Origin of the sequence: Bradyrhizobium sp. WSM2254 (assembly GCF_000472645.1) — a bacterium.
Lineage (GTDB): Bacteria > Pseudomonadota > Alphaproteobacteria > Rhizobiales > Xanthobacteraceae > Bradyrhizobium > Bradyrhizobium niftali.
Map to the genome: position 1 here is coordinate 1 of NZ_AXAB01000025.1, position 56,416 is coordinate 56,416.

The window sequence follows — 56,416 nt, forward strand, 5'->3', positions numbered from 1 at the left end:
CGAGCGGTCGCGACATGAGCGCAAGAAGATCGAGATGCGGTTCGCACACTTGAAGCGCATCCTGAAGCTCGGTCGGCTTCGACTGCGTGGTCCACGAGGCGCTCAGGACGAGTTCGTTCTGGCCGCCACCGCTCAGAACCTAAGGAGGCTCGCATCGCTGGTTGCGCGACCGCCACCCGCTCAGGCTCTGTGTATTGCGTAGCGTAAAAGTTGCGTAGAGAGCGCGGGGGCGCGGGACCAAACCCCGTCGCCCCAAGTGAAAACGCCGAACGATCCATCGCACACAGCCGACTTTTGCAACAAAATCGGCAGAGAGCAGATTTCTGGCAGCGTCATCGTGCTGTAGCGCGATAGGCGGCGGTGCTCTGGAGCCATCTTGCCGGTGCGGTTCACGAACTGCCACGGCGGGTCCGCTAGGATCGTGGCAAAGCGTCGGCTCTTGGCGAAGCGCAGGAGATCAGCGTCGGGTTCGTCTTCAGTTCGGGCAAGCATGTACATCATCCCCCTACGCCATGCTAACCATGCGCTGATTCGGTCGGTCAACGAAATACCCGCACTGTCCCCAATCTTACTTACGACGGGATGAAAGCCCAGCAGGCCCCTACCCGCCGCGCTGGCTCAACCCCGGACTATCATCCACGCGGTAATGATTAACGCCGTTCTCGCGCCGACGCTCAACCCGCAAATTGTGCATTTTAGCCAGCTTGCTTATCGCACCGCGTAGTGTGTGAGGCCGCCAGCCAAACTTGCGGGCCAGTGCGGGCGCTTCACACCACCCTGACCTTAACTCGTCCAGCAGTTGGTCTGCCTTTGATCGTTCCATCCATATGTTCCGAGTTGGAACGCTCTCGGTCCAAACGTCTTTGCGCTGTACTTTGACCGCGAGTGCTTGGGTACGATTTAAGCTAAAGCTCAATTCCCCTCAGGAATCCGCGGATCAATCTCAGTTTCGTACTTTCATGTTTAAAGCATTGATCTCCCTCCCTAGACCGCACCTGTCATCATGAAAAGTCTCGAACGTGATGGTGTGTTGAGGGCCGTCTATTATGACCCCACCCTTTCCGTGTGCTCCGGGTGGGATCACTCCCAACTTGCGGAAGTACACTCCGATCTTTAGTGGACCGTCGGGGCTGTCGCCAAGTTGCCACCGCTTCTGCAAGGAAATAGAACATGCAAATACTTTTTCCTCGTTCCTCCAAAACTCGACCGGTACAGTTGCTATTACAACCGCGTTTGGCTTCGCGTCTGGAAGTTCGGGGCAGGAATCGGAAAAAAAGCGTCTAATGACCACGCCCCAAGGTAGGTTAGACTGCATTTCATTCCCGATGCGCTCGATAGCTTTCTCGTTGTGTGCTACGCAAACAGGGATTGGATACACAGGCCGGATATTAAACTCCGTGAAACGAACCTTATCCGCACATGATAAATCTGGCGCAAAGTGTTCCCACTGAGCACCAGCAGCCCGAATACCGGAAGGGCGGCCGCATCGAGAAATCCCGAATGGTCCGTCACAGCGACTATTCAATGAGCTGAGTTCGTATCCATTTGGACTACCATCAAGCAGAGGCGGACAAGCTGGAGCGGAAACTCGCCGACACACCCGGTAAGCAATCACAGGAGGGTAGGCGTTCGCATAATCGGGTACAGTACAGGTGACAATTTTGTCGCGGACCTTGTCAATATACCACGCGTTCATCTCTCGTGGATTTGTGCCGCATTCCGGGCTGTGAAGTTCACCTACAGCAACGTGTCCCGGGGGAAGAGGGTGCGATTTGCACTCAGCATCCAGCGCAAGCGGCGGAGAGTTTCCGTTGACCTCGGCATTGGAATTTTCGGCAAAAAGGCCGAGGAAAAGAGCCACCGCGAGAAATAGCAGCACCTTCATCGGAGAACCTCGCCAAAAGAAGCCAGGTTGCGGGCGTGCTGGAGCAGTTATTGGGGGCACCTGATGGTCGGGTCCTGATTGTGATACAGAACTCCATTCACGAATTTACCGAGGTTGCCGTGCTTGTCCGGGCAAGCGCAGCGCACCCACCCCGCGGGAATGCTGACTGCTTCTGGTTGACGCGCGGCATCCGCGGCTTTGGCTCCAGCTCTTTCCTCAGCGGCTTTGGCTCTTTTCTCAGCGGCTGTGGCTCTTTCATCAGCGGCTTCAGCTCTTCCCTCAGCGGCTTTAGCCTGTTCCTCTGCCGCTGCCGCCTTTTCCTGTGCCGTCTTGGTGGCTTCTTGCGCTTCTTTTGCCGCGTGAGCGGCTGCGCGGACTTTGTTCTCCTGCTCCACGAGCACCCGCAGCTCTTTTAGAAATTGAAGCGGTGTCTGCACCAGGGACCTAGACGGAACCGGATAACCGATACTCTGTGCCACGGCTGCAATGAAGTCGATACAGTTCTGGTCAGCTAACCTGTACTCCTTGTCGGACGACGGTGCGATCTGCTTATCACCTGCCCCGACGTAGCTCTTGCTATCCCATTTATGAACCTCTCCATATATTTGCTGGCGCTGCGTCACCGTAATCGGAATAGTGACGGAATCCTTGGTCTTCGAAATCTGCTTCAGTAATTCCAAGCGATGTGTAGGATTGCAGTCATCGCTGGGTCCACATCTGTACTCCGCTTTCAACATCCCGGGTCCTTTGATTATGCCACCCCTCTCGGTTGGATAGAATCCCAATATTTCTTCTTTGACCCCACTACTGGTTTTCACTCCGATGATCATGTAGGCGTGCCCGAAATACGATACTGCTTCTGATCGCTTCAGCTCCTGGCCCCGCGCGGCGAACGTAACTGTTAAGCCGCTATCCGCCTCGGCCGAATGACAAATTCCGGGGAGCGCTGTCACGCAAACGCTGGAGAGGAGGAATAACGTCGTAACCACGGGACGCGACTGTAGCATTAGCGAGGTTCGACGTGACGAAGCCGACTTATTAATAAGGGCTACGGTCATCGAAGCATCCGTTGTTGCTCAAGTTGAACGCTTCACCCTACAAACCGGAAAGTCAAGGCGAACGTCGGACGCTATCTGAAAGTAGCCGCACCAGCTCCGATTTCCAGAAGCACCCCCGGCGGCAATCGTGAGCACCTGCATGGCGTGACATTAGCGGGCGACCAATCTCACACCGGCAAAATGGAAGCCAAACGCAAGCGGATACAACTTCGCATATCTGCGCGCCACCGGGCCCTGTCACCCTTGAGACCGCACCTACATGCTGGAAAAGCCCCACGCGCTCACCCAGATAGCGAACGGCCAATCGAGGCAAAGCAATGAAGAATGCTCTGTACCGGTGCTCCACCCCAATTTTGGTGGTAGCGGCTCATGGTAGCACTGGCGAAGCAGCGAAGTTGATATGTGCTTGTTCTAAAAGCGCTTCCTAAGTCGGCGGGCCCTTCCCCTAGGGAGCGCCGTTTGTTAAGCGATGGTCGCTTGCAGTGAGACTGAAGCTCGCCAACTCCGTGTTGCAAAAATACAAAATCCTGCTACAAAAGAGGCTGATGCGAGCGCAAATTCGCTAGTCTTTTCAATGCTGATGTTGCTGGTTCGTGGTTCCCACCCAACTATTCCAATGGTAACTTATTCTAATCTTCGTTCGAAGCCAATAACCGCTAGCTACCACGTAGCTACCACGGCGACGGAAACGCGGTCTGTTTCTAAAAACAGTCATTCGTTCTAAGAGCAGTCATTCGTAATGACGGGTCGGGGGTTCGAATCCCACTCTCTCCGCCACTGATTTTCAGCAGCGCAGAAGTCCTTCAAATATCAGCGTTTCTTGGACCGGCGGCATTTGCACGGTGGAGCACCTTGGTGGGGCACTCTCAATGCTCTTTTGCCATATCCAGCGGGGATTTTCGACTCTAAAGCTGAGCGCCCGGACGCTGCGGCATGCCGCGTTCGATCGTCGACCATTCGCGCCGCTCGACACCGTGCTCCTGTCGGAACGTGGTGTGCGATTGACGTAGCCTGAGCGCCCGCAGAAGTTCGGTCGCGCGCCGATACGCGAAAGCTCAGACACACGATGAACCCGAAACGAAGAATCGCACTGATCGACCGCCTCGCCGATGCGGTCGGCTACGTAGGTCCCGACTTCGAAAGGTTCGGCGGAATTTTCCTGGACTGCCTGCTCGAGCTTCCCATCAACCATCAAGGCGTCAATCTCGTCGGCTACCCCGTCTCGGGCGTCATCGACAGCGTAGGCGACGACGATCGCCTGATCGCCGAATACTCGGACAAGGGCGACTACTTCGAAGGCGGCATGCAGAAGGCGGAGGACGATCTGACCAAGGCGCTCGGCCGGAAGCCGAACGCGCGATCCGTCTTCCTTCTGTCGGGTCGCCGACGACGACCCCAAGCGGCCCAGGCATTCGAGACGCGGGTCCGAGCGTGGCGAACGATGAAGGGAAAGTCGCTGCACCTCTGGGGCGCAGAGGAGATCGCGGCACGCTTGATCGACGAGCTGCTTCTCGACGACCGCGCGGTGAGGCGGCTCGCGTATCACCTTCCCGAATTCGAGCGGATGCATGACGAGGAGGCCGCGAGCCATGCGGTACCCGCACCCGATCGCCAGCAGATCATCCGGACGGACATCGACCAGGAGATCGCCCGAAGGCTCAAGCATGAGGCGTGCGTGGAGATCACGGGAGTCGCGGGACTAGGAAAGTCGGCCGCGGCGGCCGCCTACGCGATCGAGCATCGGGATGAATTCAATCTGACGGCATGGTTCGATCCGAACGAACTAAAGCGGCCGGAGGACCTCCAATCGGTGCCTCTCGTTCGCGGCGGTGCGGTCCGGAACGTGGCCTATCTCCTGAAGACGCGCGCGTGTCTTTTGGTCATCGACGATGCGGGCCCGGATCTTGCGATCGACGCGCTCGCGAATCTGTGCGGACCGAAGTCGAAGATCATCCTGACCCGACGCGTCTCCTCCGTACTCTCGTTTGAGTTGCCCTTCGTTCCGCAGGCGGTCGCCCGAGCCATGCTGGAGCAGTCGGGATCGGCTTGCCCCCAGCACGTCTTCGATACCGTCTGGTCGACCGTCGGTGGTCATCCGCTTTCGCTAGGTCTGATCGGCGCGGCTGCCCGGCAGGGCGTGTCTTGGTCCGAGCTCGCGGTTGACTGTCGTAGCATCGGAGATCTCGATGACCGAGGTCAGCGTCTCGCCGACCGGTTGCTCGGTAGATTGCGTCCTTCCTTGCAACGAGAGCTTTCGGTGTTCGCCTGGTGCGGCGGGCCGGTCTGTCCTGCTGGTTTCCTCGAGAGCGTCATCCAACCCCTTGGTCTGCGGAAGCTTCGGGGAAACTGCCTCACGGCCTTTGACCGCAACGACGTCAGGCTTCACGACGTCGTTTTCGCTTCGTTGGATGCCGGCTGGTGCCAGCCAGACCGCAGCACCGAGCTCGATGCTGCGCTCGAGTCTTTCCTGATTTCATCGGCGGCGGAACCCGGCCTCCGGCTCCTGACCACAGCACGAAGCCTGCGAAGCAAGCTGGAAGACCTGGTATCGTCGGGATCGCGCAATCCGGCATTTCGCTACGCATTGCTCCAGGCCTGGGACGCAGCCGAGCTACGGCGGGATCTGATCGGAGATCCGGCGAAAGATGCCGATGCGATCGTTTCGCCGCCTCCGCTGGCGATCAGCGCGATCATCGAGGCCGTCGAGCAGTTGTTTCTGCACGAACGGCTGGAAAGCCAGGACGCTGCGTCGACGAGGCTGAGAGAGCGCCTCCGGATATTCGACAAGCTCGCGATCTTGCCCGGGCTTTCGGATCTCGAAGGCGCGCAGCTCAAGCATCATAAGGCAAAGGCGCTCAAGCGCCTCGGCGAAGCGCGCGCCGCTACCGAACTCTTCGAGGCCGTGCTCGCGGGTCCAGTCCCCATGGACGAAGCGCGGTTGCAGTTGATCGATCTCTATAGAGGCGATGCCTCCATGGAGGAGCGATCCGTCGTACTCGTCGACGAGATTCTCGGGGGCATGGCAGCGGGGAAACACGTCGTTTATTCGGTCTTTCTCGGCATCATCGAACGGTTGCCGCGAGGGCCGGCACGGTGGCGCGACGAACTCATCGCCCGGCATTCCGAGGCGATCGAGCGGACGATAGTCGATGCGGCGAACGTCGGAGTGCAGCAGGCGCTTGCCGCATTCTCGGCGCTCGGGCGGTACATCTCGACCGAGCATCCCACGCTGTTCGAGAAGATATTGGATCAACTTCCCGAGCCGGACATCGCTTCTCTCCAGACGGACAACGAGCGCTTCTACTGGGCCGAACTCTCGAGCGAGGCGGCTCGGCTCCCCAACGCGGACGTGCTGCCGATGAGAGAACGAGCGCTCCGGTTCCATGCGGCACTCGTCAAGCCACAACCGTTCCATCTGCAGAGGCGCGCCGAACTGCTGCTGGACGCAGGCCGGTCGGACCAAGCCGAACCGCTGTTGCGCGACAGACCGGATCTTGACAGGAGCGAATGGATCCAGCGGCTCATGGCGCGCGCGCGCCTGGGCATGGGCTTTCCCGCCGATGGCCTCGAATGGATCGACAAGGCGCTCGCCGGGCTGAGCATCGAACACTTCCGAAGCGAATTTCTCGAACTCCGCTTCGAGATCCGCCAGGCGCTCGGAGATCGACACGCGCTCGAGGATCTCAAGGGGGCCATCCTGGCAAGCAGGAAGGAGAAGGAAAGCGCTCGCCTGAGAGCCAGGCTATCGGAAGCGACAGGCCGGCAGCCCCCAGCACCCGCCTGAAGGCGGGATCGGCCCCGTCCGCGCGCCGGGGCGAGCCGACCCGAGAAGGCACTTGCCAAGCGTTATAGACCCTACTATATGGTTGCCGTTGCGACCGTTAGTGACAGTATTATATGGTCGCCTCGCACTGAGGAGTAGCGCAGGTGGCCCAAATTTCTGCCGAAGCCCTGACTTTAATCGACTCGATAACCCGCGATCTCTCTCGCCTTCGCGGCCTGCTCCAGCCCCAAGAACTCGACGTCGGCGACCCGAAGGATCCGCGAAACAAGACCGCGGACGGCAAGCTCTCGGAGCGCGGAGTCGAAGTTTGCTACCGCATGTATGACAGCGGGCTGACCCGCTACGCCGTCGCCGACGGCATGGCCATTTCCTACGGCGCCGCGACCCATCGTTTCGGCGCCTGGCAGAAGGCCGGTGGTCAGGGTCGCGCGCGCGCTTCGATCGACTGATCGCTTCCAACAGCAAGGAGAACGAAGATGATCGACGTTTCCAAACTGAAGACCGTGCAGGAATGCCGGAATCTCATGACCAATGCAGCGCGTCTCGGGCGCGACGACGTCCGTCGCGCCGCTCTCCGCCGTTGCGTCGAACTGCAGGCGCCCTCCGATCCCGATCCCGTGATCGGAGGGTTCGGCGCCATGCTGGCCGCGCTCGAAGAAGTCTTTCGCCTGCGCTACGGGCGGGCCTTGAAGGCGAACCGCACGCGGGCAAAGGCCAAGGACGCCGGCATCATGAAGGTCCTGGTCGACTGGGCGCGCGGGCACGGTCAGGGGACCGGGTTCGAAATGCTGATCGAGGAGGGGCTCGGCGACTACACCGGCGAGTACGTGGTCGCCGTCAACGCGAAGCGGTTCGACGCGAGCGCGGTGCTCGCAACACGGGGCAGGCTCGCTGCACGCGGAATTAACTTGCCTCCCGGTGCGTAAGCCGTTCCGGAGCGCCGATCTTACCTTGAACACCGGACCCAGCAATCGAACTCAAGACCAGAAGGCCCGCCAAGCGGGCCTTCTTCGTTTTTGATCGGGACTCCGGACGCGGTCTCCTGGACTCGGGGCGCCCTGACTATCGCGCCGAACAAAACCTACGGGACGATGTCGGAACCGGGTGGGCTTGATCGTCTTGAATCCAGGTCCTTGGATCCCTGGAGTTCGCGTATGGCCCCCCGCGCCAATTGGAAAGGCTTCCTGCGTCTGTCGCTCGTCACATGTCCGGTGGCGCTCTATCGATCTAGCTGCACGGCGTGAAGGGGACGCGGCGTGAACGGCCCGCTCAGAGCGGCGGAAGAAGTCGACGAGGCCGGGTGGGCAGATCGACTTGAATGGCGTCGCCGGGGCAGACTTCGCCGCCATGAGAAACAACGCCCATCACGCCGGCCCTGAAGGGCGGCCCGGACAGGTTGCAGACCAAGTGTCCCTTCAGCCCGTTTTTGAAACGGTCGATTAGAACGCAGGGCGTCCGCAGACCTGTGACGCGAACGGTTGCCGTCGAGCCGATCTTGAGCTCGGTGTCGAGCGGTAGGCTCTCGAGATCCAGACCGGCCGTCGTGATGTTCTCGCCAAGATCGCCTGGGCCGAGATCGTAGCCGTCTGTCCGAAGCTCGGCGAAGAGTTCGCTGGGAAGAAGATGGACCTGGCGAAGATTGGGACTTCGCGGATTTCGCCGCGCCAGATAGCGATGCTTCACGAAAGTCCCAAAATGAGCGTCGCCTTCGACGCCGAGGCCTGCGATGAGGGTCGCCGAAACGCGCGGCGGCTTGCCGAAGCGATGCTTGTCGTCGATCGAGACAACAACGACGGTGCCTTGAAGCGGAGCCCGTCGTTCGTTCGCTGCTATGCTTTCCTGAGATCCCAAAAACAGTCGTCGCGATTGAGGTCTTCGCCTTCGTCCATGCCGAGCGTTCCGCCGTCGCCGTGAACGAGATCGCGATCTTTGCCTTCCGTCTTGTCGGCATCTTCGACGACGGCTTTGCGCATATCGCGCTCCGTGTCCTTTCTTGGCGCAGGGGGCGTCATTTTCGGCTTGCCTAGCTTCAGCGACATCTGCCTTTCCTTTCCTCCCCCGATCGCCGACCCGCTATGCGAAGCGCGTCGGCGACGGTGGATGTGCAGTTCTCGGATGCCGGTCGTGCAGGAATTCCGCAAGATCGTTCGCGATCACCCCATCGTCGACCGCGGCCGCGAACAGGCGCTCCTGCGCGTCTCGGGGAAGATCCGCCCAGACCTTGAGGGCCGCCAGTCCGAGCAGAGCGGCGAACCTGTTTTCCTAACTCGACGATGCCTCAAAGCGAGCGGTCGGCTCGTCGCGAGGTGCGGCAGTCTCCGTCTGGGGCGCTGCCTGCCCCCCTTCTTCCGGGGCCGAGGCTGCGTCGCCGGCGGCGGCCTGGCGAGAGCCCTCGGCCGCGAGTTTGCCGTCGCCGACGATCTCGGCGAGGAGTTGCTTGGCCGTGCCGGCCAGGGAATCCATATCTCGATCTGTCATCCCGTTCTCCTGAGCCACAAGGTGCCCAACGAACCGATGCCGGGAGCGTTCCTCTGCGGAAGCCCGCCGTCATTCCGGGAGAGAGGGAACGGCTGCCTCCTTTTCGATCAATCCTTGCGCCTTCAACTCCTGCCAGAACTCCGGCGGCATCTTGGCCTGCAGCGAATTCCAGTCCTCCCGGATCTGTTTGCCGCTGCGCGCGCCGACGATCAGCGCGACCCCGACGTCGGCCGCCGCGGAGAACTGGAGCGCGGCGGTGCGCAGGTCCACTCCGTATCGGTCGGCCACGGCCTGGAGCTTGCCACGTTTTGCGATGACCTCGGCGGGGATCACGTAGTTCTTCTTGCCGTAGTTGTAGCGCGGACTGCCCGAGATGAAGCCGGCGTTGAGCGAGGAGCCGATCACGAGCGAGATGCCTTTCTTCCGGACCGCGGGGAAGAGCTCGTTCACCGCGCTGGCATGATCGATCAGCGAATACTGGCGCGAGCGAAGACAGACGTCCAGATCCGCGTCCTCCATGACCTTCAGTATCGGCAGCGGCGTGTTCACCTCGATGCCCCAGGCCCGGATGATGCCCTCGTCGCGCATCTTCGACAGCGCGGGGAAAGCCCCTTACGTCGACATCATCGTGCCCGATGACGACCACCAACTGCTCGTCATGGAGTCGATCTACGGCGCGGCCGGCGTGAAGGCCGGTTTCACCGAGGGGAAGTGCCGAGAAGACCTGAGCAAGGCCATCGTCCACCTGGCGGAACGGGGCGCGCGGGTCGCCGTGCTGGGCTGTACGGAGCTTCCGCTGCTGTTCCCGCAATCGACCGATTTCGATGCGCGCGAGACGACGGTGGCGCTCGTCGATCCCACTATGCTGCTGGCGGCTGCGTGCGTGCGACACGCCGTGGCATCGGGCAATTCCAGCCCCAACGTCTGAGTGGCAGGCTCTTCGCTGCCTCTGCGCGTGTGCTGCTTCTGAATCCGAGACGTTCGAATCCATGGATGGAGCGGATGCGTTCGCGCGTTGCTCCGATCTTTCCTCAGTATCCTTGATCTGGAGCCGCCGGTAACGTCAGCAACTGGCGCCGAAGAACGCTTACCTCGTATTGCGCATCCATCTGTCGTTGAAACAGATCGAACAGAGCCTGGACATCTTCGCTCATGGCCGGGACGTCGATCGACGATGGAGTTGCTTGGTGTTGCTGAGGCGTGCCCCAGAGCCATCTTTGAAAATGATCGAGGTTCGCGTCGCCGACGAAGACCATGGCGAACACCCACAAACCCATCATCCAATCGTAGAATGCCCGCGCCACTTTGGGGTCGAGAAGACGGAAAAGGAGTTTCATCGCGATCCTCCGTCAGCTCCCAGCAAGGGCTACAATGTAGCCGATTCGGCCGAGCGCGATCCTGTGAATATGGGGGATCACAAGGCCCGCAAGAGCGGAACTATGTGGGTGCGTAATGGGCTATTGTCCGATCTGCAAGACGTCATCGAGCCTCGAGCAAGCGGTCGGCGGCGACTACCGGCGCGTGGAGTGCCGCAAATGCGGCAAGTACCAGATCACGGGTTCGGCGCTGGCGATGCTGGAGTCGCGCCTGAACGACGCCAAGAGCGTCGCGCGTCTGAGCCACGCGACGCGCGCAATGTCGTCGAAGTCGGAGACCGAATGGCCCGAGATAAACTCGTTCAATCTGGACGACATGGTCAAGCAGCCGCTTCCGTCCGTGGACCGCCAGATGACCAACCTGCTGGCGTGGGCCGCAGCGGATCTCGACGACGACCGCCTCGGCTCCGTCGAGTTGCCGGACGAAGACGATCTCACCGCGGTGATCGGAACGCTCGACGGGGGGCGAGTGGACGATCTGATCTCGCAGACGGCTGACGCAGGACTGATCCGACTCGTCCCCGATCATGCCATCTCGATCACGTCGGCCGGTTGGGACCGACTGGAGCCGCCGGTCAGGTCGGAAACGCGACCGATGGCCGAGGCCACGGCGTCCCCAAGGGCGGGGGAGATCGTCAAGGCGCACTGTGGCGTTTGCCACGGCGAGAAGAATTCCTGGCTTCGCGCCGAATACACGGACAAGGGCGGCGAGGGGGTGGATGGCTGGAGCGAGAGCTATCAGACGGTGCAATGCTGCGGTTGCGACAAGCTATCCGTCCGGCATGAAATTTGGCGGGCGGAATGGGACGAGGCCGACTTCGACGAGCAAGGTCGGCCGATGGTGCGACGGGGCGCCAAGGTCTCGTATCATCCGACGCAGACGGTGCGCGCGAAGCCAGCCTGGGCCGACACGCTCGGCGACGAAATTCTCCGGGATGTCCTCGACGAGTCCTATTTGGCCCTGAACAACGGACAGCGGATGCTGGCATCGGTGGGAGCGCGCACCTTGCTGGATCGGGCAGGGCACATCCTGATCGGCGACGTGAAGGGTGGGTTCGAGGGCAAGCTTTCGGCGCTGGTCGGCGGTGGACATATCAGTGCGCAAGAGAAGGATTCGCTCGATGCGGTGGCGGACGCAGGCAATGCGTCAGCGCACCGCGGCTACACGCCGACCCCGGAACGACTGGCCCGCATCTTCGACATCATCGAGAATTTTTTGCACCGTGCGTTCATCCTCGCGCCTGCGGCAGACGAAATTCGCAAGACCACTCCGCCTCGTCCCAAAAGGGCTTGATCGGAAGGCTAGATCCCCGAAGCGAGCGCTGTCACGATCGCCTTTCTCTTCAGCGCTCCTCTCACGAGCAACTCCCTCTGATCCGACTGGTCCAGCCATTCGAGGAATTTCTGTATCCCGTGCCGGGTGGCGATCTCATCCCCGCATCCGGAAATCAAGACCAGTTGGATGGCCTGAACTGGATCGAACACGTAGATTCCGAATGGTGCCGCCACCACCGTGGCGTTGGGAAAACCGAGCATCTTCTGGGATTGTCCTCCCGTAGCCGCCTTGTGGCATGCGATCAGATGGATCGGCCCACCGTCGATCGAGGCGAGGCGCTTGGCGAGCAGGTGATCCTGGAGATGCGGCTGCCCCACCATTTCCCGCGCCGCCGGTACCGACATCGCGTCGGGCACTGCGCCGAGGACGAAAAGGACCTGCTTGTCGGAGACCGTCCGGACGCACGTGCGATCGCCCGTCTCGGCCTTCCGTGACTTGGTCATCGCGATCGAGGATCGCGCTGCGGCGATCATCTGGTTGCTGCGGTCCACGTACCCGAGCCTGTTCCACTCCAGGGCCGGACCGAGATAGCCGCTCCCGCGCCGGGCATCCTTGGTGCCGCGCTGGGTGAGCATGATCGTGGCTTTGGCGATGGTCCTGCAAATCTGCATTTCCAGCGACGCCGCGTCCTTGGCCGAAGCGATGAACCTGTTGGCCCGCTCCATGTACGCCTGGAAGAGCTTGTCGGCCGCCGCGGACGGCGCCGACGGCGCGGAAAGCTCGCTGATGTTGATCGCGAACGTCTTGCCGGGTGCCTGCTCCCACGCCGTCTGATACTCGGCGTGGCAGATGCCGACCGTGCCATCCTTGCCGGTCCAGCCGGCATTGCCGTTGAAGAGGGCCACCAGGATGTCGCAATCGCGCGCCTGCGACATGCACTCCTCCCAGGAATCCCGGCTGGCGTCCGCGACGGCGTCCTCGTTGATCCATACCTCGTAGGGCGTCTCTCCGAGTAGCCGTTCGGCTTCGATCTTCTGCTTGATCTGGCGGCGTATATCGCTCAGCCGGACGGCCGGCTTCGAGGCAAGCGGGAACGGGTCGTTGCACCTGCTCGAGATCATGATCTTGATCTTTGAAGACGTGGCCATCGCGCTTGCTCGCTGTTCGATCGGTTGCTTCCGCGCGATCTTGGCGGATGCGACGGCCATCCTCAACACCATGCCGCTGGTCGGCGACGCCGGCCGCACTCTCTACGACCGGTTAGCTCCCGGCAACAGGCGGATACAGGGTCGCGAAATCGTCGTGATGCCGCAGGGCTTCCGGTCTGTACGCTCCGGTGCCCGCGCACTGTACGACCTCGGGAAGACCGAGCCGCGTCCGGACCGTCGGATGCAGCGGAGCGTCGTGGGTGATGTCGCGGATCTTGGTCGGCCAGTTCATGTTGCCGATCAGGCGCTGCAGCCACCCCCATTTCGGCAGCTTGACGGCGTAGCCGTCCAGGGTGTCGCGCATGCCGGCGATTTCGCAGTGCCGCACACCGTCCGCGCCCGGAAAGACGTGGAGTGCCTGGCCGGCGTCACCCGTGTTGGCCATCTTTAGGCCGCCGACGAAGATCGGCCCGGTCTTGAGCCCGTCAGGTACAGACGTCGCCTGGTCGCACATCCAGGCGAGCGCGATGTCGGACAGGCGGGACTCGGGTTCGGGATAGGAGCCACCGACGTCCGAGTGATTGCCGGCGAACCAGAGCTGGACCAGCCTGTCGTGGCCGGGGAAGTGCGGAGCTCCGTCCTCGCTGCCGCCCCAGCCAACGCGATCGAAGTCGCGTCGCGTCTCGTCGATCGCGTTGGCGGCGCGGGCGAACGCGACGTGCCTGCTCAGCAGCTTGTCGAAGTTCTCCCCCTTCCACTCGGCGACGTGGGATCGTGACTGTCCCTTGGCGGGGTAGTCCGTGATCGTCTTCACGTTGGCCTTGTTCTGCCAGCGCCAGAAGAGAGCCACCGCGATCGCGGCCGACAGGATCTGGAGACAGAAGCCGACGAACATGAAGCCGGTCCCGAAAACCCAGGCGGAGATCGCCGAAAGCGCCACCGCCGGCAGGAAGCCTGCGGCGAGCCCCGCGACCGCCACGCCAGCGCTCAAACCCGCCTGGATCGCGGTGCGCCTGACGCCGCTCGCGCCGAGGGCGGCGACGGTGTCGAACACGCCGATGAAATAGGGTGCCGCATTCGAATCCGAGCCGTCGCCGGAGCCGTACTTCGACTGGAATCGGCGGGCGAGTTCGAGACGCTCTGCTTCGAATTCCTGGCGCGGATGGCCGGCGCCGTGCTCGAGCACCGTGTCCACGGCCTCCCAAGCGATGTCGTTCACCGCCTTGCGGAAGCGCGGGAGCGGACCGTTCGGCGTCTTCGTCGGGACGCCGCAGAGCATCAGCAGGTTGGCGAGGCTGCGGACGGTGTAGGCGCCGCGGCTGAACCCGAACAGGAAGATCCGATCGCCCGGCCGGGAGTGGTTCACGATGAACTCGTAGCAATCCGCGATGTTGCGCTTGATGCCGGCGCCCATCACCGAGCCGAGCAGTTTCTGGGCGAAGCGGACCGGGGCGGTGACCGCGGTGGCGCCGATGTCGGTGCCGAGACCTGCGTCGTAAAACACCACCTGCTTGGCAGGGTCGACCGCGCCGTCGGGATGATCGCGCGAGATGCGGCACATCTTATAGATGTTGCTGATGCGCTGCTCGGGACGGGCGCCGCCGTCCTGACCGGTGCCGTCGGAAAAGACCACGATGTTCCTTGCCATGGTGCGCTCCTAGGGGCCGTAGCGGCGCTGACCCTGATATCTTTGCCGCAGGGTGTCGTCGTTGAACGAAAGGATCCGGCTCTTCTTGGAGCGGAACTCCACCTCGGAGGAGACCTCCTTGGAGTTTCCCTTGAGGTTCACCGCGAGATAGGCGCCGGAGTGGTCTCCGATCGACTTGACGACCACGTCCCCGGTCTTCGTCGTCATCAGCCTGATGCCCTGCTCGTGCAGCAGTTCCCGGATCTCCTCGCGCGGATGATCGTACTGGTTGCCATAGTTCGACGAACAGATCGCGAGCCGCGGCTCGAGGCGAGCGAGGAATCCCTTCGTGGTGAAGCCGTTGTCGGCTCCGTGATGCGCGAGGATCATCACGTCGGTCTCCGACTTCAGGATCCGCGATCGCCGTAGGCGCGCCGCGATGTTCGGGGACTCAACGTCGCCAAGGCTGAGGACGTTGAAGCTGCCCTTGCGGAAGTGCTGCACGGTCGAATTGTTGTTCGCGCAGTCCTCGTCGAGATGCAGCGGATTGTAGATGGTGTCCTCGAAGGCCAGGGCCCCGGCCTTCTGGAGCCCAGCGACGTACAGCGGGGTGACGTGGCGGATCGTCGGCCTGCGGTTCGCCATGAACCGCGAGTCCCTGTAGGCGGCGATGATCTCGAGGCAGCCTTCGCCGTGGTCGGTGTAGGGGTCGTAGCCGGGGCATTCGATCCGGAGCGGCCTGATCAGTTCCAGGAGTTCCTGGAGCTCGTGCCGATTGCAGTGGTCGGCGTCCCAGCTGGTGATGTGCAGGACGTCGGCGTACGCGATGCCGCAGCGGCGCATCTCGTACACGAGCGCGACCTTGCTGAACTCGGTCAGCCGTCCCTCGATGACGGTGAAATGTCCGCCGGCGAAATACGAGAATGAAGAGCCGGGCACGCCGAGCTGATACGCGCGAAACCGCGTTACGATGCTGCTCAACATGCGGCTTCACTCCAGGCCTTCGACCGGAGGAGCGGTCGGGCGGTGGACGTCGAGCGGGCCATGAACTGCGCCTCCGTAAGGAAAATTGAGTTCCTTACAACTTACCCGAGTCCTGCTGAAATTACATGAATGCAATATTAATTTTCAGTAAGGTTTGCATTAATCACACAAAAGTTTGCGGTATTGACGACGCCAAAGAATTGCGATTCTCTCGCCTCCCATGGCTGATTTGGAGATCTATCGAATTATCGGCGCCGGTCTGGCGGCCCGGCGCAAGAAGTTGCGTCTGAAGCAGGCCGAAGTGGCAGAGATGATCGGCCTGACAAGGGCGTCGCTCGCCAATATCGAGAGCGGTCGACAGAAGCTGATGCTCCATCAGGTCTACAGGCTCGCGAAGGCGCTGCAGGTCGATTCGATCACCGAACTCGTGCCCGAAAGCTTCTCGTTCGAGCAGGCGAGCGGGCCGATCAGACTTGAGGGCAGCGACGTCAGCGACGCGCAGAAGGCCCAGATCGAACAGTACGTCAGGCGGCAGGGCGGAGGACGGAAATGAGCGAGCACGCTGCAAGAGAGGCGCGCGCACTCGTCGAGAAATTGGGGGTCAAGGCACCACCGGTGCCGGTCGAAAAGCTGGCGAAGGCGCTCGGCGTGAGGGTCGAATTCAATCCATTCGACGACGAACTGTCCGGAATGGCCTTCCTTCGCGACGGCAAGCCGGTCATCGGCGTCAACGCCAACCATCACCCGAACAGGCAGCGGTTCACGATCGCGCACGAGCTAGGGCACGTTCTGCTTCACCGCAACCGGCTGGAAGCTGCGGTTCTCGTCGACAAAAGCAGAAACTTCATCGCTCGCGACACCGTCTCGGCCGAAGGTACCGACCCGGTGGAAATTCAGGCCAACGCGTTCGCTGCCGAACTGCTGATGCCGAAGAAGTTCGTCCGTCAGGTGCTGTCGGAATCCGCGCGCGATCTGCAGGACGACGACTACCTCATCTCGCTCGCCAAGCGCTTTAGGGTCAGTCTGGCGGCGTTCCAGTACAGGCTCGAAAGCATGTAGGCTGGGCCTGCGATGGCGTTCATCCTCTACGACGTCGAGACGTCGGGCCTGAACAGGCGGTTCGACCAGATCCTCCAGTTCGCCGCGGTCAGGACGGACGTCGATCTGGTGGAGACCGACAGGTTCGAGACGCGGTCGCGGTTGATGCCGCATGTCGTACCGTCTCCCAAGGCGTTGCAGGTCACAGGGCTGACGCTCGCCGACGCCAACAGCGCTGCCAGACAATCGCACTACGGCATGGTGTGCGAGATCGCGTCGACGCTTGCGGCCTGGTGTCCGGCCATCTTTCTCGGGTTCAATTCGATCCGCTTCGACGAGGAGTTCCTTCGGCAGGCGCTCTATCAATGCTTGCAGCCGGTCTTCCTCACCAACACCAACGGCAACGCCAGGGCCGACGTCCTGAATCTGATGCGGGCCGCCACGAGCCTTCACCCCACGGTAATCAGGCCCGGCGAGGACGTCGACGGCCGTCCAAGCCATCGTCTCGGTCCGCTCGCGGCCGCGAACGGGATCTTCACCGGCAAGCTCCACGACGCAAGCGCCGACGTCGACGCGATGCTGGCGCTTTGTCGGATGGTACGGGCCGGCGCACCGGATCTCTGGTCGAACTTCCTGCGCTTCTCGTCGAAGGCGGCGGTCCTGGATCTCGTCCGCGACGAGGACGCCTTCGCCTATTTCGACTACTTCGGCACGCCGCGCGTCACGCACTTCCTGACGCGGGTCGGCGTCAGTCCGAATGATGCCAACGCGCACTACTGCCTCGATCTCACCTGCGATGTCGATGCGCTGCGCAAGCTCGACGCCGACGCGCTGTCGGAGCGGATGAAGCAGGAGCCGAGACCCGTCCGGCGCCTCAAGGTCAACGGTTCGCCTCTGCTCTATCAGCTTTGGGATATCGACCCCGATCGGTTCGGCGACACGTCCGAAGACGAACTCACGCGGACCGCGTCTTCTGTCCGCGCCGACTCGGAGTTCATGGCAGCTCTGACTGCGGCCGCGGCTTCCGTCGAGCCGGTCTATGCCGCGTCGGAACACGTCGAGCTCCAGATCTATGGCGGCAACTTCTTCTCGGACGCCGACCGAGAGCTTTGCCAGCAGTTTCACGGTATGCCGTGGGAGCGAAGGCCTGAGATCGTCGGCCGGTTCGCCGATCAGCGTCTCAAGCGCCTGGCGCGGCGACTGATCTATTTCGAAAGCCCGAACCTGTTCGACGAAGCGAACCGCCGCATCATTGCCGACGACATTTCGGCGCGCCGGCGCGGCGCCGGAGTTCACGTGTCGCCACCTTGGACCACGATCGCCCAGGCCCTCGCCGAGCTCGAAACGATGGGCGGCGATGTGTCGCAAGCCTTCAGGGCGAGTTTCCTCGAATTGCTTTAGCCGTCCACTCCCTACGGTGCTTCCATCATGCACGCCGCGATCGCGGCTCTGTACCGCCGGTCGCAGCCCATGGTCATGTGCTGCCAGGCCTTGCCGTCGGCCAGTTCGTCCGACAGGTGGGCGAAGTCCGCGAGCGAGAGAACGGCGAGGAGCAGTCTGAGCTCCCCGCTCGAGCACGTGCGCGCGTAGCGGCGTGCCGCCGCCGCGAACGATCCGATCGGTCGGGTATTGCGGTTGATCACCGCGCTGCGGAGATCCGCGAAGCTGTCCGTCCGCTGCAGCAGGTCGGCCCACTCTTCGCCCAGGCCGGCGAACACGTTGCCGGCAGGGCCATTCTCGAATTCGTCGAAGTTCATTTCGTTTCCTTTCGTGTGGAAGCCATTGCTTCAGACGCTTGCCGCCGTCTCCTCGACGCCCTCGGAAAGGAGCTCGATGAAGCCCAGCAGCGGGAGCGGACTGATGGAGATGCCGCCGACCGCCGGCAGGCGGAAGGTGTCGAGCAGGTGGACGAAATCCCATTCGCCACCCGGCGCCTGAGGAAGCTGCAAGGTCTCCGATGCAAAGACCTTCCGGTGCCGGGGCTGGCCTCGCTGCCATCCGTCGATGGTGCCGAACAAGACGCTACCGCGGCCATCGACCCAATGAAGACCGATGCCTTGGACCGGCGGCATCGTGCCGTCGCTCGCGGAATTCCAGGTATTGCGGAAGATCCCCGCCAGTTCGTCTTCGAAAGTCCGCGCACCGGGCCGATGGCCGCCCATCGGCGTGTTGCGCGGATCGTCGCCGTCGATCTGAAGGGTCTCCGTCGTTACCGACTTCGTCGAGTTCGTCCTTGAGGTCGTCAACGAGGAATTGCGCCTCGGTGTCTACGTCGACGTCGAAGGGGTGAGGGACGATGGCATCGTGGGCACCATCGACTTCGAAGATCGTGATCGCGACCTTGCGGCCGTCGAAAAGCGCATCGCGGCGTGGGGCCAGGTTCCTCGTCCGTGCCGAACAGGGCCGATCCTCGACCGACTGCTCGCATGCACCGAATTCGTGAAGGCTCCCGATCGCCTCCAGTTCGGACGCGAGTTCAAGCGCGAGTGTTTGACCCATTTCAAGAACGACGGTGCGATTTCGCGCACAGTGAAGTTCGCGGATCCGGACGGAAGTCGGGACGATCCGTTCAAGCCTGCGCTAGGTTAGCACCGCAATGACCGCATTCGATATCTCCAGGATCGAAATAGCCGCCGGCTATGTCTCTTACGAACGCCGTTTCGTGGCGAAGTTCAAATACCGGCCGGAAGACGCGCCGGACTTCGTCTCGTTCTTGGTTGCGAACTTCGCCGTCGAGGAATTCTTCGGTCGCATCGACGCCGGCGAGTCGGTCGACGCGATCGCGGAGTCCAAGGGATATCTAAGTCCTCATGTCAGACGGGAGCTCGAAGAAGCCGGCTTGCCGGCTACGCTGGCGGGGCGCGACGAGCACCGCCGTCTGCAAGCGGAGGCGCGCGCGACGGCCTTTCTTGAGAAGTCACATGCTCTCCTCGCCGGTCACCGGAGAGCCATCTCCGATGACGAGGTCACCCGGCTCGATGACCCTGCCGCCGATCGCGACGCGGACATTGATTTTGCCAGGCCGTTCTTACAGGGGCAGTTCAGCGGCGGTCTCCCTTGTCCTGCCTGGTCCAAGCGTTCTCGAATTGCGAGAGCACAGACCGATCTTCCTCAGCTAAGGACTTCGCACCAAGGAGAGTTCTAACCCTTTCACGAAAACGGGTTGCATCGAGAATTCCCTCGATTCCATCCACTACGGCGTACGTTACGCGTTGTGCGACCCGATTACCCGACCCGTGGTTCCAGCCGTGAGACGTGAAGGCCGCCGCGAACAGGACAACACCGTCGTCACGGGCGAGTTGTTCTTTCGTCCAACGCTTCACCTCCTTGCCTTCGTCCTTCGCCAGGTCGTGCCATCTGTAGAGAAGCTGGCGAACCCGGTGATGGGAGGCCAAGTTTCCAGATTTGGCCGCGGCACGGATTTCCTTCAGCGCCATCACCTGCAGCTTATCGCAGTCCTCCTTGGTCGTAATCAGCCGTGCCGTCTCTGGAATTGTATCTTCCCGAGGATTGTGCGCGGCGTATGCGGATGACGCCAGGTCACTTAGCCATCCAACGGAAGACGCCTTCGCAGCAGCCAGCAGGATTGCCGACCGTTCAGCGACGTCGAAGCGTTCGAGCACAAGTCGACGTAGAAGCCAATGGATGCGGAGAAAGTTGCCGCCTATGGAAAACGCTTTCGCGATATCGCGAGGTGTGTCCAATTCGTCTGCAATCTCGAATAGCGCCGTCAGCAAGGGCACCACGTCGTCATTCGCGATCGAATCGGCATGAAGATTGAGCTCGTCGAGGATGAGCGCGGCTTTCGTCCCGCCGTTACGCCTTAGTATGCCGAGCGCTTCCCTCAGTCTCGTTTGTATGAAGGGACGATCGGAGGCCTGCTCGATAAGTGCGTCGACTTCTTCCTTCCTCAAAACCTCGTCGCCGATGGACAATCTGAAATACGAGTCGAATCGGGACGGCGCGCAAACCCGACGCTTGCGTTCCCAATCCGCAACCCAATCCGATCCGTATGAAGTATTGCCCCACACGGAATCCAATCGTGGGAAAAGGCGCTTTAGAGCCCGCCGAATCCGCTCGTGGTCCTTGGGCTCCACGTCGCCGAGCAGAATCTTGTCATACTCACCCTTTTGATCCTTTGAGTGTCCGTCGAGCCTACGATCCGCGGTTCCGGCAAGTCGGGCCTTGTTGGACCGAATTGCTCGGTAGGCCGCCGGCTGAAGCAGACGCAGGGTTTCGATCCCTATGAAGTCGGCGAGGTCGACCTCAGCGCCGATCGCAGGCCAGGCAACCGAAAGGCTGTTAGCCAACCTGTTCACGTCGCGCGGCGTCCGGATCTCGGGCGCGACGACGTCGTAAAAGACGTTCATGAACTGCGTGAGATCGCCTTCGCTCGGTACTCCGCATATCTTCTCGATGTTGGCGAGTGCCTGATCGCGCAAATCCTCCATTCGCGGTTCCGGGATGTCGAAACTGGCTTGGATGATCTTCTCGAGATATTGAGGCCCTTCGGAAGGGTATTTCTGCCTCACGATCGCTTCCGCGAGGGGGCGATCGAATATCAGCAGATAGATGACGTTCGGCAGACGGCCGACCGATTTCACCAACCTGAAGATCAGTAGGGCCTCGTCCGGAGCAAGCCGGTCGATATCGTCGATCACAATGAGGAAGCGTCGCTTCTGCCCCTTCAGGGTCTTGGAGATATCAGCGTAGAGTTTCTCGACACTCTCATCCAGCTTTATGAGGTCCGACGCCCATTTCATGGCTCCGGAAGCGATCGTGCCGGCGCCCGCCGCGCCGGCCAGATCGACCGCCGGGCCGACGACTTCGGCAGTCTTGAGCAGGCGAGCACCGAGCTTCGGCAGGATTTTCTTGAACTTACTCCCCAGAGACGGTCCAAGACCGGCGTAGAGCTCCCTGAAGAAGGCGAGCGCGAGCTCCTCCTCGCCCCTGAACCACCAGCAGGCGAAATCGACGATGGATATGTGCTCGGCTTCGAGCGCGTCCGAAAGGTGATGACGGACCAGGTTCACCGTGCTGCTCTTCCCCGATCCCCAGGGGCCGTTCAGAGCAATGACCGTTCCTTCCGGCGCCGATATCCGGAGAATGCCGTCGGCAAGCGTCTTCGCGAACGGTTCAATCCCGAAGCGGTCCTCGGACGGCTCCGAGATAGGGCTGTCGTTGTGGGGAGATTTCGCGGTCATCCTTCATTACCAGCTTGAGTCTGAAGGATTCGCAAGGGGTACGAGTGCCAGTGCCAAGATCGGATCGCTGCTGTCTATAGCGGGCGCCAAGATCGAAGGGAGTACACGGTCCGTCGATTGCGCTTGCAGCCGCACCTGAGGCGGTCAATCCGCGTCGCGTTTGTTGCCGATGATAATCTCCTCGATACAGTTGCGCGGCCAGACGAGGCCCAACTGAACGTCGCTTTCATTTTTGGTGTGGCGCCTTCCGGAATAGACGCCGGCGAATTCGGTTCTGAGCGGCGTCGGGCAAGGGATCACCTTGTCGCCGTCGACGCGTTGATTCCAGATGCGGCGGATGACGGGCGAGCCCGACATGCCCGGTCTCTCGATGCCGTGTCGATCAGATGATGGCCGGTGCCAATGGCGGCCAGATCGGGCTCGGACGCCATGCTGCCGCGCTTCCATACGGGGTATCCAGGCGGCTCCGGCCCAAACGGATAGCCCAAGACGAAGACCTCGTTCGCGATGCGGGCGGTCAATTCGGTCGCCGCGTACCGGTTTATAGGATGCAGATCGAAGATCGGATTGTCATTGTCGTAGGGGAGCGGAATGGCGACAACATCGACCGCGCGACCGCGCGCCGGGTGCGTCAGCCACCGAGGCCTGTCATTCTCGTCCCGTATCCCTATGATGTGTTCCTGCTTGAGAAACTGCTGTACCCGTGTGTTGAAGAGGGCGCGGATGACGTTCGGACGGCCGCCATGGCTGTGAAGCGATTTTCCGTCTCTGGCATTGCGGCCGGTGACGACGTGCCAATTCGTGATGAGGTAGTTCTGCCGCCCGTGTTCCCAGATGAAGCCGGTGGCGTGCGAGAGATGGGTATCGTCGAAATAAAGGGAAAGTGGCGCCGTAACGAGTGAAAATCGATCGATCTGCGCGGTCATGTGATCCAACTTTTCTTCGCCGAGGACCAAGCACCCGACCATATAGCATCCGCCAGCGTCCGCATGTTGGCGCCATCGACGGGGCCCGATATTGGCAGCGCGCTACGAGGCAATTGGCAGTTCCCAAGACGTGCACAGCGAGCGCAGCGGCCCGAGGTTCAGTGACGCAAGTGAAGGGTGGCGCGTCGTGGTCGGAGTAGTGCGGCCGGTGACGGTGAATCGGAAGGAGCTCTCGTACTCCGTGAGATGGCACGCCAGCAGCCTCAGCAATCAAGCTGCCCTGAATAGCCACCCCACGATCACGTACTTAACTCCGGAAATGATGCTCTGTGCTTCATGAGGATGAGTGATTCCAGAAGGGAAGATTACGGCCGATCCCTTCTTCGGAACAATGCTCACATTTTGTCGGGGAAAGTATGTATTCCCTCCCGAGCAATCATCCGAGAGATAAACGACGAAGGAGACCTGTCTCATCGCGCAGAGTTGACTGTCTGCCGCATCTATGTGCCGCGAATAGAACTCACCAGGCTCGTACCTCAGCAAGGATACGTCAGCAATATTGCTGAACGTCCACTGCCAAGCATGCCTGACCGCGTAATCAAGCGGTTCGGAGGCGTAAGAGACAAAACTCTCCACCAGTGCCCGACTAAGTTCATTCATGAAGAAGCCGTGAGACCGACGGTGATCTCGTCCGCCTCCCGGCGAGGTCAATGAGGGCTCGTATGGAGCATTCTCTGCGACTTGCGCAATTTCGTCGGCTAACATCGGACTAAAAAACGGGAACTGGTAAATGTCGGTCCCTTCCGCGGCTTCATTCACACTGAATGGAATGCGCGGCCTTGCTGCGCCGGAAAGTATCGAAACCAGCTTCTGAGCCACAAGAGCTTGCCCAACTTCCTCCATACGCCATCTCGTCTCTAGATAAGGAAGTATCGCATTGCTGCCGTGACCCTCGATTTATTTCCTCTTGGAGGGGTCGTCCGGTGAAGCAAGCGGGCTGCATCAAACAAGATCGCATCACCACGTTTCAGCGAAATGGTCCGAGGCCCTGTAGGGCTCTGCAGCAGCAGGGATCCTTGTCTTGGACCGGGGTCGCTAAGAAGCAATACAATTTGGAGTGCGCCGGATTTGTCGACGTGCCAGGGAATCTGCTGGCCAGGTCCGTAGTGGTTTGACCAGGCAACTCTACGCAATTTTCTGCTGTTTGTTAGGCCACCCACCAGCCGCTCGACTTTCGGCTGATGCATGACCCGTGAGACAGGATGAGACATTGGGATGTTTCGCTCCACCCAGTATCGACGCGAAGTCCCAAAAGTTACGAGCCGGCCCTGCATTCTCGTGAGTTGGCGTGCAAGCGCCGGCGCGCGTTCTGGAGACACCAAGTGGGAGAGCAGGAACACCGGCCCGCCGAACGTTTCTGATAAATCCGTGACGCGCACTGTCAAAGCATCTCTGAACTGAGTTTTGCGGACTTCGCCGCATTCACGGCGAGCACGGCCGAAAGCTCCTTGGACGGAGTGCCCCTGTTGGGACTGCACTGCGGGGAATCCGGGTGGTCCGGTGCGCGCCTTTCCGGCACGCCCCTGTTCGGACTGCATTGCGGGGAATCCGGGTGATCCGGTACGCCTCTTTCCGGAACGCCTCTGTTCGGACTGCACTGCGGGGAATCCGGGTGATCCGGTACGCCTCTTTCTGGAACGCCTCTGTTCGGACTGCACTGCGGGGAATCCGGGTGGTCCGGTACGCGCCTTTCCGGCACGCCTCTGTTCGGACTGCACTGCGGGGAATCCGGGTGATCCGGTATGCGCCTTTCCGGCACGCCCCTGTTCGGACTGCACTGCGGCGAAGCCGGGTGCTCAGGTGTGCTCCTGTCCGGAGTGCCCCCGTTCGGGCTGCATTGCGGCGACTTTGGATCGTCTTCCGTCGAATCGCGGAACGGAGCGAAGTTCTTCGCCGTAGCTCGCTTCAACATACTTCGAAACTGCTGCAATAGATCATCCTCGAGGATCCTGCTCAAGGGCTTATCTTCCACGTGCCCGACAATTAGGTGTCGAGACATGATGCAGGGAGCGACAGATCCATCGGGAAGCACTGCGACACGCTTGGAGCCACACATTCCACATAGCTCTCCAACTGCGTCAATCGCGTCAGGAGTGCCAAGCGTTGAGGCGCGGCCGATATGTCTAACGCGATCGTACGAAACGTCAGTTGCGCCCAGTGTCTCAAGATATCGCCTGGTGCGGTCGAAGTGGCCGCTGTTCTCCGCCATTTCTATGTAGAACAGTCGCAAGGGTATCTTCGCCTTGGCAAGAGCCTTGATTCCGTTGCTAGTTGCGATGTGACTTCCGCGTCGTTGAGTAATGGCGTCATGAACTTCAGGTTCTTCGCTATAGAACGAAATTGAGACCTGAGTGCCAGTTTCGCGGAGAACCTCGATTAGCTTGTCCGAAAGACGAGTGCCGTTCGTGAAGACTTCAATATGCGGTATTCGTGCCGATTGGGCAGCCCGCAAAAAACGAGGCAAGTCATTGTGCAAAGTCGGCTCACCGCCGATGAATTGTATGCGCTGGCAACCTAATTGTGCGGCGTCCGAAATAATTTTTATGTACAGATCAGACGCGAGATGCTGCTCCCCCACTCGGCTGGGACTAGATTCCGCGTAGCAGTGCCCACAGTTGAGATTACAGCCTGCAGTCAGTTCAAGCCAGAGAAGGTCGAGCTTAGACATCCGCTGCTCCTTGTTTGCAGAGACCTCAGGCGCATTTTCAAAGCTAGTACGCCTGCAAGGCGCCATCTCCGAGAAAAGTTGTCGTCGCTGAGCATGACTCCCCAGACTGCGTGTCTGGACCGAGCCACCAGCCATTTATAGTCAGCCGTTTTGCTTTGGCTTCATGATTCACTTGAGTGACCAAGTGAACGCTCCGAGGGTTGACGTTGAAAATGTACAAAGTGTTGAAGGAAGGTTGAATGTAACGGTGTGCGGGGCACCAATAAAGCGCGCCACCCCAGCCCATGTCCCAACCCTTCGTGAGATGCCAAATGTACGCGACTTGGCGAGATCCCGATGGGGTCTGAACGCAGTCGTCGTGCGGAAGCGAGTAGTCTCCCGGAAGATATAGGCTCGCCGAGAAGACCGTATCTTCGCATGTCCTGCCCGTCATTGAAGAAGCCCAAGACTTCGTTTCCGGCGCATCAATCAGCTCTCTGCAATTGATCAGAGCATCGGGATAGTCTGCCGTCCGATAGAGGTTGTGGTGGCGATAATGAAACTCGCCACTATAATTCTCATACAGTCTCCAGGCATCCGTCGTGTCGAGGGCGGAGTGCATTGCCTCGGCGAAATCAGTCCAAAAAGCATTCCGTATTGCGACCAAGCGCCCAGCCCGGACCCACGTTGAGATTCGCTCAATCGCGGCGGGCTCACGTACCGAGTCAGTCAACACGTCTAAAATCGACATGCGGCGAGCAATCTGCTGGCTGGCCATAAGGGTTGTATAGCACGATCGGAGCAACTAAGAAACGGCCTCGTGTTGCCGACGGCCTCCAGGCCTGCCGGCTGCTGCTGGCCCTTCTCCAGCGTGCTGCGATGCCCTCATTCTCGCTTGGTCGAGTGGCAAGCGGGCAATCGGTAATTGTGAGTGCACGGTCTAGAGTGCGATCCGTTGACCAAGCCGTTCTGCAGGTTGTTGGCGGACGTTCTGCACGGACGGGACTGGCAGCCCCTGCATGCCGCAGCTTGATGTCGCCGTTAGAGCCTCGAAGCGATCATGGCTCCGTTATCTCGCTCACGATTCGGATCCGGAGCAGCGTCCTTTGTTCGGCGTCCAACAACTCCAATTGGTACTCGTCGTTTGGCTCGAGTTTGCGGATCAGCCCCGGCACGACATCGACCACGACGCCTCGAAATTCCGCACATGCCTCGTTCCGGTCCGAGGCGCCGGTGATCTCGGAATACGCGAGCAGAACCTCGGATCGGCGCATGACGCGAGCGAACCATTGGGGGACGGACCCGATCCTAGCCATCAGCGATCTCCGCGGCTTCTTGGGCTCTGCCTTTCGGGAGGCGCTTAAGGAGCGCACCCAGGCGCGAGCCCCCGGCTGGGCGCAGAGCACCGGCAACCTTGGAGACGCATTGACGGTCCTCGCCATGCGCAAGCGCGATGCGGCAAGAGCTGATGAAGCGGTTAAACTGACGGAAGCCGCTATCAATGCCTTTGTTTCGGCAGGGGATCTCTCTGCCGTGCGATACTACGGAGCAAGACTGAAAGCCGCTCAATCGGTCGCGCATGACTTGCACGTTCCTGAGGCGTCGCTCAACGAGATGAAGAATTCCAAGCGAAAGTAAGGTTGTGCGGTGCTATCCGCTGCTTTCGGTCGACGAAACTCTCCATCGCTTTCTTGAAGTCGTCAGTGCGACTACCGCAGGTGCCTATATCCCGTGGATAGCGCGGCGACAAGCGGGCGCAGCGACCTCCTTTAGCGGCCGAATGCCGCGATGCTCTGCAGTGGATCGCGTACGGCGGCTTGGTCGCGGGAAATGACGCGCCGCGCGAAGGTCGGACTCTCCCGGGCACCCCCTTTACGCGCCGTCGGTCGCCGAAGAAAGTTCGTCGAACGGCAGGGTCAGGCTTCCCTGATTCCGATACAACGGCAGCATGCAAAGCTGGAATATCAGCCAGCACCCATAGCGCGCATCGTCCGAATATGGTTCGCCGTCACGCAACAGTCCGTGCGCGATCGAATGACGGAGGCATGGACCGGGCTTCTTGAGGAAGACGCTCTCGAGGTCGGTCGTGATCGCGCTGCCGAAGATCGAATCCAACTCATCGCGCATTTGTTCGAACAGCGAGGAGATCGTGCGATCTTCCTGGGTCTTCGTGGCGTCGTCCAGTTTCGTGACGTCGTGACCATGGCTCTTCAGCACATAGCGGAGGGAGGCTTCCAGAAGCGGCGTCAGTACGTACAGCGCGCTGATGAAATCGCCTTGAAAGAAGCGGGTGAAGCCGAGACTGTAGGTCATGACGAGCCAGCGCGGCACGAACGGGCTCCGTTCGAGAAGGAACGCGAAGATTTCTTCCGAAAGATAGTGCTCGGCGGCTATTGCTCGACGCGCGACTTCGATCTCGGCGGACGCCGTGATGTGACGGCGAATCCCCTCGTCTCGGGCGATCTGATCGCGTATCGCGGATCCGTTCGTCGTGTCGCCGAAGTTGGCTCCGTCGCTACGGTAGATGACCTTGCCGTCGTGATCGTGGTGACTGGCGCCGAACAGGGAAGCCAGCGGGTGCTCTCGGATGGACTTTTCTGCGTCTTCGACGAGCTTGCCGAGATCCGGCGATTGGCTAAGAGCGGCGAAGACGAAGAGCTTGTCGAGCAGATTCGGACGCCGCATCTGCGATTCGACGTACTCGGCGAGTTTCTCAAGGTTCATCGGCACCGTGAACGGCGACATCTCGTCGGCGATGCCGGCCTGAATGTCCACCAGCAGATGCCTGAGTTCCTTGCGCCGGTCCTTGCTGCCCGGTACGCCGTGAAGCTCGCGGATGGCTTCGGTGAGCGTGTGCCCGGCCAGCATCGCGGACGGCTGTCGCCGAGCAACCCCGACGAGAAGCTCCGCTGCGGTCGATCGGCACCGATTTTCGTCGTCTTCCAGCTTGGCGGCATGGTAGGCCGCCGCGCCGAGTCGCCAGAGATCGACGAGAGTGTCCGTGTCGGTCTCGGGGGGCAGGCGGCCGATCATCCCTTCGACGTCCTGCCCGATCTTTGCAGCGTCCGAGGTGCCGAAGTGGAGATCCAGGCGTCCGAACATCAGCGCCGGCCTCGGCAGTCGCTTGTCGATGGACCGCTGGCGCAGTTCGACGACGAGCTTCTGCGCATCGGATGCGCCCTTCTTGTCCATGCCCGTGCCGCGTCCGATGAACAATGCGCGCTTGAGAAGGTCACGTGCTTCGTGTCTCAAGGCTCCGACCTCATCCGCGTCGAACCTCAGCTTGAGAGCCCCGGAATCGACCTTGGAGACGATCTCGACATATGATGTCGCCGCTGTCACACCGAGGCGGCCGCGTTTTCGGTCGAGTAGCCAGCTCAGGTCCGCAAGCCGTGCGCGCAGCACAGGATGACGGGCTCGCTCGGCCATTTCGGCCAGGACGTCCACCGCGTGACGGAAGTCGGATGGAATTGCCGAGCGACGACCATCCGCCCATACGACCGTCGCCGCAAAAGGATCGTTTGGCTCGTTGGCCTTGAACTGCATGCCCATGACCGCAGCCAGCATCGAATGGACGCGGTACGTGGCGGTCTCCTGCGTGGGCCGCGACTGTCCGACTGTCGCCCGATAGGTATCTCCCAGAACGGCCGCATCGGCGCTATCGGACTGCTGAACCGGCTCTTCGAAGTCCACCTCGGACAGGTCATCCAGGGTTGCGGCGGCCCAAGGGGGAGCTGTGGGCGCTGCGTCGTGGGCGTTCTCGTCGGTCTGCCTATCGTCGCTCAAGTCGCCTCCTCAGGCCGCCACGACTATCATGGCGTGGGTCGATGTCGCATTGCTCGTCATACCCGAAGTAATGCTGCCGACGCACGCCGCCCTAGTTCCAGTCATATCGCTTCGGCGTCGTGTGCATGAGTTCCATCGAGAAAGCCGAATTCAAGCCGGAAGGTCTGATCGTGATCCACTCGTGACTGTCGGCCTCGTGCTTTCCTTCTCGAGGCACGGTCAGTCGGTCGAAGCTTCCGTTCTCCAGTCTGAATTCGCCCCTACCAAGCTTCAGCAACTCGTAGCCGCCGCCGAAGATTTTGATCTCCGAGATATGCTCGGCGATTTCCTTGCTGCAATCGAACAAGACCATGCTTCGCTCGAGTTCCAGGAGCTTGCAGGTCGGTTGAAAGCGATCCAGAAACGGCTCGGACAGCATTGTGAAGCGGAGAACATCTTGTTGCACGTCGAGCATGCCGTGCGACCCGGCCGTCTTTATGTGCTCCATGCGGTCTTCGGCGTCCCCCTTCGGATGCTCGAGTTTACCCTCCTTGTACGGCAGGTGTTGCTCGGTGTCGGGGATGATCCAACTGAAGCCGAAGTTGTACTGAGAGTTCTCCGACCATTCGCGCTGCCGGTTTTTCTGCTCTTCCGGCGTCTCCACGATCTTGTCGGTCCCTCCTCCGAAGTAGAAGCCCATCAGACCCTGTGCGTGTACGCGCAGCGATAGCATGGTTTGAAAGAAGAATTCGCCCTTGCAGACGTCCCAGAGCGGCGCATCCAGTTTGACGACGGTGACCAAATGGTCCAGCAGAAGCTGCGACTCGAGGAGGAACTGAATTTTCTTGGTCGTCTGATCGATCCCCTTGATCCCTGCACCGATCAGCGTGGTGATGCCGTCGGCCCAGGCGCTGAAGAAGTCCTTCTGTTCGGCGTCGTTCAGCGAGATGTCGAGGTACCGGAATCGTGTGGCGTAGCCTCTATTCGAATCCAGGATTATCCTCAGGCGCTCGCGATCGAATATTTCACAATGGCTGATCCCCCGCCCGTAGGCCGCCCTCTGCAAGTCCGCGATGATGGTCGGGGTGAGGCCCACGTTCGTGAGAAACACGAAGCCCTTTGGTATCGGTTTGTCTTCCTTGGGCTTTAGCGCGTTATCGAGGTCGTCGCCGAACTTGCGCTGTATTTGCGAGCGATGTTCGTCGGTGTCGGTGGCGTCGTTCACGAACCCCACGGCTCCGAAGAAAAGTTCTCCCCTATGGAAACCTTGGATATCGCGTCCGCCGTCCGGGCCGCCCTTGGGTAGCCGAGGCAGCAGGTCAGTGTAGTCTTGCTGAACGGAAAGGATCTCCAGGCACATGCGCTCGCGCTTGGCCTGGTTGGCGTTTAGCTGGTCTTTGAGCCGGCGATCTGTCTCGCTCATCCGCCCACTTTCGCATTCCTGAAGGTCGTCTACAACAAGTGGAGCGGGCGCCTGCACCGGCAATACCACATCTGTCCAGCTTGTGCCGCGCAATGCCCTTTCAGTTAGGGCCATGAGCGAGACTATCGGCCACGGGGTCCAGGTCGATGCTGTCGTCGCGATCTCGAAGAGATGGGCGGCGGCAGTTCACTGCTTCAACTGGTAAGTACCATCCAGCCAGCCCCTAAGCAGGACCTCGACGACCCTGGACACGTTCGTCTTGCCCAGGATCGCTTTCACTTTGGCCTCCATGATCACCTGCTCGTCTGCGAGGACTTTGGAGGGCGGCCTTGCCTTCGGGGGCGCGAGGTCCGCTTCGGCTGCGTGGTCGGCGAGGCTTGCCTTCGAAGTCGGGCACCGGTTGATCGGACGATCTCATGCCGCGCGGCGGGCCTTCCGTGCCCGGAGCGCGCGACCGAGGGTGACGGCATCGAGACCGATGTAGTTGTCCTTCAGAACGTCCACCGCGGCGAACGCATTCGGCCATCCCGCGTAGAACGCCAGATGCGTGACGAGCTCCGATAACTCGGCGGGCTTCATCGCCTCGTCCAGAGCGTTGTTGAAATAGTGGGCCATGCTGATGCGCTGCCCGTTCGCGAGCAGGGCGGCCAAGGTGACGATAGAGCGATCTTTGCGCGACAGTCCCGGGCGAAGCCACAGTCCGCGCTCGATCTTCGTGATCGTGTAGTCGGCCAGCGTCGGCGAAACCGACCTCACCTCGCTGCGGCAGCTCATGAAAACCGAAGTCCCATACCGTCCAGTTGCTGACCAATGTCCTGCAATACGGCTTGGGCATAGGTGAGCGCAGAGCGCATTTCGTCGATCGACCCTTCGGGCGAAACCGGGTTTACGGAGTTTTCGACGATCTGGACCGCGGCCAGACACCTGGCAAGTCGAGAAGCCATGTCCTCGATCTTGAAATGTTGATTCTTCAGTCGATCCGCAATCTCATCGACCCGTTGCCGAAGACGTTCCTGTTGGAAGGTCCGGATAGGAGTGACGTTTGACCTCGATGTGCACGGCATGCTCCGCTACATCCTTTCCGCGGCAAGATCGAATGTCGATCGCAGGGAGGCAGCCCCCCGCTTCACTTGTGCCCAAATTGGGTTAAGCGCTGACTTGTCCGACATCGGACATCTGGGTTCGGATAGTCCCCGATCCGCCATGAAGCCAGATCTCTGCCCGAGCCGCTTAGGCGCTGGCCGGTGGTCGGGTAGGCAGCCGTCAGGATCCGGCCTTGGTCGAGAGAGGACTTGCTTTCTGGTTGTCTGTAGGATTTTCTACTATCGGTTTCTTTTTCATTGACCGACAAGTCGCGCGTCCAGCGTCGTAATGCTGGTGTCGTATTGAGGGGCCAAGCTGATTTTCGATCGCGCATGCCGGGGGGCGGCCGTCGCGCGAGGCCGGCGATGCGTCGGATTCTTTCAGGCGGGGATGTCGATTATGTCAAAATTCTTGGCTGTGCTCGCTACCGTCATCGGCTTATATCTGCCTCACTCCGCTTCGGCCTGGGGGCCGGATGGACACCGTCTGGTCGGCTCGATCGCCGACCAGTTGCTCAGCCCGAGCGTGCGACAGCAGGTGAAGACGCTGCTAGGCGTCGACCTGCGGGAAGCGGGCCCATGGCTCGACTGCGTCAAGAGCGTACACCGGCAGGCCGACGGTAGCCTCGCTTACGTCGAGGATCCGCTCTACGAACCGCCCTGCACGCCGTTCGCGAACGACCGGGCCGCGATGGTCGACTACGCCGGCAGGAACTGGATCGACTGCGTCTATCCGGAGGGAGCGAGTGCCGCATCGAATCTCGGCTGTCACAACACGTATCACTTCGACGACATCGCCTCGCAGCGGGACAAGTTCGACCGGAACTACGTCGGCAACAGCGAACACGACCTGGTCGCCGCGACCAATGCCGCCATTGCGGTGCTGCTCGGACGCCCCGCTCCTCCGCCGTTCGATATCAAGGACAAGAAGGAGGCGCTCATGATGCTCGCCCATCTCGTCGGCGACATGACGCAACCGCTCCACGTTGCGGCGCCCTACCTCGGGCCGGATGGAAATCTGGTCGATCCGGACGTCACGCACACCATCGATCCTTCGACCGAAACCGCGGGCGGCAATTGGATCCATGACCCGAAAGTCCTCAAGGGAAGCGACGCGTTCCATCACGCGTGGGACGACACGCCCGCCGATCTCGGCGACACTGCACCGCAGACCCTGGTGGACCCTGCCAAGGCAATGCCAGCCGATACGGATCGGATCGAGAATTGGGCGGCGATCTGGGCGACGGATACGATCAACGTATCGAAGCAGGCCATGGCCAACGTGACATACAAGAAGACGGGTCCGAGGAAGTGGTCGATCATGTTCTCGGATCGAGACGCGTACCTGAGGGACGCGGACAAGCTCAAGAGGCAACAACTGGCGAAGGCCGGAGCCAGGTTAGCGGCCGTCGTGAACAAGGCCTTTCAATGAAGCCGTAAACCGGTCATGGACGGGACAGTCCAGGTTATCATCATATCCGCGGACGACGGCGCCGGTCTGCGCCAAAAAATGCATTGCATTATGACATTGCGTCAATCTAAGCTTGTGGGATAGGCGCCCACGAAAGACTTGGGAATAGGTATTTTTCGACAGCGTTCGCGCTCCGGCCTCGGCCGCAGTCGGAGCGGACATATTGGGTGCGGCGCAACTGGACTTCATCGCGACTATCGTTCTGCCGTCGAGCGGCCAGTGCTCGGCCGGATCGCCGTTGCGAGGAATGAAATCTACTTTTGAAGTCGGACGAATTATGGTCGCCAAGGCGCGATCGCAGGTAGCGGATTTGAGCAAATGGGTGGCTCTGCAGAAGGTAAAGTTCAACTGTTGGTCAAGGCCGCCGGCGAGTTTTCGCCGAAGCCACTGAAGCTCGGCCTGAAATCGGAAGTCAGATTCAGATCCCGACCGCTGTTCAAGAGCATCGTTCCGAACGCTCTCGGCGCCGCCGCTCAGCCAACCTGGCATGTGGTGGAGACCGACCTACCGGCCTCCGGCGTCAATCAGTGGGACCTGTGTCATGCGATGAGGCATCAAGGTCAATCGCTGGCCGCCGGAGGCATCGAAATCATCGAGCCCGACCTCGAGCAGCGTTGGCCGATCGGCCCGACGGCGCGGATGCAGACCGACTTCGCCATTCGGGACGGTGGTTCGCACGATCAGGACCCGTCCTTCCCCCACGAGAAGGACAATTTTTGGTTTCGCGACGCAACTCACGGACAGTTCGACGCCTTGGGCAAGATCGCCGACCCGGGAACCGGGAAGCGGGTTCGAATCGCGCATCTCGATACCGGATTCGATCCCAACCATTCGACCCGGCCGGCCTTCCTGAGCCTGGGCGAACAGCGCAACTTCGTCGACGAGGAGTTTCCCGACGACGCGACCGATCGCTCCGACGGCGTCTTCAACAATTTCAGCCACGGTACGGGCACGCTGAGCATCCTGGCGGGTAGCGCCGTCGCTGGTCGCCAATTCGGCTGCTCGCCGACGGCGGAAATTATTCCCATTCGCGTCGCAAATCGCGTCGTGCTGTTCAGAAACAGCGCGATCGCGGAGGCGCTCGACTACGTCCACGGGCTTTGCCGCAAGAAGGAAACGTTCGTCCACGTCGTGACGATGAGTATGGGAGGGCTGCCATCGGCGGCTTGGGCCGAAGCCATCAATGCGCTCTACGAGGCGGGTGTGATCGTCGTGACCGCGGCCGGCAACAATTACGCGAACCTGCCGTCGCATTTCATCGTCTATCCCGCGCGCTTCGACAGGGTCGTGGCGGCATGCGGGAGCATGGCGGACGGAAAACCCTACGCCGACCTTCCTCCGACGCAGATGGCAGGCGACTACGGGCCTCTCAAGAAGATGGAAACCGCCTTGTCGGCGTATACGCCGAACACGCCATGGGCGCGGTTCGGAGATCCGGACGTGGTCGATTTCGACGGTGCGGGAACGTCCGCTGCGACACCGCAGATCGCAGGAGCGGCCGCCCTCTGGATCCAATACAATCGGGCGGCGTATGAAGCCCTCGAAAAGCCATGGCAACGGGTCGAGGCTGTGCGAGCCGCGCTGTTCAACACCGCCGACAAGAACGCGGCCCCCAAGGACCATTTCGGACACGGAAAGCTCAGGGCAAAGGACGCGGTCCAGGCGCCGGCAGCGACCGATCTGCGCATGCTGCCGCCGGATGACGCAAGCGGTGCCCTTCTCGACATCCTGCTCGGGCGGGGCGCCGCGCCCGCCGACCCGATGGTTCGCCTCGAGCTTGCTCAGATTCTGCAGGCAAGCGGTCTCGAAGCCAGACTCGATGGAGGTGCCAACGCGTCGAGCGTCGCCGGCCAAGTCCTCGCCATGCCTTCGATCTCTTCGCCGCTCCGCACGGCATTGTCGCACGGACAGCAGCCACCGGCGCCAGCCGCGGAAATCACTCCGCAGAAAGTAAGGCCCGCGGAAGCGCTCAACGTGAAGCTTGCTATGGCTCCGGAGATTGCGGAGCCCGCATTCCGCAAGCTTCGCGTCTTCGCCTACGATCCTTCGCCCCAGACCGATCCTCAGTTGTTCGGCATCAATCAAGCGACCGTCTATGTGCCGTGGGAGAGCGGACTTCTGCCCGGCCCGGTCGGCGAATATCTGGAAGTCGTCGACGTTGATCCGGCCAGCCAGTGCTGCTATGCGCCGGTGGATCTCAACCATCCGCATCTTCTCGCTAACGACGGGCATTCGCCTTCGGAGGCCAATCCGCAATTTCACCAGCAGATGGTCTACGCAGTCGCGATGCGGACGATCGCCCGGTTCGAACGGGCGCTCGGCCGCAAGGCGCTGTGGGCACCACGCTACTTCCGGGATCATAAAGGGAACTTCGTCGACAGCGCATACGTCCAGCGCTTGCGCATATACCCGCACGCGATTCGCGAGCGTAACGCCTACTACAGCAGCCAGCGGATGGCGCTTCTCTTCGGCTACTTCGGAGCCAACAGCAGCTACGCCGGGAACGCGCTTCCCGGCTCGCAGATCTTCTGCGCGGTCTCCCACGACATCATCGCTCACGAGACAACCCACGCCCTTTTGGACGGTCTTCATCCTCGATTTCAAGAAGCGACCAATCCCGATGTCTTGGCGTTCCACGAGGCCTTCGCGGATATCGTCGCCCTTTTCCTACATTTTTCGATGCCGGAGTCCCTGCTCCAGCAAGTCAAGCACACGCGGGGCGATCTCTTTCAAGAGAGCCTCCTCGGTCAGCTTGCCGTACAATTCGGGGAGTCCAGCGGCATGCACGGCGCGCTGCGCAGCGCCATCGGCGGCAAAGACGAAAAAGGGGAGTGGCAACAGGCGCCGGTCACTCGGCTCGACTACGAGAACGCCAAGAACGACGGAGATCCTCACGCGCTCGGATCGATCCTGGTATCCGCAGTCTTCGCGGCGTTCATCACGATCTACAAGGGCCGCAGTGCCGATCTGATGCGGTTGGCGACCAACGGAACCGGCATTTTGCCCGCAGGGGAAATCTCGCAGGATCTGGCGGTGCGTCTGGCCAACGAGGCGTCCACCGTCGCAAACCAGGTGTTGAACATCTGCATCAGAGCGCTCGACTACGTCCCTCCCATCGACATCACATTCGGCGAATACCTGAGGGCGCTCGTTACGGCGGATCGGGACCTCGTGCCCAACGACGACCGCGGCTATCGCGTCGCCTTCATCGCCGCCTTCCGGGACCGAGGCGTCTTTCCGACCGACGTTCGCCATCTGGCCGAAGACAGTCTGGTATGGCTGCCGCCGCCGATCGAAGTGGATTGGGCCAACCAGTTCGCCTCGCTGGTCGAGACGCTCAAGCTGGATTGGAATCTGAACTCCGATCGGCGGAAGGCCTACGAGACGTCGCAGGAGAACCAGTGGAAGGTCCGCGAGTGGATCCTCAAGCCGGAAAGGAAGCCATTCCTCGACGCGATGGGGTTCGAGTCGCAGGCGGCGAAGACCCAAATCGGCACGATGACCGGCGAAATGCGGCCGATCGAGGTGCATTCCGTTCGCCCGACGCGCCGCACGGCTCCGAACGGCTCGAGCCAGTCCTGGCTTGTCGTCGAGATCACGCAGACCTTCCGCTGTCTACCGGATGGAGAGCGATATCGCGGAGGCTGCACGCTGATGGTCGATCTGAATACCAACAGACCCAGGTACTTCATCCGGAAGCGCCTGCGCGGAGGAAGCGGCGCGCTCGTTCAACAGGCCGCTCGCATCGCGGCGGCGACTCGCGCCGCGGAGCGCGGCGTTAGTTATGTCTCTCCAGGCGACGCTTCTGCGAACCGCGAAGCATTCGCGCTCCTTCACAGGGAATGAGGCACCCATGGCCAAGAAAAAGCGTACGGCTAAAGCCTCTGTCGCGAAGAAGGCGCGAGCAAAAGCCTCGGTCCCGAAATCGGCTAGGAAGGCGCGCGTTCCGCGGCAGAAGGTCGAGGCGAATTCCGATCCTTCCGCGGCGGCCGGTCGATCCGGGGCGACCGTCCGGGTCTATCGGCAAGGGCTTGGTGACTGCATTCTCGTCACATTGCCCAGACAGGACGGGACGGACTTTCGTCTGATGATCGATTGCGGAGTCGCGGTGGCGACCCAGAACGCGACCGATAAGATGAAGGACGTTCTCGAGGACATCGTCGAGACCGTTAAAAACAACAAGATCGATGCGTTGGCGATCACGCACGAGCATTGGGACCACGTATCCGGATTTCAGCAGGCGTCCGACGTATTCGAGCGCCTCCCTGTCGACGAAGTCTGGCTCGCATGGACGGAAGATTCCAAGGATGAGCTCGCGAAGACGCTCAAAAAGGATCATCAGCGGGCTTTCGCGCTCCTTTCGCGCGGCGCAGCCGTACGGGCCATGTCCGGAGACGCAAGCGGCGCCGGATCTCTGCTGAACATCGCAGGCATGCTGGGGGCCGCCGGCGAAAAGACGAAGGCCGCGTTGGACATCGTGAAGCGTAAGGTCGACGATTCGAAAACGCGCTACCTGCGCCCCGATGTGACCGAACCGATCCTCGTGCCGGGCACCGGCGCGACCATCTACGTCCTGGGGCCTCCGCACGACGAGAAGGCGATCAAGCATTTCAACCCGTCCAAGCGCAATCCTGAAGTCTACGAGCTTGCCCTCGACGGGACCGGGCTGCTGGCGGCGGGCGTCTACACCGCGCTCGCCGAACCGGCTGACGTCCGGCCATTCGCGGATTCTTCGAGCATCCCGTTGGAGGCGGCGCGCTCGATGCCGTTCTTTCAGCACCACTACTGGGGAACTCCGGGAGATGCCTCGGAATGGCGGCGGATCGACAGCGATTGGCTGGGCGGGACGGACGAATTCGCCTTGATGCTTCAGTCCGCGACCAACAACACGAGCCTGGTGCTCGCGATCGAACTGCAAAGCGGAGACGTCATGCTGTTCGCCGGGGATGCGCAGGTCGGCAACTGGCTTTCGTGGCAATCGCTGTCCTGGAAGCATCCCGACGGGCGCACGGTTACGGGGCCCGATCTGCTCGCGCGGACGGTGTTCTACAAGGTCGGCCATCACGGGAGCCATAATGCGACCTTACGCCAGCAGGGGCTCGAACTCATGAAGCGGCTCGAAACGGCGGTCATACCGGTCGACGAGGCTGTGGCGAAGAAGATGCGGTGGGCAGCGATGCCGTTGGCGGGCCTCGTGAAAGCCCTCAAGGATCAAACGTCAGGTAAGACCTTCAGGACGGATGACGAGGGACTAACCGCGAACGTCGGACCGAGGCCGAAGCTCTACCTCGAGTTCGAAATCTGAATGCGAGTCCGCAAGGCGTTAAGTCCGTCAGAAGGTCGTCAGTCGTTCGAACGACGCGACGATTGCGACCTGACAGGCAAGAAGTCGGCTGCAAGGTTTGGACGCATCCGGGTTGCAGTTCGGAAATCGAAGCGGAACGACGATTGAAGGTGCCATCGTGTCTACTCAGCCATTCCATGGTTCAGCTTCGCAAGTTCAGTCGGTCCAGAAGCAGCAACCGCAGCAGCCCGAGCAGCAGCAACAACAACAGCAACAACAACACCAGCAGCAGCTGCTGCTGGCGCTGCAGGAACAGCAGGAACAGGGGCAGCAACAGCAGCAGGAGCAGCAACAGGAAGTCGCGCAGCAGCAGCAACAGCAGCAACGGCGCGAATTTTCTCCCGCATATTGCAACGCCTTTCTGATAAAGCAGGTGAAACCGCAGACCGACCAGCAGAGGGCGAGAGCAATCCGACGAGAGCGATTCTACCACGGTACGCTCGATCAGGCCGAGGAGCTCGAGAGTGGACAGTTCAGGCTGCTGTTCGGCGTAGTTTCGGAAAGCTGGTTCGCGAGCAACTCCGATTGGGCCAAGAGAGCGGCCTCGGACGAGCAGGAGCTCATCAAATACTTGGCTGCAATCCCGTTGTTTCTCATCGGGATCGACCTCGACGCAGCGACGATCGAAGAACTTGCAGGCCGCCGCGGCGCCGATTTGCAGAGCGGGGTCCGCCCGATGAGGGAAGCGCCGGACCGTGCGCTGTTGAGCCTGGAGCGGAGGTGGGTGACCATCGAAACCGGCCGAACGGGGGCCCGGGGCGCTCTTGTATTCAACAATCTGTTCGAGGCGCCGTCCTCCGCTCGAGTGCTTTCGATCAGAACGTCTTCCTTGGAGACGCGTACATCGCTCAACACCCTGGACCCCTTGCGAAGGATCGGCGACGCGACAGTAAATCAGATAAGGCAGGAACTTCCTCGTACCAACGTGATCGGCGCGTTGACTGTCTTCGACGTCGGTCAGGGTGAAGCGATCGGATTGACCGGCGGTGGTCACGTCTCCTGCTATTTCGATTTCGGAGGAGGCGTCGCGAGCAACCGAAAGACGTTTCCGACCCGTCTCAAGCAGTTTTGTCTCTGTAACCAGCCTCCTATCATACTGTCGCATTGGGACCATGATCACTGGTCTTCCGAAGGTCGCGATACCCGAGTGCACGCGCGAACCTGGATCGTGCCTCGACAGAGCGTAAAGTCGAGCAAGCGTGCGCCCCATCACTCCGCACTGATCGGCTCGATCCGAGCCAGTCACGGAACTATTCTTGTCTGGCCTCGAAAGGTCGCCGCAAAGAAATTCGGCCAGATCATCGTCCAACAATGTACGGGAAGCTCCAAGAATTCATCGGGGCTGGCGCTCTCGCTGCTTCCGCCCAAACGCGTTGCAGGAAAGCCGGCCCTTCTGCCCGCCGACGCGGGGTACGGAGATCTTCCGCGTTACCCGAAGAGTGGCGGTCTCGACGCAATCGTCTGTCCGCACCACGGAGGAAAATCGCATTCGCCGACGGTTCCTCATCCGCCGGGCAGATCATATAGAAGGCTCTTCTACACCTATGGAAAGGGCAACACTTACGGCCATCCGCTGACCAAGACGTATCAGGACCACCACACGGCGAAATGGACCGACAAGCGCGTGAAGCGTCCGCCACCCGACCAACTTGCCCGCAATACGGCAGATCGCAATCGTCTTGGTTTGGGCCATATCGGGTTCGATTGGACGACCAGCAAGTCGCTCGCAAAAATGCTCTGCTCCGTGAAGTGCAGCCTGGACGTTCAACAGAAGTGAAGAGTGCGGAGGGTCTGATACCGATGGGCTGCGAGTGGATCGCAGTCAAAGGCACTTATTGCCGCCGCGTTCGGCGTGAGGCACGCTTGCAACTAAGGCAGACCACAACCATGATGATCGGCTACTGGATTGGGGCCATTCGATGCGGGCAGAAATGATACGGTCTTCGCTCGCTTCTTGGGCGGTGGATACGGAGCCCGGGGAGGGGGCAGCCGCTTTTGCGACGATAGGCGTCCTGGCCGGGAATCTATTTCGATCGGATCTGAGGCCGCTTGAGGCCGGTGATCTCAAATCGCTCAACGACGTCGAAAGTCTGACCGACTGTCTGAGACGGTTGCTCAAGGATACCAGATCTCATGATCGGGTTTACCCACGGCGGCTGCGGTGGGGATCCGGTGAGGGTTTCTCTCCCAAGTGGCGAACATTGTTGAGTGGGATCAAGCCCCGCGTCGCAGCGGCTGCTTGGCGCAGTTTTGGCCGTCTTGAAGGCGCCCAAACCCTGCAGTGTCCGGCATGGGACTTTTCGGACGAAGATGTCGCATTCGTGTTCCCTTGGCTCAGACGCCTGGCCACCTGGCCGAACACGGGTATCGACTTAATCTGTTTCGAATGGTGGCAGGCTTCGATAGGAGCGACCAGTTTCTCGGGCGCAACCAGGTGGAACTGGCCTCTCAGCATCGGCTTCCTTTCCGACGGGAGGTCGCAGACGTTGATGCATGAGATTGGTGCGTTTCCGGAGATGATGCGAAAGCTCGTCCGGATCATCGACCTGGAAAGGACCGGTCAGCCTTGCGATCTCCTCGTCTCACCGTGGGACGTTTCCGACACGCTGCGGCGATTGCCTTCGAGGAAGGTATCGGCCAGCGCCATATTGCTCAACGAGCATCCCGACGTCGCCATCGGACGAACGCCGTCGCTGATCTCAAGACTGCGAAAAGAGGTCGGTGCGTCGGCCGTCTCGCTGATCGGAAACTGGAGCGGGTCCTCCACTGTCTTCGACGTGGTCGCGAACGTCAGTCATGACCTGCCTTTCGACGACGCCGTAGCACGTTCGGAGAAGTTTCCCTTATCGGCTGCTTATCGCCTGACCATCGCCGACCCGGCTTTCATCGAAGCGACGCGCATCAGCCGCCTCGGCAAGGCATGGGCCGATCGGCTTTTGGAGCAGGGACGGTATAGGGAAGCGGCGGACGCCATGCGTTTGACGACGTCGACGTTCGATCACGAATGGGGCGCCGCGAGTGACCTTGCCGAACAATCGGATCGCCGGCTGGACTTCGCGGAAGTGCGGGAATTGAAGCTCGACGCCTGGCAAGTCCCTCCACCTAAGCGTCGCTTGATCAAAAGAGGAAACCGCGGTTTCTTCAATGGCGAACGTAGCGCCTGGCATTTCATTCGGGTTCACATCGCCAAAGGCGAAAAGGAGGGGGACCCGAATTCCGTCAGATTCGCGGATGAGAGGATCGATTGGAAGGAAGGGAGGAAAGGCCTCAAGATCGGCATCGTAGCTCCCGGCTGCGACGTCCTGGGATTGGCAAGCGACCGGGAGTTCAGCCCCGTCTTGATCGACAATCTCGTGCAGAGTTTGACCATTCCCTTCTTTCGGGGAAGCCGTTTCGCCCGTCCCGTCGACAGTATGCTGCTTGACATCTCGTTGAGTTCGTCAGGCCCCAGCACGAACGCCTTCCTTCTCGTCAACGCGCCGCCGTCGGCCAAAGCCAGGATACTCGTCGCCGACGGGAATCGGATTCTGCAGACGGCGATACTCGATATCCGAGATATCACGGGCGTCGAAGGCGCCACGACGCCGGTCGTGTCCTTCCGGGAAGAAGGCATCGTTCGCGCGACTTTCGAAGGTCTGCGGGAGAGACGGCCGTTCGACATGGCGCTCTTGACCAACGACAGCCTGACCGGATTTTCTCAAGTCACGACGCTCGCTGGCGATCGCATCAAACTGGACGACATGGATGAGATCAAACCTGCGCTCGCCGCCGTCAAGTCGATCTTGGAAGACGTCGTCAATCTTCCCGACGATTTCATAGAGCCGGAATCGGAGGCATTGACGAGGTTGTTGAACGACCTTGCGCAGCAAGGCGTCCTCCTTCGGAGGTACTTCGAGGACAAAAATCTCGGAACTGTCTTGGACAGAAGTCCGGAGCGGCTACAGATCGTTTCCGCCAATCCGGATGAAGCGCTGCCGATCGAGTTCGTATACGAAGGGCGTGCTCCCGACGACGGGGTATCCGTCTGTCCGAACCAGGCGGATCGGCTCGACGCGGGATCCTGCGGAAGTTGTCCGCATCGGAAGGGCAGCGAGCACGTCTGCGCACTGCGTTTCTGGGGAACTTCGAAAGTCATCGAGCGGCACCTCTACGATCGGCGTGCCCCGGAGCGAGGTACCTTCGTGACGATGACGGAGCCGACCGGCCGAAATCGCATAGAGCAGCCGGCCGTCCGGATGTTCGCCAGTAGCACCCGGGCTCAAGAATTCGTTGGCGCGCAAGAGCTTTTCGCCACGTTTCCCCCGCGCCTGACACCCGCGCTCCCGAAGAGCTGCAGCGTCCTGCTGTCTCCCTCCGATTGGGACGACTGGCGCCGTCATGTACAGCTAGATCGTCCCACCTTATTGGCCCTGGTCGCGCATACGGATCTTTTGAACAACAGGGAGGTGCTCGAGATCGGGAGCGGCGCGCATCTGACGAACGCGCAGATCGACGAGAGAATCGTAGGCGACAACCACCCGACCATCGTCCTCCTTCTGGGCTGCGAGACCGCCAAACCCGATCTGAGGATGGCGAGCTTCGTCACGGCATTCCGTCACGCCAAGGCGGCCGTCGTCATCGCCACGCTGACATCCGTTCTGGGCCGCCACGCGGCGCCGATCGCCGTCGAGCTCATCGAGAAGATGGACGAGTATTGGCGAGACGCTCGTCCCATCACGGTCGGCGACGCGATCGCGGATCTTCGGCGTAGCCTTCTCAAGAAGGGATTGCCCGCGGGGCTGATGATCACGGCGTTCGGCGACGCGGATTGGATCATCGGAGGCGCGGATGTTGCGAGTTGAGATGATCGCCGCCCGGCAGGGGGATTGCCTCTGGATCAGTTACGGATCGGGCAGGGCCGAGCATCACCTGATCGTCGACGGCGGTCCGGAGAAGGCCAAGGTCCTGCGGGCGGCGGTCGAACGCAAAATGGAAGCCGATCCCGGGCGCCGCCTGCATGTCGATCTTCTGGTCGTCACGCATATCGACGACGATCACATCGGCGGCGTGCTGGATTTGCTGGAGCATATTCCCGAGGGGCTCACGATCGGCGAAGTCTGGTTCAACGCGTATCGTCATCTGGTGCCACCCGACAAGCTCGGCGAAGAGCAGGCCGAACGCTTGAGCGCGTTGCTGGACGGCTTGGTCGCGCAGGGAACATTGACGTGGAACGCTTCGTTCGACGGCAATGCGGCGGTCGTGGAAGAAGGCGGCAAGCTGCCGAGACTATGCCGTCAGGATGGCTTGGCGCTGACGCTGCTCAGTCCGGATCGAGGGCAACTCGTCAAATTGGCGGGGGCTTGGAAGGAGGTCGTGAACGAGGCGGAAGGCGTGCAGGCCAAGGAAGAGCCGAAGGACCGCTTGGGACGAAACGATGCTTGGCCGCCCGACATACCCACGCTGGCGATAGCGAGGTTCTACGAAGACAGAAAAGAGGCGAACGGATCCAGCATCGCCTTTCTGCTGGAGTACGGAAATATTCGAATATTGTTCGCGGCTGACTCCTTTCCGGGACGGATACTCAAATCGCTCGGTCGCCTCACCTGTCCGAAACCTGTGAAGCTCGACGCCTACAAGCTGTCCCACCACGGCAGCAAGAAGAACAACAGCAGCGAGTTGCTGCGAAGCGTGTCCTGCTCGACCTATCTCATATCGACCGACGGAAGCTATTCCGGTCATCCCGATGCCGAGGCGCTCGCGCGGGTGCTGGTGGAGGGCGGGCCGAACCCGCTGTTGATATTCAATGCCAGGACGAAATTTACCAACCGCTGGAACGGTCCGAAGGAGCTCAAGGGATCGCCGCCGTTTCGAACGCACTACCCCGATGACCCGGCAGGCATATCGATCCGCTTCGACGGCTCCCCTTCTCCGACGATAGAGTGAGCGAGATGATGAAGAACGTTGTGGTCTGCTGCGACGGCGCGGCCAACGAATTCGCCGAGGATCGGACCAACGTGATCAAGCTGTATTTCACGCTGGTCGACGACCCCGCCACTCAAGTCGCCTATTATCACCCGGGAGTGGGAACGATGGAGCCGCCCGGAGCGCTCACCCGCTACAGCAGGGCGGCGACGAAGTTATTGGGTCAGGCGGTCGGCTACGGTCTCGAAGCGGACGTTCGCGACGCATACACGTTCATCATGCGGTACTTCTCCGCCGGAGACAGATTGTATCTCTTCGGCTTCAGCCGTGGCGCCTACACGGTAAGGGCAGTCACATCGCTCCTGAAGATGTACGGGTTGATGAGGCCGGGAAGCGAGGCGCTCATTCCCTACGCCATCCGGATGATGATGGCGATCAGGAATACGAACCAGTCGAGCCCGGCTTCGCAGCAGAAGGCGGCTGATGCCTACTTCAAGCTGGCCGAGGACTTTCGCCAGACCTACGGCAAGGTCTCCTGCCAGCCTCACTTCGTGGGCGTCTGGGACACGGTCAGCTCGGTCGGTTGGATCGACAACCCGCTGCATCTGCCGTATTCGGCGGACAACGGCGACATCGCGATAGGGCGCCACGCGGTCGCGATCGACGAGCGGCGGGCCTTCTTTCGGACCAATCTGTGGCGACCGGGTCCGGCCGGCGGGCCGAGAGACCTCAAGCAGGTCTGGTTTCCCGGTGTCCATTGCGACGTCGGCGGCGGCTACCCCGAGGCCGAAAGCGGCCTGTCCAAGATCGCGCTGCAGTGGATGCTGCGGGAAGCCAAGCAGGCCGGACTGCTCGTGGACGCGGTGAAGGAGACGGCTCAGTTGGGCGGCGATGGCCGCTACGTCCGGCCGGATCCGCGTGCGCAGATGCACGAATCTCTGCGAGGTTGGTGGCACCTCGCCGAGTTCGTTCCCAAGAAGCACTACGATTGGACGACGAAGGAAACGGAGAAGCGTCCGAATTTGTATCGTTCGCGCACCATCCCGCCTGGCGCGATGATCCATACTTCGGCCTACGAGCGCGGCGCCGAATACAGCGGCAAGCTGCCCGCCGGCGCGATCATCGTGGACTGATCGAAAGCGACCGATCCTCGGCGGCGAACGCTCGTTCCGAGCTAGGTGCGGAAGCGGGGCGCATAACCCACGTCGCCCCGAAGCGGGATTCCGCGATGATCCGCCCGGACATAGAATTCTCCGGCTGATTGCTCCCAAATGTAGAGCATTCCGGGCAGGTGCATCAGCAGCGGCTGACGTACCTGTCCGGCAGCCGTCGCGTCGTAGACGACGTGACCGAATATCCTACGGTCCGACGGCAGCATGTGATTCACGTCGCTCGCCAGGCCGAGTTCCGTCACCCATACGAGGCGCGGAAGCTCGTGGTGGACGACCCTGAGCTTGAGGTCGTTGTGAGCCTGACTTTCGGTCAGCCATTTCTTGTATTTCCATCCCGGGCGAAGGTAGGTGCGGGCCACGATCGTCTCCGCCTTCAACGCTGCGGCGACGGCGTCTCCGGCCGCTATGACCTTGTCATCGTCCTTGAGGACGCCTGTGCGGTGGCTGGCCCAATCCTCCATGTAGAACTGCTCGACGATGTCCAGCGAGTAGCGCTCGGCCAGTTCGGCCGTGACGAACACCTTCTGCGGCAGAGGCGCGAGGATGAACGAGACGTTGTCCTCCAGATTGTACGGCGTCTCGTCCCACGCGCCTTGGGAGTTTCCCTTCTTGGCCGGCATCCAACGATTGGTGCCGAGCCGGTCGTCTTGGACCAGGAAGAAGGGAATGAAGTCGGCGATCGTCAGTTGGCTGCGAGTTTCGCAATTTTCAAGTTCACGAAACGCGGTGCCGGTGACCACGACGACGTGAAAATCTTCCGTCCCCTCGAGATCGTGCAGTCCCAACAGAACCGGAAGACCGGATTCGACGTATCGGGCGACGATCGCCGCCGGCACCAAGGGGGCGGGCCATTCGAGCTTGCCGCCGGGTAGCTCCCTCTTGTGATGGAGCACGGGTTGGAGGTCCATCCGTCTCAGGGCGGCGACCATGTTCGAAAGAGTGAGTCCGCGGCTACCGGCCGGAAGCGAGGAGGCGCTGGGAACGTCGTGCGCTTCGAAGGCGGTCGCGGCTATCTTCGCGGGTGATATCCACGCACCCCCGTGCTTCGCGCTGAAGTGACGGCCGACCGCCCAAAGCGATACCTGGCTGCAGGCGGTGAATTGCTTGTCCTGTTGCATGAACGGGACGCCGGAGACCGACAAGCGAGCTCCCAACAGATGGGTCTCGTAGGTAGCCCGGACTTGAAGGAAGCCGTGCATCTCGGGCCAGGACTTGAACACGCTGAGCACGGCTCGGCCGATCGGCGCCTCCGCCATCGGTCGCCAGACGAGAAACCCCGCGTAGTGTCCCTCGCGCTGCTCACGCTCCAATTCGCCGATCAGCTTCGCCGCGTCGGCTTCAGCAACGATCTGGCTTACGTCGGAGGTGAAGAAGTGCATGCGTCTCGCATGCCGGCGATGCCGACGAAAGAGTTTTGCGTAGAAAGCCGTATATTCTTCGCTGAAGTCGCGATCGAGATAGTCGTTCTCGATGACGATGCTTTTGATGCCCGCATCCCTGAGCTGCCGCACCGTATTGAATACGGCGTCGGTCTTCCTGACCGGGTCCAGGACCTTCTCCAGGTCGTCCCAATCGGCTTGAGACTCCATCTTCCGGACCAAAATGCTTTCGTCGCTGCCCGTCATGTCGACAACGCCATCCCCTAAAGAAAACGGCCCGATCGACGATCGGGCCGTTTTCATCCATATACAACGAAGTCAGCGCAGGACAAACGAGCCGATGCGCCTTTCCGCGTGCCTCAGGTTTTCTTCGATCTGCTCGACATCGCGACGAGCAGCATCGGTCAGCCTCTCGCCCAATCGAGGGCTGGGAAGCTTGTCGGCCGGAATCGGGTCCGGTCCCGGAATCTTCACGGGCGTTCCAAACTGGTCAGGCATCGAAAACCTCGGTCGGAGAGCTGCGCGGCGCGGCGGCAGAATCGGGCAACAATGCACGAATCGCGCCTCCGTGCAGCAGAAATGATCGAACTTTCCCCTTAAATAACGGTTGCGGACCGGATTGGCAAACCCGGCGTCGCCGCGGATCGGCGCACCGTATCGAGAACGTCGAGCGCCGCGTCTTGTTCCTGCGTAAACCATTGATTCATCTGCAATTTCCTCCGGCAATAATCATCTCAAGAAAGCGTAATCCTTGCCGTGGGATCGCCATAAAAGACATAGGCTTGCCGAGTTTGCAATTCCACTCCGCGACCTTCAAGTCCGCCTCGCGCCTGACGAAGAGCCTCCGCCACCGCGATGCCCGACAAGGCCTTCCGGCGGAATAGACGCCAGAGCAATACGTCGGTTCGCGGAAACAGCAGCCTGTAGAAATCTTCGGCCACCGTCGCGGCATGTGCGTCCAGCACGGGCCACTGAGCCCCGATGAAATACGTCGAGTTCGATAGAAACGCCGACGCCAAGCCGAACACCGCTTCGCCGCCTTTCCACTCGGTCTCCCTGGAGCTGCTGCAGCCGTTGATGAACGCGAACAAAAGCTGATTGTCCGCCGCGGATAAGGCGGCGCCGATCTCGGCGGCAGTTATCTTGTCGTTCAAGATCGGCAGATAGCTGGCCGAGGGGTCGTCGTACGCGTATCGAGCATGACCGGCGTAATGGAAAATATGGCAGGAGTGGATCGCATCGAGAACCTCGCTTTTTGTGGACGTGTCCTTCAAGACGAGTACCGACGCACCCCAAGCCCGGGCGCGCCGCTCCACGGCCTGGATCTCGGTTTTCGTTCGAGTGAGATCGCCCACGGGAGCGAATACGACGACCTTGAGTTCTTCGGACGGAAGCGCACTTTTGCTCGCAAGCCTTGTGCTTCGAACGGTCCGCCCGCAGGAAAACCGCGAGGAGAGCGAGCGCCCGTTGTTGTCGGTGGAGGCCTCCCACAACAAGTTCAGGAATGTGTCCGGTACCTCCAGAGTCAGGCTGCCGCCGGGACGTTGCAACATCGCGAACGTGACTTCCGCCGGCAGCACTTCGTTCCATAGCATTCGGGAAACCGCATCCAGCTTTCGAAGGAATCTGTCGCGTGCATCCTGCTGGCTCGCCCGATTTTGACGGAAGATGTCGGCGAGTTGAGCATTCTGAATCTTCACGAGCGTTTCGCGCTCTCTTGTGGCGAATGGCGCTATCGTCGAGCGGTCCCAAGGCAAAGAGAGACTGAACCTGACTTCCGATCCATGATCTTCGATGGCGAGTTCAAGATCTGCCGGTCCTCCCTCGAGCGCCCATCGCTTCTTCGCAATTCGCCTCAGGATGAAGCCCGCCGGGCCTCTCTGCGATACGAGGAGAATGAACACCAGCAATGCGGCCAGAATCGAAGCCGAGAGCTTCAGTGGACTATCCCAAACCGAAAGAGAGATCGCGAAGCTGTCACTCGCAACCTTGCCGGTGCGACCGAAAAAGTCCACCGGGGCGGCCGTCACGACGTAGCTCGTATCGTCCGCCAGGCCGGTCATGACCACCGAGGCAGGGCTTCGATGGTCTTCGGAGAGGCCGGTGACGTGCGGTTGGACGTCCAACCTGATGGTGCAACATCTAGCGAGCCCGTTTTGCTCGAAGGAGAAGTGCACGTCGCGTGAACGAACGACCGGTCCGCTTTCGAGCCGGCTGATTCGAATGCCGTCGTCGACATCCGGAATGGAGAATCGGATTGGCCCGCGCGAGGTGCCTATCCAGAATTGCCCGCCGTCGCCGGCGACGATCGTCGTCGCCGGCCGTCCAAGGTTGGCGTCGAGATCCCGAAGCGAGCGCCAGCGTCCCGCGGATGGGGTACCTGACCAAACGTAGATGCCGGTCTGCGTAGCGGCAAGCAGGCCCAATTTCGGATGCGAGGCGAGCCCCCTGATGACGTAGGGCTGATCCGTTCCTCCCTTGTTTTCGACTAGCAATGGGTCGTTAGAGGAGCCGGCGGAAGGCGCGAATACGGTGCCGCCCCATCCGCCGGCGGCCACCATCATCGATCCATGAGATGTCAGCGCCCCGAACAGATGCAGCTTGCCGGTCTTGCTGCGATCGAACGGTCCCAACATGCGGGGAGAACCCTTGTCGACCTTTGCCAGGTCGCTTACTCCCGTGGCCCAGACCTCGCCCGCGCCGCCCGGGACGACCGAATTGACGCTTCGTGCGTCACCTCCGGGAAACGTCGCTGCGGTCTTCCAAGAACCGTCGATAACGGTCCAAAGGTCGTTCGACCCGTAGAAGCCCGCGAATACCTCGCCGTTGCTCGAGACCGCGATTGAGGCCGGAACGCCTCCCGCGCCGCAGACGGGACAATCCGCCGTTTTGCTCACGATATCCGCTTGAACCTTGAAGAGGCCGGCCTTGTTCAAGGCCCACAGAATACTGTTCCGATCGAACGTGACGGCCGTTCCGCCGTAGCCTCGCGTAGCGCCGGCGGGACCGTGCGGCAGCGTCACCTTCGTCGACCGCAGATCGCTATCGACCGTCCAAAGCGACCCATCATCGAACGTGGTGGCCAACACGCCTTTGAAATAGGCCATCGAGACGACGTTCTTGTTCGGCAGGCCCACGGGTTGTCGTGACAGAGACGAAGCGCGGTAGAGATCGTTGCGTGTGCCGATCCAGACGTTTCCGGAGCGGTCTTGCGCCAACGCCGTAATGTCCGACTCGGCGTCCTTCTCCGCGATCACCCGTTGCCATCCGTTCGCCGTGCCCAGGAAGAGACCCTTGCTTGCGGCCCACACCGCGCCGTCGGAGGCGGGCGCGACGGCGCCACAAGGCGCGTCCGAAAGGCGATTGGATGATTTCGCCTCTACGTCAATGGAGAAGCAGCCGGCGGTCGATGCTACGAGAACGCGATTGCTTCCGTCGTAGACGATGGAATTGAGGAACTGCTCGTTCGTGAAACGAAGATCGACGCTCGACTTGGGCTTGAGCTCCTGTCCTTCGTAGAGGGTTATGCGACCGGACGATGTCGCCCCGATCACGCCGCTCGGCACCGCGGCGAGTTGGGTCACCGCGTCCGGAAGCAGAACGACCTTCTCCGAAGGCAGCGCCTCGCGCACCTTCGCCAAGGCGCCCTGCGCAGGGCTCCAAAAGCGATGCGCGATCGCCACACGGCCGTCGGCGAGCCGAGCGATGGACCATTCGTCCCTCGTGTCGCCGCCGTGGATCCTTCGTATTCTTCCGGCCTCCCACAGCCAGATCGTGTCGTTGATCGTTCCGAGCAGCACCCGACCGGGCTCGATCTCGACCATCGAATTCACGTATAGGGCGGTGGCCTGCTCGTCGGCTTCGAAGCGCGGCGGGCGAGCCTTCACACCGTCGTACTCGGCGACACCGTCGGTGGTGCCTATCCAGAGCTTGTTGCCCTCGCCGCTGACCAGCAGATGCGTGATTTGCCGATCCGGTAGTTCGACAGGCACCTCTTCGAGCCTGCCGATGTTCACGTCGCGGGCTTCTGTCGGATCGATTTTCGGTAACTCGGCTGCGCCGAGCGCTTGGGTGCCGTACAGGATGGTCGCAACGATCAGATATGAGAGCCGACCGAGGGCTGACGGCTCCCTCTGCAACATCAGACTTGCACGTTCAGGGCGTTTTCGCCGGCCTGAGGGAAAACGCAGGAGTAGTCCCATTCTTCCTTCAATTTCGGCAAGTCCCACGGGGTGGTTTTCGCGGAACTGTAGTTGAAGTACATGATCTTCGGAGCTTTCGTGCCGAACTTGATCAACTTCGCGAGGGATTCCGGATCCGGATGTCCATGGCGCGACCCGTCCGTGGAAATCGCAAAGCGCGAACAGTCCATCACGGAAGCGAGGCTCCGGTTGGTGTTGAACTTGCTCCCATGATGAGAGACCTTCATGAGGTCGATCCGATATCTTGTCTCCCCGTCGGGAACGAGCCGACGAAGCGAAGAAGCCAGAAGGTCGGGATGGGCGTCGGCCGCCATGAGCGCGCGCTTGCCGCGATGCTCGACGATGAAGGCTATGCTGGACCCGTTGGCGGTATCCCTATCGATGGTCTCTTTGCCATCCGCGAGCGCATCGACGTCGATCCTTCCGATCGGACCACGTCCGAGCGACTCGAGACCGCTCGGCACCTCTACTTCCACCTTTTCGGGAATGCTTTCCGACTGCCGCCAATCATCCCATTCGTCGGAGAGCCGGTCGAGCCGCTTTCGGTCGGGCGACAGGAGTGTCACCTTGACGTTGTTCGGGAGTTCTCTTGTCGGAAGTTCGCCCTGCGACGGTACTTCGATGGCGCCTCCAGCGAACGAGACGTTGATCGGAAGTCCGGACCGGGCAAGTGCCTTGGAGAATCGATCGGCTTGCTTGAACCCGAACGACTCGAGCCGCTTGAGTTGATCGAAGCCGTTGAACCACACGTCGGCAATTTGGACTTTTCGTCCGGTGTCCTCGACGAGCTCCAGCAGGCCTTCGATGTGGTCTGCGTCGATATGACTGAGAACCAGCAGATCCAGGCGCTCGCCCGCCTCAGCGATCCGATCGAGGCGAGGTTTGAGCCGTGCGTAACCGTCGGATCGCCCTCCGTCGATCAGAACATTCGTGCGCGCACCGTCTCCGCAGCTTAGCAACAGGCAATCGCCGTCGGCGGCAGGGAACATCTCCAGTATCACGCCGCCTGCCTCGGAGTTTTCGGATAGCGGATCACGGTGAACACCTTGCTTGGGTCGACCAGCGAAGCGATCCGGGCAACGGCATCCCGCTTCGCCCGGATGTCTTCATCTTCCTGCGCGTATAGCGTCAATGCCTCCCTAAGATGCATGATGCCGGCGGTGAAGTACGGAATTCCTGCCTCGAACGCGCGACGCAAGGCCTGAAGAACGGCCGCGGGATCTTCGTTAGGGGCGGGTCGATTGATAATGCGTTTTGCGTGGACGACGGCGCCGTCCGGAATCCGCGGGTATCTCTCCATGAGATTGGCCAGCCAAGGATCCCACGTTTCCCGTTCCGTCGAATCGAATGCGGCCAAACCAACGTAGGCGGCCGCGCAGGCAGCGAAAGGATTGTTGGATTTGGCCCCGATCGTCTCCTCGACGACGCCCGACAATTCCATTTGCTGGATTAGCGAGCGCGCCAACGCGAGATTGCCCCGCGCGAGGTACGCAAGAAGCGCCGCAGAGGAAGGATCGCGAATGGTGAGGGATGATCGTGCCAAGCCGCCGGCGTCGCTCGTATCGACGAGGAGCTCGGCGCTTGCGATGTCGCCTCGACCGCTTCGCCATGGGAAGGGCAGACTGACCAATTCCAAGGCATCTCCCAGATCGACTGCAGCCCAGTTACGCGTATCCGTTCCGGCAGTTGGAGGCGTCACGTTCCATAGAGTCAGGCTACCCTCGCTCTCGCGAGCGGACAGCGCCTCGCCGGCCTGCAATTCGGCGTCGAGCGCCGGCTCGTCGGCTGCCGACGGCCAATCGTAGGATTCCAGGGAGACGAGCGCCACGCGCGGCTGCTTGTCCGGACGGACCGCATCGCGATCGGAAAGACGCCCTCCGCGAGGCGTGACCGGCGCCGGCGAGCCGAAAATCCTGTCGAACAAGGGTATCGAGTTGAAGAGCCTGCCTATCCTATCGAACGTCCGCCACGACGACGCCGCCTCCGCAGGCAGATCGACATTCGGTACCGAAGCCGAGAAGTTCTGCCAACCCAGCCATGGGCGCCTTGCAGGCGCTGCGAACACGATCGGGACGGTCTGCCCGTCGTCGATCTCGCGTTCCTCCTGCAAGATTGCCCCTGAAGGCAGAACGGCCTGAATGATGTATCGGCCCGGTCTGACTTCGACGGTGGCCGTTTCGGTCTTGGAGGTCGGAATGGAGACCTGCCGGAATACTGGCTTATCGGGCTCTTCCGCTGCGTAGCCTTGGACCCGCGCAATCACGCCGAGCGAGATCTCATCGTCGATACCGGCAATCCTGTCCATGCGGACCGCGAATTTGCTCACTATCGCCTCCTGCATTTGATTTTGCAGCTTGCTTCGGGAGGAAAGAGCATTTTGATCATTTCCTCCTCCTTGTACCCGAGATGGTCCTGGAACTTTGCGAGGATCGTATGCTCGCGCATGGGGAGCATCGTCGTCCACTCCTCTTTTTGACCGTGCTCGGCAGAGTCGTAGTAATCACCGGTAATCCCACCCAACTTCGCCTCGACCCTCGCATTCTTCAGCGCCGCTGCAGGCTCGCTTACGACGTACAAGGGAATTCTCACGTTCGAAGGCTGGTGGATCGTGAACTGATGGGATCTCATAAGCTGCGGCCGCTGCTCGACCTTTTCCCTTGCCGTCGCCCTGGCAATGTACGCATCGAGCGCGGTTTGCAGGCCGAGAGTACTCACGAAGATGTCGTAGTGCCCCTGTATTCCGCCTCCGTCGAGAGCTTGCAGCAAGGCCTCAGTGTAGAGGCTCGCGCCGGACGTGCGTCCGTACGCCGGCGCAAGATCCGACGTCGAATGGTGCACGCTTTGCTGGGCAAGTTCTCCGCGCGACGTCAACGGGAGCGGATCGATGCCGCTTCGTCCTACATGGTGCTTGGGGACGTTTCTTGCAATCGGATCGGGCAGCCGGCACGCGTCGATAAGGAAAAGTTGATGTCGCGGTTTCCTCGTCAGCATCGCCGCCGAGAAGTCGTTGAAGTTGATCGTTCGGTCGAAGCGGCTGTCCGGATCGACACCGTAATCCCGCAAGAACAATATCGGCTCGCCCGTCGAGACGCCGTGTCCGCAGAAGTGAAAGATCGCAAGGTTCTCCGGATCGCTCGAAGCTCTTCGCGCCCAAGCGAGGATCGCTTTCGTGGTCGCGTCGATCGTGCCGTTGGGAAGCGCTTCGGCGTGCTTCGCTCTCGCATGCGAAAAGACGGCCGCATCGATCCCGCTGGAAAGGATCAAAGATACGCTCTTGAGAGGGCGATCCGGATGGTCGAACTTGTCCAGGAACCAGCCGGCGAGCGCTTCCGCCGAGCGCGGAGGCGCTGAGAGCTGGTCCATATCCGCGGAAAGCTCACGGTCTTCGTTCGCGCCGCCCTGCAGAGCATCGTAGTGGCCGATGCCGATGATTATGACGTGCGTTCCGGCCCCCGGAGACTGATCCTCGAAAACGAGCGCTCGATCGACATTGTCCGTCATTCAACGATTTATCCGAAAATTTTCCGGTGCAGGACCGCTCGCAACCGTCGCGGCCGCTCCGTCGGCAAGGAAATAAAACAAAGGACGGCCTGGCGGCCACCACAACCATAAGTTCTAGTAGAACCGATAGGATTACTCAATCCTTGTCGTGACGGGCGGTTAATTCTCCACCGTCTTGACGATCTCGTCGCTCGCAGCGACCGGGCTCGCCCTGGGGGCGCCGAGCGGATCGAAAACACTCACCCCCCCAGCACGCGACGGATCGCCCTGCCAGTGAAAATCAATGTCGTTCTAGGTACCAGCGCCGTCGGGCTTGCGGTCGCTACTCTGCTTGCCGAACGTGGTGAAGCGGTGCGGCTCATCACCCGCAGGGGCACGGGCCCCGACCATCCGATGATAGAGAGGATCGCGGCTGACGCGACAGATGCCGAGCGCTTGAGTGCGATCGCCGACGGCGCAGCGGTTCTCTACAACTGCGCCAGCCCGGCCTATGATCGCTGGCCCATCGACTGGCCGCCGCTGAACGCCGCGATACTGACGGCCGCGGAGCGCAGCCGCGCCGTGCTCGCCTCATACTCCAACCTCTACGGCTATGGGCCTGGCGCCGGCGTCATGTCCGAAGAGACCCCCTTGCCGCGGCGCACCCTAAGCTGCGCATTCGCGCGGAGATGTGGCGCGACGCGCTTGCGCTCCATGAAAGCGGGCGCATCCGTGTGACCGAAATCCGCGCGAGCGATCACATCCAGCCGAACTCGATGGTGAGCCTGGCGATGTTCAAGCCCATGCTGGCCGGAAAGCGCGTCGTTTCGCCCGTACCGGTCGACGTACCCCGCACCTGGACTTCGGTCCGCGACTCGGCTCGCCTTCTGACGACCGTCGCCAACGACGAGCGCGCGTTCGGCAAGGCGTGGCACGTGCCCAGCTACGAGCCCATGACCGCCCGCGAGGTCTACGGATTTCCAAAAGGCGATTTTCGGCGGGCCTGCGCCGATCATGATGCTGGGGCTGTGCTCAATTGTTGTGCTTCCCATTCCTTATAGGTCTGTCCGCCCGGCGTTTTCCATTCCATCGTGCCGTTCGCGGGCCGTCCGTTGACAACCGCCGCCGCGGCACTGGGGCTTTGAAGGCGTAATTCTTGGCGAACACGCACACTGTGCCCTGCGGCTGCAAGACGCCCTCGTTCCGAAGCTCTTGGTGAAGCTGGCCGTAGCTCGTCATCTCGGAGCCTACGCCTTCCCACGCGAGGCGCGCCGTTGATCCTGCTTCCACGACAAATTCGCCGTCCACCAGCACGGCTCTCGCTTTCACCCCGTGCTTCCTCGTTTCAAGGATGAACTCAGCTGAGGGCGCCCTCGCGGTTGGCGCCACCGTCGGCGTCGGCCGCGTGCGCTGAATGAAAAGGTCTACGCGCACCGCGGGCAGGAGAATAAAAATGTTCTCCAGGAAAGCCTCCATCTTCGAGACGTCGGCTTCGCTAAGAGTTGGACGAGGTGGACTGGTTCCGTTATCGAGTGGGGTTCGTCCGACGGACTTGGCCTGCTCGATCAGGCGCGCTTCCAAGTATCGTACATGAGCCTTGTTAAGCTTGTTGCCGGCGGTGGTCACGAGCACTGCCATACTCCACCAGTCCTTGGCGGCGTCGTGCGACTTGATCCGGCTGCCGATGTCCTCACTCTCACCAACGT

General features: G+C 61.0%; 53 protein-coding genes and 1 pseudogene. 22 read left to right on the plus strand and 32 right to left on the minus strand.

Going from position 1 to position 56,416, the window contains the following annotated elements; all coding sequences use genetic code 11:
• The coding region (locus tag A3M7_RS46705; RefSeq protein ID WP_198033765.1) for a transposase at positions 1 to 202 on the plus strand (202 nt) is incomplete at its 5' end.
• On the opposite strand, the gene A3M7_RS49690 is transcribed toward A3M7_RS46705, so the two are convergent.
• The 4 genes from A3M7_RS49690 to A3M7_RS0118685 all read right to left on the minus strand — a co-directional run bounded on the left by A3M7_RS49690 (position 181) and on the right by A3M7_RS0118685 (position 2,715).
• Complete coding sequence (locus A3M7_RS49690; protein WP_027545296.1) at positions 181 to 501, minus strand: hypothetical protein; 321 nt, start codon at positions 499 to 501, stop codon at positions 181 to 183. The genes A3M7_RS46705 and A3M7_RS49690 overlap by 22 nt on opposite strands.
• A 100-nt stretch (positions 502 to 601) precedes the next feature.
• A complete protein-coding gene (locus tag A3M7_RS51260; protein WP_084302277.1) occupies positions 602 to 823 on the minus strand; it encodes a DUF3489 domain-containing protein in 222 nt (73 codons plus the stop codon).
• A gap of 120 nt (positions 824 to 943) precedes the next feature.
• On the minus strand, positions 944 to 1,885 hold the full coding sequence (locus A3M7_RS48615) for a hypothetical protein (RefSeq protein ID WP_156936915.1): 942 nt from the start codon (positions 1,883 to 1,885) through the stop codon (positions 944 to 946).
• A gap of 47 nt (positions 1,886 to 1,932) precedes the next feature.
• On the minus strand, positions 1,933 to 2,715 hold the full coding sequence (locus A3M7_RS0118685; RefSeq protein ID WP_156936916.1) for a hypothetical protein: 783 nt from the start codon (positions 2,713 to 2,715) through the stop codon (positions 1,933 to 1,935).
• A 1,294-nt stretch (positions 2,716 to 4,009) separates the two neighbouring features.
• Here A3M7_RS0118685 and A3M7_RS0118690 point away from each other — a divergent pair.
• The 4 genes and pseudogenes from A3M7_RS0118690 to A3M7_RS50530 form a co-directional block, all read left to right on the plus strand.
• Complete coding sequence (locus A3M7_RS0118690) at positions 4,010 to 6,727, plus strand: hypothetical protein (protein WP_027545298.1); 2,718 nt, start codon at positions 4,010 to 4,012, stop codon at positions 6,725 to 6,727.
• Between the two features lie 143 nt (positions 6,728 to 6,870).
• Positions 6,871 to 7,176, plus strand: a complete 306-nt coding sequence (locus A3M7_RS0118695; RefSeq protein WP_027545299.1) for a hypothetical protein — start codon at positions 6,871 to 6,873, stop codon at positions 7,174 to 7,176.
• A 27-nt stretch (positions 7,177 to 7,203) separates the two neighbouring features.
• Positions 7,204 to 7,653, plus strand: a complete 450-nt coding sequence (locus A3M7_RS0118700) for a hypothetical protein (protein ID WP_027545300.1) — start codon at positions 7,204 to 7,206, stop codon at positions 7,651 to 7,653.
• 165 nt (positions 7,654 to 7,818) lie between these two features.
• Positions 7,819 to 7,950 (plus strand): annotated as a pseudogene (locus A3M7_RS50530) (Ku protein); the annotation flags it as partial.
• A gap of 46 nt (positions 7,951 to 7,996) precedes the next feature.
• On the opposite strand, the gene A3M7_RS0118705 reads toward A3M7_RS50530, so the two are convergent.
• The 4 genes from A3M7_RS0118705 to A3M7_RS44460 all read right to left on the minus strand — a co-directional run bounded on the left by A3M7_RS0118705 (position 7,997) and on the right by A3M7_RS44460 (position 9,793).
• Positions 7,997 to 8,410 (minus strand): MOSC domain-containing protein, encoded by a 414-nt coding sequence (locus A3M7_RS0118705; RefSeq protein ID WP_245284275.1) that lies wholly within the window; start codon positions 8,408 to 8,410, stop codon positions 7,997 to 7,999.
• Between the two features lie 146 nt (positions 8,411 to 8,556).
• Positions 8,557 to 8,766: a hypothetical protein gene (locus A3M7_RS0118710; RefSeq protein ID WP_027545302.1), complete on the minus strand. Its 210-nt coding sequence runs from the start codon at positions 8,764 to 8,766 to the stop codon at positions 8,557 to 8,559.
• A 223-nt stretch (positions 8,767 to 8,989) separates the two neighbouring features.
• Positions 8,990 to 9,205 carry a hypothetical protein gene (locus tag A3M7_RS0118715; RefSeq protein ID WP_156936917.1) on the minus strand — a complete coding sequence of 72 codons (216 nt, stop codon included), beginning with the start codon at positions 9,203 to 9,205 and terminating at the stop codon, positions 8,990 to 8,992.
• 69 nt (positions 9,206 to 9,274) lie between these two features.
• A complete protein-coding gene (locus A3M7_RS44460; protein WP_084302279.1) occupies positions 9,275 to 9,793 on the minus strand; it encodes an aldo/keto reductase in 519 nt (172 codons plus the stop codon).
• Here A3M7_RS44460 and A3M7_RS0118725 point away from each other — a divergent pair.
• Positions 9,723 to 10,133 (plus strand): aspartate/glutamate racemase family protein, encoded by a 411-nt coding sequence (locus tag A3M7_RS0118725; protein ID WP_049823523.1) that lies wholly within the window; start codon positions 9,723 to 9,725, stop codon positions 10,131 to 10,133. The genes A3M7_RS44460 and A3M7_RS0118725 overlap by 71 nt on opposite strands.
• 103 nt (positions 10,134 to 10,236) lie before the next feature.
• Here the strand turns inward: A3M7_RS0118725 and A3M7_RS0118730 are convergent, their stop codons facing one another.
• Complete coding sequence (locus A3M7_RS0118730) at positions 10,237 to 10,542, minus strand: hypothetical protein (RefSeq protein ID WP_027545305.1); 306 nt, start codon at positions 10,540 to 10,542, stop codon at positions 10,237 to 10,239.
• Between the two features lie 115 nt (positions 10,543 to 10,657).
• Here A3M7_RS0118730 and A3M7_RS46725 point away from each other — a divergent pair, with 115 nt between their 5' ends.
• A complete protein-coding gene (locus tag A3M7_RS46725) occupies positions 10,658 to 11,875 on the plus strand; it encodes a DUF4145 domain-containing protein (protein ID WP_084302280.1) in 1,218 nt (405 codons plus the stop codon).
• An 8-nt stretch (positions 11,876 to 11,883) separates the two neighbouring features.
• On the opposite strand, the gene A3M7_RS0118740 is transcribed toward A3M7_RS46725, so the two are convergent.
• The 3 genes from A3M7_RS0118740 to A3M7_RS0118750 form a co-directional block, all read right to left on the minus strand.
• Positions 11,884 to 13,005 (minus strand): DUF4062 domain-containing protein, encoded by a 1,122-nt coding sequence (locus A3M7_RS0118740; RefSeq protein WP_063629449.1) that lies wholly within the window; start codon positions 13,003 to 13,005, stop codon positions 11,884 to 11,886.
• A 112-nt stretch (positions 13,006 to 13,117) separates the two neighbouring features.
• Positions 13,118 to 14,653, minus strand: coding sequence for a DUF2235 domain-containing protein (locus tag A3M7_RS0118745; protein ID WP_027545308.1), 1,536 nt, complete (start codon positions 14,651 to 14,653; stop codon positions 13,118 to 13,120).
• Between the two features lie 9 nt (positions 14,654 to 14,662).
• Positions 14,663 to 15,616: a ComEC/Rec2 family competence protein gene (locus A3M7_RS0118750; protein ID WP_027545309.1), complete on the minus strand. Its 954-nt coding sequence runs from the start codon at positions 15,614 to 15,616 to the stop codon at positions 14,663 to 14,665.
• A gap of 220 nt (positions 15,617 to 15,836) precedes the next feature.
• On the opposite strand from A3M7_RS0118750, the gene A3M7_RS44465 reads away from it, so the two are divergent.
• Genes A3M7_RS44465 through A3M7_RS44470 form a run of 3 tightly spaced genes read left to right on the plus strand, consistent with a single transcriptional unit; the run spans position 15,837 to position 18,055 of the window.
• Positions 15,837 to 16,169, plus strand: a complete 333-nt coding sequence (locus A3M7_RS44465) for a helix-turn-helix domain-containing protein (protein WP_049823525.1) — start codon at positions 15,837 to 15,839, stop codon at positions 16,167 to 16,169.
• A complete protein-coding gene (locus A3M7_RS0118760) occupies positions 16,166 to 16,675 on the plus strand; it encodes an ImmA/IrrE family metallo-endopeptidase (protein ID WP_027545310.1) in 510 nt (169 codons plus the stop codon). Before A3M7_RS44465 ends, A3M7_RS0118760 begins: the two co-directional genes overlap by 4 nt.
• 12 nt (positions 16,676 to 16,687) lie before the next feature.
• Positions 16,688 to 18,055, plus strand: a complete 1,368-nt coding sequence (locus tag A3M7_RS44470; RefSeq protein ID WP_049823526.1) for an exonuclease domain-containing protein — start codon at positions 16,688 to 16,690, stop codon at positions 18,053 to 18,055.
• An 11-nt stretch (positions 18,056 to 18,066) separates the two neighbouring features.
• Here A3M7_RS44470 and A3M7_RS0118770 read toward each other — a convergent pair whose 3' ends face one another.
• Complete coding sequence (locus tag A3M7_RS0118770; RefSeq protein ID WP_027545311.1) at positions 18,067 to 18,411, minus strand: hypothetical protein; 345 nt, start codon at positions 18,409 to 18,411, stop codon at positions 18,067 to 18,069.
• A gap of 30 nt (positions 18,412 to 18,441) precedes the next feature.
• Positions 18,442 to 18,900: a hypothetical protein gene (locus A3M7_RS44475; RefSeq protein ID WP_049823527.1), complete on the minus strand. Its 459-nt coding sequence runs from the start codon at positions 18,898 to 18,900 to the stop codon at positions 18,442 to 18,444.
• A gap of 58 nt (positions 18,901 to 18,958) precedes the next feature.
• Here A3M7_RS44475 and A3M7_RS0118780 point away from each other — a divergent pair, with 58 nt between their 5' ends.
• Positions 18,959 to 19,243 (plus strand): hypothetical protein, encoded by a 285-nt coding sequence (locus tag A3M7_RS0118780; RefSeq protein ID WP_156936918.1) that lies wholly within the window; start codon positions 18,959 to 18,961, stop codon positions 19,241 to 19,243.
• Positions 19,244 to 19,250: 7 nt separating this feature from the next.
• On the plus strand, positions 19,251 to 19,799 hold the full coding sequence (locus A3M7_RS49695) for a hypothetical protein (RefSeq protein WP_027545313.1): 549 nt from the start codon (positions 19,251 to 19,253) through the stop codon (positions 19,797 to 19,799).
• Here the strand turns inward: A3M7_RS49695 and A3M7_RS0118790 are convergent.
• The 7 genes from A3M7_RS0118790 to A3M7_RS44485 form a co-directional block, all read right to left on the minus strand.
• Positions 19,696 to 21,858, minus strand: coding sequence for a P-loop NTPase fold protein (locus A3M7_RS0118790; protein ID WP_027545314.1), 2,163 nt, complete (start codon positions 21,856 to 21,858; stop codon positions 19,696 to 19,698). The two genes, A3M7_RS49695 and A3M7_RS0118790, sit on opposite strands and share 104 nt — an antisense overlap.
• A gap of 144 nt (positions 21,859 to 22,002) precedes the next feature.
• Positions 22,003 to 22,215: a hypothetical protein gene (locus tag A3M7_RS0118795; RefSeq protein ID WP_027545315.1), complete on the minus strand. Its 213-nt coding sequence runs from the start codon at positions 22,213 to 22,215 to the stop codon at positions 22,003 to 22,005.
• Positions 22,155 to 22,784: a hypothetical protein gene (locus tag A3M7_RS48625; protein ID WP_156936919.1), complete on the minus strand. Its 630-nt coding sequence runs from the start codon at positions 22,782 to 22,784 to the stop codon at positions 22,155 to 22,157. The genes A3M7_RS0118795 and A3M7_RS48625 overlap by 61 nt, the downstream gene beginning before the upstream one ends.
• Positions 22,785 to 23,054: 270 nt before the next feature.
• Entirely contained in the window at positions 23,055 to 23,687 is a 633-nt protein-coding gene (locus A3M7_RS44480) for a 2OG-Fe(II) oxygenase (RefSeq protein WP_049823528.1), read from the minus strand.
• A 538-nt stretch (positions 23,688 to 24,225) separates the two neighbouring features.
• Positions 24,226 to 25,647, minus strand: a complete 1,422-nt coding sequence (locus A3M7_RS51265) for a radical SAM protein (RefSeq protein ID WP_084302282.1) — start codon at positions 25,645 to 25,647, stop codon at positions 24,226 to 24,228.
• Complete coding sequence (locus A3M7_RS51270) at positions 25,556 to 26,269, minus strand: 2OG-Fe(II) oxygenase family protein (protein ID WP_027545317.1); 714 nt, start codon at positions 26,267 to 26,269, stop codon at positions 25,556 to 25,558. Before A3M7_RS51270 ends, A3M7_RS51265 begins: the two co-directional genes overlap by 92 nt.
• 280 nt (positions 26,270 to 26,549) lie before the next feature.
• Entirely contained in the window at positions 26,550 to 26,807 is a 258-nt protein-coding gene (locus A3M7_RS44485) for a hypothetical protein (RefSeq protein ID WP_156936920.1), read from the minus strand.
• Between the two features lie 109 nt (positions 26,808 to 26,916).
• Here A3M7_RS44485 and A3M7_RS48630 point away from each other — a divergent pair, with 109 nt between their 5' ends.
• A complete protein-coding gene (locus tag A3M7_RS48630; protein WP_156936921.1) occupies positions 26,917 to 27,129 on the plus strand; it encodes a hypothetical protein in 213 nt (70 codons plus the stop codon).
• A 234-nt stretch (positions 27,130 to 27,363) separates the two neighbouring features.
• On the opposite strand, the gene A3M7_RS49700 is transcribed toward A3M7_RS48630, so the two are convergent.
• The 4 genes from A3M7_RS49700 to A3M7_RS48640 form a co-directional block, all read right to left on the minus strand.
• On the minus strand, positions 27,364 to 29,058 hold the full coding sequence (locus A3M7_RS49700; RefSeq protein ID WP_371090198.1) for a DUF4209 domain-containing protein: 1,695 nt from the start codon (positions 29,056 to 29,058) through the stop codon (positions 27,364 to 27,366).
• A gap of 310 nt (positions 29,059 to 29,368) precedes the next feature.
• Complete coding sequence (locus A3M7_RS0118830; protein WP_027545319.1) at positions 29,369 to 30,679, minus strand: hypothetical protein; 1,311 nt, start codon at positions 30,677 to 30,679, stop codon at positions 29,369 to 29,371.
• A gap of 414 nt (positions 30,680 to 31,093) precedes the next feature.
• Entirely contained in the window at positions 31,094 to 31,453 is a 360-nt protein-coding gene (locus A3M7_RS44495) for a carboxymuconolactone decarboxylase family protein (RefSeq protein WP_049823531.1), read from the minus strand.
• The gene (locus tag A3M7_RS48640; protein ID WP_156936922.1) at positions 31,450 to 31,623 is read right to left on the minus strand and encodes a hypothetical protein; all 174 of its coding nucleotides are present in this window, start codon (positions 31,621 to 31,623) and stop codon (positions 31,450 to 31,452) included. Before A3M7_RS48640 ends, A3M7_RS44495 begins: the two co-directional genes overlap by 4 nt.
• Before the next feature lie 556 nt (positions 31,624 to 32,179).
• Here A3M7_RS48640 and A3M7_RS0118850 point away from each other — a divergent pair.
• From A3M7_RS0118850 to A3M7_RS44520, 7 genes are all read left to right on the plus strand, one after another.
• Positions 32,180 to 33,193: a S1/P1 nuclease gene (locus A3M7_RS0118850; RefSeq protein WP_245284282.1), complete on the plus strand. Its 1,014-nt coding sequence runs from the start codon at positions 32,180 to 32,182 to the stop codon at positions 33,191 to 33,193.
• Between the two features lie 357 nt (positions 33,194 to 33,550).
• Positions 33,551 to 37,078 (plus strand): S8 family serine peptidase, encoded by a 3,528-nt coding sequence (locus A3M7_RS0118855; RefSeq protein ID WP_027545322.1) that lies wholly within the window; start codon positions 33,551 to 33,553, stop codon positions 37,076 to 37,078.
• A 7-nt stretch (positions 37,079 to 37,085) separates the two neighbouring features.
• Positions 37,086 to 38,537, plus strand: a complete 1,452-nt coding sequence (locus A3M7_RS44505) for an MBL fold metallo-hydrolase (protein WP_198033769.1) — start codon at positions 37,086 to 37,088, stop codon at positions 38,535 to 38,537.
• 112 nt (positions 38,538 to 38,649) lie between these two features.
• Positions 38,650 to 40,353: a hypothetical protein gene (locus A3M7_RS0118870; RefSeq protein ID WP_156936923.1), complete on the plus strand. Its 1,704-nt coding sequence runs from the start codon at positions 38,650 to 38,652 to the stop codon at positions 40,351 to 40,353.
• 427 nt (positions 40,354 to 40,780) lie between these two features.
• Positions 40,781 to 43,417: a hypothetical protein gene (locus A3M7_RS0118875; protein WP_156936924.1), complete on the plus strand. Its 2,637-nt coding sequence runs from the start codon at positions 40,781 to 40,783 to the stop codon at positions 43,415 to 43,417.
• A complete protein-coding gene (locus A3M7_RS44515) occupies positions 43,404 to 44,498 on the plus strand; it encodes a ComEC/Rec2 family competence protein (RefSeq protein WP_156936925.1) in 1,095 nt (364 codons plus the stop codon). Before A3M7_RS0118875 ends, A3M7_RS44515 begins: the two co-directional genes overlap by 14 nt.
• A gap of 5 nt (positions 44,499 to 44,503) precedes the next feature.
• On the plus strand, positions 44,504 to 45,610 hold the full coding sequence (locus A3M7_RS44520) for a DUF2235 domain-containing protein (protein WP_198033770.1): 1,107 nt from the start codon (positions 44,504 to 44,506) through the stop codon (positions 45,608 to 45,610).
• Positions 45,611 to 45,651: 41 nt separating this feature from the next.
• Here the strand turns inward: A3M7_RS44520 and A3M7_RS0118890 are convergent, their stop codons facing one another.
• From A3M7_RS0118890 to A3M7_RS0118915, 6 genes are all read right to left on the minus strand, one after another.
• Positions 45,652 to 47,274, minus strand: coding sequence for a hypothetical protein (locus A3M7_RS0118890; protein ID WP_027545325.1), 1,623 nt, complete (start codon positions 47,272 to 47,274; stop codon positions 45,652 to 45,654).
• Between the two features lie 72 nt (positions 47,275 to 47,346).
• Complete coding sequence (locus A3M7_RS48645) at positions 47,347 to 47,754, minus strand: hypothetical protein (protein ID WP_156936926.1); 408 nt, start codon at positions 47,752 to 47,754, stop codon at positions 47,347 to 47,349.
• A gap of 8 nt (positions 47,755 to 47,762) precedes the next feature.
• Complete coding sequence (locus A3M7_RS0118900) at positions 47,763 to 51,170, minus strand: CHAT domain-containing protein (RefSeq protein ID WP_027545326.1); 3,408 nt, start codon at positions 51,168 to 51,170, stop codon at positions 47,763 to 47,765.
• The gene (locus A3M7_RS0118905) at positions 51,170 to 52,219 is read right to left on the minus strand and encodes a ComEC/Rec2 family competence protein (protein ID WP_049823536.1); all 1,050 of its coding nucleotides are present in this window, start codon (positions 52,217 to 52,219) and stop codon (positions 51,170 to 51,172) included. Before A3M7_RS0118905 ends, A3M7_RS0118900 begins: the two co-directional genes overlap by 1 nt.
• 8 nt (positions 52,220 to 52,227) lie before the next feature.
• Positions 52,228 to 53,556 (minus strand): hypothetical protein, encoded by a 1,329-nt coding sequence (locus A3M7_RS0118910; protein WP_156936927.1) that lies wholly within the window; start codon positions 53,554 to 53,556, stop codon positions 52,228 to 52,230.
• Positions 53,556 to 54,731, minus strand: coding sequence for a caspase family protein (locus tag A3M7_RS0118915; RefSeq protein WP_027545329.1), 1,176 nt, complete (start codon positions 54,729 to 54,731; stop codon positions 53,556 to 53,558). The genes A3M7_RS0118910 and A3M7_RS0118915 overlap by 1 nt, the downstream gene beginning before the upstream one ends.
• 273 nt (positions 54,732 to 55,004) lie before the next feature.
• Between A3M7_RS0118915 and A3M7_RS0118920 the strand changes: the two genes are divergently transcribed.
• Both A3M7_RS0118920 and A3M7_RS48650 read left to right on the plus strand, forming a co-directional pair.
• Positions 55,005 to 55,448 (plus strand): hypothetical protein, encoded by a 444-nt coding sequence (locus A3M7_RS0118920; protein ID WP_049823537.1) that lies wholly within the window; start codon positions 55,005 to 55,007, stop codon positions 55,446 to 55,448.
• Positions 55,445 to 55,771, plus strand: a complete 327-nt coding sequence (locus A3M7_RS48650) for a hypothetical protein (protein ID WP_156936928.1) — start codon at positions 55,445 to 55,447, stop codon at positions 55,769 to 55,771. Before A3M7_RS0118920 ends, A3M7_RS48650 begins: the two co-directional genes overlap by 4 nt.
• Here A3M7_RS48650 and A3M7_RS51275 read toward each other — a convergent pair.
• The gene (locus tag A3M7_RS51275; protein WP_371090195.1) at positions 55,723 to 55,971 is read right to left on the minus strand and encodes a DUF4357 domain-containing protein; all 249 of its coding nucleotides are present in this window, start codon (positions 55,969 to 55,971) and stop codon (positions 55,723 to 55,725) included. The two genes, A3M7_RS48650 and A3M7_RS51275, sit on opposite strands and share 49 nt — an antisense overlap.
• Positions 55,972 to 56,416 lie beyond the last annotated feature (445 nt).

What these genes read in the sequence shown, in the direction of transcription:
- A3M7_RS49690 (WP_027545296.1), bottom strand. Translation starts at nt 501, where the DNA reads ATGATGTACATGCTTGCCCGAACTGAAGACGAACCCGACGCTGATCTC.
- A3M7_RS51260 (WP_084302277.1), bottom strand. Translation starts at nt 823, where the DNA reads ATGGAACGATCAAAGGCAGACCAACTGCTGGACGAGTTAAGGTCAGGG.
- A3M7_RS48615 (WP_156936915.1), bottom strand. Translation starts at nt 1,885, where the DNA reads ATGAAGGTGCTGCTATTTCTCGCGGTGGCTCTTTTCCTCGGCCTTTTT.
- A3M7_RS0118685 (WP_156936916.1), bottom strand. Translation starts at nt 2,715, where the DNA reads ATGATCATCGGAGTGAAAACCAGTAGTGGGGTCAAAGAAGAAATATTG.
- A3M7_RS0118690 (WP_027545298.1), top strand. Translation starts at nt 4,010, where the DNA reads ATGAACCCGAAACGAAGAATCGCACTGATCGACCGCCTCGCCGATGCG.
- A3M7_RS0118700 (WP_027545300.1), top strand. Translation starts at nt 7,204, where the DNA reads ATGATCGACGTTTCCAAACTGAAGACCGTGCAGGAATGCCGGAATCTC.
- A3M7_RS0118710 (WP_027545302.1), bottom strand. Translation starts at nt 8,766, where the DNA reads ATGTCGCTGAAGCTAGGCAAGCCGAAAATGACGCCCCCTGCGCCAAGA.
- A3M7_RS0118715 (WP_156936917.1), bottom strand. Translation starts at nt 9,205, where the DNA reads ATGACAGATCGAGATATGGATTCCCTGGCCGGCACGGCCAAGCAACTC.
- A3M7_RS0118725 (WP_049823523.1), top strand. Translation starts at nt 9,723, where the DNA reads ATGACCTTCAGTATCGGCAGCGGCGTGTTCACCTCGATGCCCCAGGCC.
- A3M7_RS44460 (WP_084302279.1), bottom strand. Translation starts at nt 9,793, where the DNA reads ATGCGCGACGAGGGCATCATCCGGGCCTGGGGCATCGAGGTGAACACG.
- A3M7_RS0118730 (WP_027545305.1), bottom strand. Translation starts at nt 10,542, where the DNA reads ATGAAACTCCTTTTCCGTCTTCTCGACCCCAAAGTGGCGCGGGCATTC.
- A3M7_RS46725 (WP_084302280.1), top strand. Translation starts at nt 10,658, where the DNA reads ATGGGCTATTGTCCGATCTGCAAGACGTCATCGAGCCTCGAGCAAGCG.
- A3M7_RS0118740 (WP_063629449.1), bottom strand. Translation starts at nt 13,005, where the DNA reads ATGGCCACGTCTTCAAAGATCAAGATCATGATCTCGAGCAGGTGCAAC.
- A3M7_RS0118745 (WP_027545308.1), bottom strand. Translation starts at nt 14,653, where the DNA reads ATGGCAAGGAACATCGTGGTCTTTTCCGACGGCACCGGTCAGGACGGC.
- A3M7_RS0118750 (WP_027545309.1), bottom strand. Translation starts at nt 15,616, where the DNA reads ATGTTGAGCAGCATCGTAACGCGGTTTCGCGCGTATCAGCTCGGCGTG.
- A3M7_RS44465 (WP_049823525.1), top strand. Translation starts at nt 15,837, where the DNA reads ATGGCTGATTTGGAGATCTATCGAATTATCGGCGCCGGTCTGGCGGCC.
- A3M7_RS0118760 (WP_027545310.1), top strand. Translation starts at nt 16,166, where the DNA reads ATGAGCGAGCACGCTGCAAGAGAGGCGCGCGCACTCGTCGAGAAATTG.
- A3M7_RS44470 (WP_049823526.1), top strand. Translation starts at nt 16,688, where the DNA reads ATGGCGTTCATCCTCTACGACGTCGAGACGTCGGGCCTGAACAGGCGG.
- A3M7_RS0118770 (WP_027545311.1), bottom strand. Translation starts at nt 18,411, where the DNA reads ATGAACTTCGACGAATTCGAGAATGGCCCTGCCGGCAACGTGTTCGCC.
- A3M7_RS49695 (WP_027545313.1), top strand. Translation starts at nt 19,251, where the DNA reads ATGACCGCATTCGATATCTCCAGGATCGAAATAGCCGCCGGCTATGTC.
- A3M7_RS0118790 (WP_027545314.1), bottom strand. Translation starts at nt 21,858, where the DNA reads ATGACCGCGAAATCTCCCCACAACGACAGCCCTATCTCGGAGCCGTCC.
- A3M7_RS0118795 (WP_027545315.1), bottom strand. Translation starts at nt 22,215, where the DNA reads ATGTCGGGCTCGCCCGTCATCCGCCGCATCTGGAATCAACGCGTCGAC.
- A3M7_RS48625 (WP_156936919.1), bottom strand. Translation starts at nt 22,784, where the DNA reads ATGACCGCGCAGATCGATCGATTTTCACTCGTTACGGCGCCACTTTCC.
- A3M7_RS44480 (WP_049823528.1), bottom strand. Translation starts at nt 23,687, where the DNA reads ATGGAGGAAGTTGGGCAAGCTCTTGTGGCTCAGAAGCTGGTTTCGATA.
- A3M7_RS51265 (WP_084302282.1), bottom strand. Translation starts at nt 25,647, where the DNA reads ATGGCTGGTGGCTCGGTCCAGACACGCAGTCTGGGGAGTCATGCTCAG.
- A3M7_RS51270 (WP_027545317.1), bottom strand. Translation starts at nt 26,269, where the DNA reads ATGGCCAGCCAGCAGATTGCTCGCCGCATGTCGATTTTAGACGTGTTG.
- A3M7_RS44485 (WP_156936920.1), bottom strand. Translation starts at nt 26,807, where the DNA reads ATGGCTAGGATCGGGTCCGTCCCCCAATGGTTCGCTCGCGTCATGCGC.
- A3M7_RS49700 (WP_371090198.1), bottom strand. Translation starts at nt 29,058, where the DNA reads ATGCTGGCTGCGGTCATGGGCATGCAGTTCAAGGCCAACGAGCCAAAC.
- A3M7_RS0118830 (WP_027545319.1), bottom strand. Translation starts at nt 30,679, where the DNA reads ATGAGCGAGACAGATCGCCGGCTCAAAGACCAGCTAAACGCCAACCAG.
- A3M7_RS44495 (WP_049823531.1), bottom strand. Translation starts at nt 31,453, where the DNA reads ATGAGCTGCCGCAGCGAGGTGAGGTCGGTTTCGCCGACGCTGGCCGAC.
- A3M7_RS48640 (WP_156936922.1), bottom strand. Translation starts at nt 31,623, where the DNA reads ATGGCTTCTCGACTTGCCAGGTGTCTGGCCGCGGTCCAGATCGTCGAA.
- A3M7_RS0118855 (WP_027545322.1), top strand. Translation starts at nt 33,551, where the DNA reads ATGGGTGGCTCTGCAGAAGGTAAAGTTCAACTGTTGGTCAAGGCCGCC.
- A3M7_RS44505 (WP_198033769.1), top strand. Translation starts at nt 37,086, where the DNA reads ATGGCCAAGAAAAAGCGTACGGCTAAAGCCTCTGTCGCGAAGAAGGCG.
- A3M7_RS44515 (WP_156936925.1), top strand. Translation starts at nt 43,404, where the DNA reads ATGTTGCGAGTTGAGATGATCGCCGCCCGGCAGGGGGATTGCCTCTGG.
- A3M7_RS44520 (WP_198033770.1), top strand. Translation starts at nt 44,504, where the DNA reads ATGATGAAGAACGTTGTGGTCTGCTGCGACGGCGCGGCCAACGAATTC.
- A3M7_RS0118890 (WP_027545325.1), bottom strand. Translation starts at nt 47,274, where the DNA reads ATGACGGGCAGCGACGAAAGCATTTTGGTCCGGAAGATGGAGTCTCAA.
- A3M7_RS0118900 (WP_027545326.1), bottom strand. Translation starts at nt 51,170, where the DNA reads ATGTTGCAGAGGGAGCCGTCAGCCCTCGGTCGGCTCTCATATCTGATC.
- A3M7_RS0118905 (WP_049823536.1), bottom strand. Translation starts at nt 52,219, where the DNA reads ATGTTCCCTGCCGCCGACGGCGATTGCCTGTTGCTAAGCTGCGGAGAC.
- A3M7_RS0118915 (WP_027545329.1), bottom strand. Translation starts at nt 54,731, where the DNA reads ATGACGGACAATGTCGATCGAGCGCTCGTTTTCGAGGATCAGTCTCCG.